This window comes from Geopseudomonas sagittaria, from assembly GCF_900115715.1.
In the GTDB taxonomy this organism is placed as follows: domain Bacteria; phylum Pseudomonadota; class Gammaproteobacteria; order Pseudomonadales; family Pseudomonadaceae; genus Geopseudomonas; species Geopseudomonas sagittaria.
On record NZ_FOXM01000008.1, the window covers coordinates 112144 to 167569 of the forward strand.

The window sequence follows — 55426 nt, forward strand, 5'->3', positions numbered from 1 at the left end:
AAGGGCGATGCTCAAGCGCTGAGCGGCCACCCCGCCCCCTGCCGCCACCGCCGGCCCGATGGTAGGATGCGCGCCCTATGCGTATCCACGACCTTCAGCACCGTCTCGCCGCCTGCGGCGCCCAGCCCTGCCACAGCGGGCGGATCCTGCGTGCCTGGCTGCATGGCCGGACGCTGGACAGCGGCCCGCGCAACCGCCCGGCCGAGGACTATTTCCCGCTGTCGGTGCGCGCGGCGCTGCCGGCGCTGAGCGAGGAAGTCGCCGGCCTGGCCCGGCTGCGCTCCGAGCATCCGGGCGCCGACGGCTCGGCGCGCCTGCTGGTCGAACTGGCCGACGGGCAGATGGTGGAGAGCGTGCTGCTGCCGCGCGACGGTCTGTGCGTGTCGACCCAGGTCGGCTGCGCGGTGGGCTGCGTGTTCTGCATGACCGGCAAGAGCGGCCTGCTGCGCCAGGTCGGCAGCGCCGAGATCGTCGCCCAGGTCGCCCTCGCCCGGCGCTTCCGCGCGGTCAAGAAGGTGGTGTTCATGGGCATGGGCGAGCCGGCGCACAACCTCGACAACGTGCTGGAAGCCATCCACCTGCTCGGCACCGACGGCGGCATCGGACACAAGAACCTGGTGTTCTCCACCGTCGGCGACCTGCGGGTGTTCGAGCGCCTGCCCCAGGAGCGGGTCAGGCCGGCGCTGGCGCTGTCGCTGCACACCACCCGCAGCGATCTGCGCCGCGAGCTGCTGCCGCGCGCCCCGCAGATCGAGCCGGCGGAGCTGATCGAGCTGGGCGAGGCCTACGCGCGCACGGTGGGCTACCCGATCCAGTACCAGTGGACGCTGCTCAAGGGCATCAACGACAGCGTCGAGGAAATGGACGCCATCCTGCGCCTGTTCAAGGGCAAGTACGCGGTGCTCAACCTGATCCCCTACAACAGCCTGGAAGGCGACGACTTCCAGCGCCCCGACGGCGAGCGCATCGTGCAGATGGTCCGCTACCTGCACAGCCGCGGCGTGCTGACCAAGGTGCGCAACAGCGCCGGCCAGGACATCGACGGCGGCTGCGGCCAGCTGCGCGCGCGCGCCGAGGTGGTCAGGAACCGGCGGCAGGCGCCGCAGGCGCGCTGAGCCCCGCAGCCGGCGCCGGCGTCAGCACGCCCGGCACACCCGGCACGCCCCAGATGCCACCCAGGCTCTGCAGCAGGGTGCCGGCCACGCCCTGATTGCCGAGGAACTGCAGCAGGATCGGCGCGAACTGGCCGACCAGGCCGACGCCCATGCCCAGCGCGGAGAACGCCTGGTTGACCTCCTCCAGGCTGGAGACCGTGCCCGCCGGCGCGCCGCTCGGTTGCGGCGCCGGACTGGCGGAGCCGCCCAGCAGACCGCTCAACGCGCCCAGCCGACCGAGCACGCCGCTGACGCCGTTGCCCGCGCTGGCAGCGCTGCCGGCGTTGCCGCCCAGGAACTCCAGCCCCGGCACGCTGCCGGCCAGCTGGGCATACTGATCCGCCGCCAGTTGGTGCTGCGCCAGGCCGAGCAGGGCGCCGACCCCGCCCATCGCCTGCTGCGGGGTGACCTGCAGGGCACGCAGCTGGTCGAGCAGGGCCAGGGTCTGCGGATTGACCAGGCCGCCGAGGGCGGCGGCGCCCGCCGGCAGCGCCGGCGCGATCGGCGCGGGTGCCGCCGCAGCGGGCTGGGCGGCGGGCGCGGCCTGGGTGCCGGGCAGCGCCGGAACCGCCGGCGCGATCTGCGCCGCCGCAGCGGCCTCGCTGGCAGGTGCAGCCGGAGCCAGCGGCGCAGCCGGGGTGGCAGGTACGGCCGGCGCCAGCGGCGCGCTCGGGGTGACAGGCGCGGCGGGAGCGACCTGCAGGGCCGGTGCCGCCGGGGCCGGGATGGCCTGGACGGCATCCCCCGCCGTGGCGGCGAAGGCCGGCAGGCTCGCCGCGAGCAGCAGGGCGGACAGGCTGATGGTGTGCAACGCTTGCATGGTCGAACCTCGAAGAAAGGGATGCGGCTTGCCTATGACCACGCGGCGCGCCCAAATGCTGAATGCGCGGGCGAGAATCCGGCGAACGGCAGCCAGAGCAGTGCCGCGCCGCAGGGCCAAGGCGATGCAGTCTGCCGGGCGGCGCCCTACACTGGCGGCAAGCAACGTCCGAGCGCAGCGGCCAGGGGAGCGCCATGGAACAACTGAAACAGCAGATCCGCGAGCACGGCATCGTGCTCTCCGCGCAGGTGCTCAAGGTCGACGCCTTCCTCAACCACCAGATCGACCCCGCGCTGATGCAGCGGATCGGCGCCGAGTTCGCCCGGCGCTTTGCCGGCCAGGACATCGACAAGGTGGTGACCATCGAGGTCTCCGGCATCGCCCCGGCGCTGATGACCGCGCTGGCGCTGGGCGTGCCGCTGGTGTTCGCGCGCAAGCAGCAGTCGCTGACCCTCACCGGCCCGCTGCTGACCGCGCGGGTGTACTCCTTCACCAAGCAGGTGGAGAGCACCATCGGCATCGCCGCCAGCCACCTGGCCGCCGGCGAGCGGGTGCTGATCGTCGACGACTTCCTCGCCCACGGCCAGGCCGCACAGGGACTGATCTCGATCGTCCGCCAGGCTGGTGCCGAGGTGGCCGGCATCGGCATCGTCATCGAGAAGTCATTCCAGCCCGGCCGCGCGGAGCTGGAGCAGCTCGGCTACCGGGTCGAGTCGCTGGCCCGGATCGCCTCGCTGGAGGGCGGCGAGGTGCGCTTCGTCGACTGAACCGGCGCCCTGCGGGCACAAAAAAGCCGCCTCACAGGCGGCTTTTTCGCGACACCGGCGAACTTACAGGCCGGACATCTTGGCGATGGCGCCCTTCAGCTCGTCGTCGGAGCAGTCGTTGCAGGTGCCCTTCGGCGGCATGGCGTTGAGGCCGGCGATGGCCGACTTCAGCAGACCGTCGAGGCCGCCCTTGGCATCGGCGCGGGCCTTCCAGGCGGCAGCGTCGCCGACCTTCGGAGCGCCCAGCACGCCGGAGCCGTGGCAGGCGTTGCAGTTCTTGGCGACGATGTCGTCGGCAGTGCGCGCACCGCCGCCGGCAGCGGCAGCCACGGCACCAACGCCGGGGCATTCCTGACCGGCGATGCAGACTTCACCCACCGGCTTGAGGCGTTCGGCGATGGCTTCATCGCTCGCGGCCTGGGCGCCAACCGCCCACAGGGCCAGTACGGCAGCCTGGGCTGCCAAGACTTTCTTGATCAGGTTCACCCTTACACCCTCTATGGCTAGTCACGCCCGGGCGATGGGCCGCGCGGGCGGCGGCAGTATAACGGCAAAGCCGAGCCGGCCGAAACAACCCCGATGGTCGCAGGGACTTGACACCTTGGACGCAGAGCCTAAAGCGATGGCGCAGAGCCTGTTCACGATCTCGCGAGCTAGAGCCAGGCAAGGCGAGATCGGTTGAGGAAGCGGAGTTTACGAGTGGTAAATGAGCATTCCGAAACCGATCTCAACGCAGCATGGCCGACGCGCAGCAGATCGTGAGCAGGCTCTCAGAAGTTGGCCGGCGTGGTCGCACTGATCAGCCGGGCCGGCTGGTCGAAGGGGTTGCGAAAGCGGTGCGGCTGGTCGCTGCGGAAGTAGTAGCTGTCGCCGCTCTCGAGGATGTACACGTCGTCGCCGACGGTCAGCTCGAGGCGGCCCTCGACCACCACGCCGGCTTCCTCGCCCTCGTGGTTGAGCATGTCCATGCCGGTGTCGGAGCCGGGCGGATAGGTTTCGTCGAGGAACGACATGACCCGGTTGGGATGCATGCGGCCGACCAGCTTCATGGTCACCGCGCCGCTGCCGATGTCGATCAGTTCGTCCGACTTGTAGACCACCTGGGCCTGGTTGCCCTCCTCCAGGTCCATGGAGAAGAACTCCACCAGGGAGATCGGAATGCCACCCAGCACCTTCTTCAGCGAACTGATCGAGGGGCTGACGCTGTTCTTCTCGATCATGGAAATGGTGCTGTTGGTCACTCCGGCGCGCTTGGCGAGCTCGCGCTGGGACAGGCCCTTGAGTTTGCGGATGGAATGCAGACGGGCTCCGACGTCCAAGACTGGCGTCCTCCTCGATCATTCGGCTTGATGGCAGGATTGTTGCCCATAGCATGGCAACACCGTGCAGTATTTTCAACAAACCTGCCGAAATGACCGAAGTTCGCCGCCGTCAGCTCCCCTGGGTGTAGCTGCGCGGCACCCGCTTGAGGTTGCAGAACAGCTGGTAGGGGATGGTGTCGGCCGCGCTGGCCACCGTGCTGGCCGGGACCTGGGCGCCCCACAGCTCGACCCGGCTGCCGAGGCCGGCCTGCGGCAGGTCGCTGAGGTCGACGGTGAGCATGTCCATCGATACCCGGCCGATCAGGCGGGTCGGTTGGCCATCCACCGCCAGCGGCGTGCCGGTCGGCGCGTGGCGCGGGTAGCCGTCGGCATAGCCCATGGCCACCACGCCGACGCGGGTCGGCCGCGCGCTGACGAAGCGCGCGCCGTAGCCCACCGGCTCGCCGGCCGGCAGCTCGCGCACGCTGATGATCTGCGACTCCAGGGTCATCACCGGCCGCAAGCGCTCGGCCAGCGCCAGCGGCTGCGCGAACGGCGTGGCGCCGTAGAGCATGATGCCCGGGCGCACCCAGTCGCTGGGCCGCTGCTGCGGGAACAGCTGGGGCCAGCCGAGCAGGGCCGGCGAGTTGCACAGGCTGACCTCGGCCGCCAGCCCCTCGCGCGCGGCCTGGAACACCGCGAGCTGCTCGGCGGTGCACGGGCAGTCCGGCTCGTCGGCGCGGGCGAAATGGCTCATCAGCACGATCTTGCCGACCTGGGCGCAGGCCAGCAGACGCTGATGGGCAGCGCGATAGTCGGCCGGATGGAAGCCGACCCGGTGCATGCCGGAGTCGAGCTTGAGCCACACCTGCAGCGGCCGCGCCAGGCGCGCGCGCTCGAGGGCTTCCAGCTGCCAGGCCGAGTGCACTACGCACCACAGCTCGTGCTCGGCGATCAGCGCCAGTTCGTCGGCTTCGAAAAAGCCCTCGAGCAGCAGGATCGGCGCACGGATGCCGGCCGCACGCAGCTCCAGCGCCTCCTCGATGCAGGCCACCGCGAAGCCGTCGGCCTCCTCCGCCAGCGCGCTGGCGCAGCGCACCGCGCCGTGGCCGTAGGCATCGGCCTTGACCACGGCGAGGGCGCGGGCGCCGCTGAGCTCACGGGCCAGTTGGTAGTTGTGACGCAGGGCGTCGAGGTCGATCAAGGCACGGGCGGGGCGCATGGCGAGGGTTCTTTGGCGAGTGGGAAAAGGCCCGGCGCAACCGGCCGGGCAGCACAGCGATCAGGGCAGCGCGGCCACCACGCTCATCTCGACCAGCACGCGCGGGTCGTACAGCGCGGCCTCGACGCAGGCGCGGGCCGGCGCGCGGCCGGGCATGACCCAGGCGTCCCACACCGCGTTCATCGCCGCGTAGTCGGCCATGTCCTTGAGGTAGATGGTCACCGACAGCAGGCGCGACTTGTCGCTGCCGGCCTCGGCCAGCAGGCGCTCGACGCTGGCCAGGGTCTCGCGGGTCTGCCGCTGGATGTCGCCCGCGTAGTCGTCGGCCAGTTGCCCCGCCAGGTAGACGGTACCGTTGTGGATGACGATCTCGCTGTAACGCGACTCAGTGTGCAGGCGCTGGATGGACATGCTGGGAGTGCTCCTTGGAATTGCTGTAACGGGAAATATCCAGGCCGCGCGGGCTGATCTGCGGGCGCCGCTGCGCCATCAGGTCGGCGAGCAGGCGACCGGAGCCGCAGGCCATGGTCCAGCCCAGCGTACCGTGCCCGGTGTTGAGATGCAGGTTGCGATAGCGGGTGGCACCGACGATCGGCGTGCCGTCCGGGGTCGCCGGGCGCAGCCCGGTCCAGAACTCGGCCTGCTGCAGGTCGCCGCCGCGCGGGTAGAGGTCGCCGACCACCTTTTCCAGGGTCTCGCGCCGGCGCGGGTTGAGCGACAGGTCGTGGCCGCAGATCTCGGCCATGCCGCCGACGCGGATGCGCTGGTCGAAGCGGGTGATCGCCACCTTGTAGGTCTCGTCGAGGATGGTCGAGGTCGGCGCCAGCGCGCCGTCGACGATCGGGATGGTCAGCGAGTAGCCCTTCAGCGGGTAGACCGGCGCCTTGATGCCCAGCGGCTTGAGCAGCTGCGGCGAGTAGCTGCCGAGCGCCAGCACGTAGTGGTCGGCGGTTTCCAGCCGGCCGTTGATCCACACGCCCTTGATCCGCTCACCATCGCTCTCCAGACGCTCGATGCTCTGCCCGAAGCGGAACTCCACGCCCAGCGCGCCGGCCATCTCGGCCAGGCGGCGGGTGAACAGGAAGCAGTCGCCGGTCTGGTCGTTGGGCAGGCGCAGGGCGCCGGCCAGCTTGTCGGCCACCGCCGCCAGCGCCGGTTCGACGCGGACGATGCCGGCGCGGTCGAGCACCTCGTAGGGCACCCCGGACTGCTGCAGCACGGCGATGTCCTTGGCGGCGGCATCGACCTGCTGCTGGCTGCGGAACAGCTGGGTGGTGCCGAGCTGGCGGCCCTCGTAGTGCAGGCCGGTCTCGGCGCGCAGCTCGTCGAGACAGTCGCGGCTGTACTCGGACAGGCGCACCATGCGCTCCTTGTTCACCGCATAGCGGCTGGCGGTGCAGTTGCGCAGCATCTGTGCCATCCACAGGTACTGGTCGAGGCTGGCGGTCGGCTTGATCGCCAGCGGCGCGTGGCGCTGCAGCAGCCACTTCATCGCCTTCAGCGGCACGCCCGGCGCGGCCCACGGCGAGGCATAGCCGGGCGAAACCTGGCCGGCGTTGGCGAAGCTGGTTTCCATGGCCACGCCGTCCTGACGGTCGACCACCACCACCTCGAAACCGGCACGGGCCAGGTAGTACGCACTGGCGGTACCGACCACCCCGCTGCCAAGAACCAGAACTCGCATGTTGCCTCCTGCACCCGCTGCCGCGAATGAGCTGTTGTCTGCACTTCGATGGGCGGAGTATAGGAACGCACAACCAGAAATATTCACTGTTCTTAAGACGATTTCTGGCGATAATTCTCGGCAAAAAGGCGTTTCACAGAGTGGGATCCACCATGAACGAGAGTAAGAAAACCCGCCGCGACCTCGACCGGATCGACCGCAGCATCCTGCGCATTCTCCAGCAGGAAGGGCGAATTTCCTTCACCGAACTGGGCGAGCGGGTCAACCTGTCGACCACCCCGTGCACCGAGCGGGTACGCCGCCTGGAGCGCGACGGGGTGATCCTCGGCTACCACGCCAGGCTCAATCCGCAGCTGCTGCGCGCCAGCCTGCTGGTGTTCGTCGAGATCAGCCTGGACTACAAGTCCGGCGATACCTTCGAGGAGTTCCGCCGCGCGGTGCTGCGCCTGCCGCAGGTGCTGGAGTGCCACCTGGTGTCCGGCGACTTCGACTACCTGGTCAAGGCGCGCATCTCGGAGATGGCCTCCTACCGCAAGCTGCTCGGCGACATCCTGCTCAAGCTGCCGCACGTGCGCGAGTCGAAGAGCTACATCGTCATGGAGGAGGTCAAGGAGAGCCTGTCCCTGCCGATTCCCGACTGAGCGGGCGCGGCGCGAAAACGCCAATGCCCGCATCCTTCGGAGGCGGGCATTGGCGTTGCGCCGGCGCCGGACGCGCCAGGCGGGCGTTCAGGGCTTCAGGACTTGGCCGACGCCGGTACGACTGCCGGGGCGGCGAAGTACTCGCGGGTCAGGCGCACCACCACCGGGCTGAGCAGCACCAGGGCGATCAGGTTGGGGATCGCCATCAGGCCGTTGAGGGTGTCGGACAGCAGCCAGGCGAAGTCCAGCTGGGCCACCGCGCCGAAGGGGATCGCCAGCACCCAGAGCACGCGGAACGGCAGGATCGCCCGGGTGCCGACCAGGTATTCCCAGCAGCGCTCGCCGTAGTAGCTCCAGCCGAGGATGGTGGTGTAGCAGAACACCACCAGGGCCAGGGCCAGCACGTACTGGCCGACGCCGGGCAGGCCGCTCTCGAAGGCGGCGCTGGACAGCGCCGCGCCGCTGGCGCCGCTGGTCCACACGCCGGTGGTGAGGATCACCAGGGCGGTCATGCTGCACACCACGATGGTGTCGATGAAGGTGCCGAGCATGCCGATCAGCCCGGAGCGCACCGAGCTGTGGGTGGTGCCGGCGGCCTGGGCGATGCCGGCGGTACCCAGGCCCGCCTCGTTGGAGAAGATGCCGCGGGCCACGCCGAAGCGGATCGCCGCCATCACCGCCGCGCCGGCGAAGCCGCCGCTGGCCGCCGCCGGGTTGAAGGCGTGCTCGAAGATCAGCGCGAAGGCGCCGGGGATGGCCTCGAAGTTGAGCACCAGCACGGTCAGCGCGGCGACGATGTAGCCCACGCACATGGTCGGCACCAGGGCCGCGGCGACCTTGCCGATGCGCTTGATGCCGCCGAGGATCACCAGGCCGGTGACCACCATGGTGACCACCCCGGTGACCCAGTCCGGCACGCCGAAGGACACCTCCATGGCGTCGGCCATGCTGTTGACCTGCACCATGTTGCCGATGCCGAAGCCGGCCAAGCCACCGAACAGGGCGAAGGCGCCGCCCAGCCACGCCCACTTATGGCCCAGGCCGTTCTTGATCGCGTACATCGGTCCGCCGACGTGCTCGCCACGCTCGTCCTTCTCGCGGTAGTGCACGGCGAGCACCACCTCGCTGTACTTGGTGGCCATGCCGACCAGCGCGGTGCACCACATCCAGAAGATCGCGCCGGGGCCGCCGAGGAAGATCGCTGTGGCCACCCCGGCGATGTTGCCGGTGCCGACGGTGGCAGCCAGACAGGTCATCAGCGCCTGGAACGGGCTGATCTCGCCGGAGCCGTCGTCGTCCTTCTTGCGCCCCTGCCAGAGCAGGCCGAAGGCGGTGACGATCCGGGCCAGCGGCATGAACCTGAGGCCCAGCATGAGGAACAGGCCGGTGCCAAGGATCAGCACCAGCATGGGCGGCCCCCAGACCAGGCCATTGAGACTATTCACCACGGTGTTCAGGAATTCCATCAGGAGGTTCTCTCTGCACTTGTCGACGAGGGGGCAGGCAACGCCTGCCTGGCGCGGGCTCTGTAGCATGGGACGTGCCAGCGGCCGCCAGCGCCTTCCGCAGTGCAACATCCGCAGTGATTGTTCAAGCCTGATCGCCGGCCTCCATGCATTAGCAGGGATATAAAGGCGATAAACCAATTATTTCACTGTAAAAATCAATAAACACGGCATAAAACTCCACGAAAAAACCTGCTCCCACCCCTGCAGGCCCCGTCCGCCGCGGCGCCCGGCCGCTCTTGGTGGATGCCGCCCGGCGACCTATGCTGAAGGTTCATCCACTGCCTGTTACCCAGATGCCCAGCCACAGCCCCGAGCATGCACCGTCGTGGTACGCCGCCAGCGTCAACCGTCACCTGGAGTTCCCCGCACTGGAGGGGGAGATCAGCGCCGACGTGTGCATCGTCGGCGGCGGCTATACCGGGCTGAACTGCGCCATCGAGCTGGCCCGCCGCGGCTACCGCGTGGCGCTGCTGGAGGCGCGGCAGATCGGCTGGGGCGCCAGCGGGCGCAACGGCGGCCAGCTGATCCGCGGCGTCGGCCACGAGGTCGAGCGCTTCCGCCCGCAGCTCGGCGCCGACGGCGTGCGCCGCCTCAAGCTGTACAGCCTGGAAGCGGTGGAACTGGTGCGCCGGCGCGTCACCGAATTCGCCATCGACTGCGACCTGCGCTGGGGCTACTGCGACCTGGCCAACCGCCCGCAGCATCTGCAGGACTTCGCCCGCGCCCGCGACGAGCTGCTGGCGCTGGGCTACCGCCACGAGCTGCGCCTGCTGCAGGCGGCGCAGATGCACGAGGTGGTCGGCTCGGAGCGCTACTGCGGCGGGCTGATCGACATGGGCTCGGGCCACCTGCACCCGCTCAACCTGGCGCTCGGCGAGGCGGCGGCCGCGGCCGGCCTCGGCGCCCAGCTGTTCGAGCGTTCGGCGGCGACGCGCATCGACTACGGCGCACGGCTCCGCGTGCACAGCGCGCGCGGCGTGGTGCGCGCCGAGCGGCTGATCCTCGCCTGCAACGCCTATCTCGACGGCCTGCAGCCGGCGCTGGCCGGCAAGGTGCTGCCGGCCGGCAGCTACATCATCGCCACGCAGCCGCTCGGCGAGGCGCGCGCGCGGCAGCTGATCCCGCAGGACATGGCGCTGTGCGACCAGCGCGTGGCGCTCGACTACTTCCGGCTGTCGGCTGATCGGCGCCTGCTGTTCGGCGGTGCCTGCCACTATTCCGGCCGCGATCCGGCGGACATCGCCGCCTACATGCGACCGAAGATGCTCAGGGTCTTTCCGCAGCTGGCCGACGTGGCCATCGACTACGCCTGGGGCGGGATGATCGGCATCGGCGCCAACCGCTTGCCGCAGCTCGGTCGCCTGCCGGAGCAGCGCAACGTCTGGTACGCGCAGGCCTACTCCGGCCACGGCCTCAACGCCACCCATCTGGCCGCGCAGCTGCTGGCGATGGCCATCCACGGCGAGGACAGTAGCGGCTTCGAGCTGTTCGCCCAGGTGCCGCACCCGACCTTCCCCGGCGGCGCACTGCTGCGCGCGCCGCTGCTGGCGCTGGGCATGCTCTGGGAGCGGCTGAAGGAGCGGTTGTAGAACGAATTCATTCGCGACCCGCGCTCGAGGCGCGGCACCGCTGGGCGGGGCGTGCACAGGTGAATCCGCGCCTACCCGCGCCACTCGAAGGCCCCGCGCCGCCAGGCCAGGACGAGGAACAGCGCCGCCCCCGCGGCCAGCAGCAGCGGCAGGCCGTGGCCGCTCAGCCACTGGCTGGCGGCGCCGCTGGCCAGCGGGCCGAGCAGGCTGCCGGTGCCCCAGAGCAGGGCGATATGGCTGTTGGCGCGCAGCAGCGCGTCGTCACGATAGCGCTCGCCGACCAGCACCAGCGCGAGGGTGTAGAGGCCGCCGGCACTGGCACCGAGCAACGGCAACAGCAGCCAGACCAGCGGCGCATGCAGCAGCAGCGGCAGCGACAGGCTGGCGCCCAGCAGCACCAGGCCGCAGGCGCGGAACAGCCGGGTGCGCGGCAGGCGGTCGGCGAGCAGGCCCAGCGGCAGCTGCAGCAGGGCGTTGCCCAGCACCAGCGCGCCGAGCATGTGCAGCGCGCTGGCCTGTTCGATGCCCTCGCGCAGCAGGTAGACCGGCAGCAGGGTCAGCACCAGCACGTCGAAGGCGGCGAACAGTACCACCGCCCAGGCGATCGCCGGCTGGCCGCGGCAGAACGCCAGCAGGCCGCCGCCGACCCGCGCCTGCTGACCGACCTGCGGCGCGCCGCCGCGTCCGCACAGCAACGGAATGCCGCACAGCAGCAGCCCGGCCGCCAGCCAGAAGCCCTGCTCGCCGGCGCTGCCCAGCACGCTGAGCAGCAGCGGTCCGCACAGTTGGCTGAGGGCGAAGCCGGTGCCGTACAGCGCCACCAAACGCCCGCGCCAGTGCTCGGCGGCCAGCTGGTTGATCCAGCTCTCGCCGAGCACGAACACCACGGTCAGCGAGATGCCGAGCAGCAGGCGCAGCGGCAGCCACAGCGCGTAGTCCTGCCACAGCGCCAGCGCGGCGACCGACACCGCGCTGAGCAGCAGGCTCAGCTGCAGGCTGCGCGGCGTGCCGCACCAGCCGGCGAGCCGGTGGCTCAGCCGCGCACCGAGCAGCACGCCGACCGCCGGCATGGCCGCCATCACGCCGATGGCGAACTGGCCATGGCCCCAGGCATCGAGACGCAGCGACACCAGCGGCAGGCTGACGCCCAGCGCCAGGCCGACCAGCACCACCGCGCCGGTCACCGCCCCATAGGTTGCCCACTGCACCGTCGCTCTCCCGGTCCGCCCAGACAAGACGGCCGGCCCTCCTCGCGGAAGGCCGGCCGTCGGCTTGCTGCCTGGCTCAGAGCTTGATCCAGGTGGCCTTGAGCTCGGTGTACTTGTCGAAGGCGTGCAGCGACTTGTCGCGGCCGTTGCCGGACTGCTTGAAGCCGCCGAACGGCGCGGTCATGTCGCCGCCGTCGTACTGGTTGATCCACACGCTGCCGGCGCGCAGGGCCTTGGCGGTGAGGTGGGCCCTGGACAGGTTGGCCGTCCAGATCGCCGCCGCCAGGCCGTAGGGGGTGTCGTTGGCGATCGCGATCGCCTGCTCGGCGCTGTCGAAGCTGATCACCGACAGGACCGGGCCGAAGATCTCCTCGCGGGCGATCTTCATCGCGTTGCTCACCCCGTCGAACACCGTCGGCGCGACGAACACCCCGCCGGTCTCCGCCAGCACCCGGCCGCCGCCGCAGCGCAGCCGGGCGCCCTCGGCGTGGCCGGCGGCGATGTAGCCGAGCACGGTGTTGAGCTGCTGCTCGTCGACCAGCGCACCGACGTTGGTCGCCGGGTCCAGCGGATGGCCGGGCTGCCAGGTCTGCATCTCCTCGAGCAGCAGCTCGACGAAGGCATCCTTGATCGAGGCCTCGACCAGCAGACGCGAGCCGGCGGTGCACACCTCGCCCTGGTTGAAGCAGATCGCCCCGGCCGCGGCGCGGGCGGCGGCGCGCAGGTCCGGCGCGTCGGCGAAGACGATGTTCGGGCTCTTGCCACCGGCCTCCAGCCAGACGCGCTTCATGTTCGACTCGCCGGCGTAGATCATCAGCTGCTTGGCGGTGCGCGTGGAGCCGGTGAACACCAGGGTGTCGACGTCCATGTGCAGGGCCAGCGCCTTGCCGACGGTATGCCCGTAGCCGGGCAGCACGTTGAGCACGCCCGGCGGGATGCCGGCCTCGACCGCCAGCCGGGCGATGCGGATGGCGGTCAGCGGCGACTTCTCCGACGGCTTGAGCACCACCGAGTTGCCGCTGGCCAGCGCCGGGCCGAGCTTCCAGCAGGCCATCAGCAGCGGGAAGTTCCACGGCACGATGGCGGCGACCACGCCGATCGGCTCGCGGGTCACCAGGCCCAGCTCGTTGTGCGGGGTCGGCGCCACCTCGTCGTAGATCTTGTCGATCGCCTCGCCGCACCAGCGCAGGCAGCGCGCCGCCGCCGGCACGTCCACCGCCAGGGCGTCACCGATCGGCTTGCCCATGTCGAGGGTTTCCAGCAGGGCCAGCTCCTCGCGGTGGGCGTCGAGCAGCCCGGCGAAGCGCAGCATCACCGCCTTGCGCTTGGTCGGCGCCAGCCGCGACCACACCCCCGAATCGAAGGTCGCCCGCGCATCCGCCACCGCCGCATCGGCGTCGGCGGCTGCGCAGCTGGCGACCTGGGCCAGCACGCGGCCATCGATCGGGCTCAGGCAGTCGAAGGTCGCCCCGTCGGCCGCCGGGGCGTATTCGCCATGGACGAAGGCGCGGCCCTCGATGGCCAGGATGCTGGCGCGGTGTTCCCATTCGACGCGGCTGGGGGTGCTCATGTCCTGTGCTCCGGATGCGGTGGTTTGAGCCATGATGGCCGCAGCGGGAAAACTTGCGCAAGTCCGGGCGCAGCGGCCGCCGTGCCGGAAACCGCGCCGCGTCTTGCAGAATTTTTGACAGAACGGCCAATACGGCGCTATACCGTGCACTATATCGAACACGTCGCGCGCCGCGACATCCGCCAGCCCCGCCGCACAGGTCGCCCCATGAACCGCGAGAACACCCCACCGTCGCCCGTCGCCAGCGCCCGCAACCTGGACGACTACTGGATGCCCTTCACCGCCAACCGCCAGTTCAAGGCGCGCCCGCGCCTGGTGGAGAGCGCCGAGGGCCTGTACTACCGCAGCGTCGACGGTCGCCAGATCCTCGACGGCTGCTCCGGACTGTGGTGCTGCAACGCCGGCCACGGCCGTCGCGAGATCAGCGAGGCGGTGGCGCGACAGATCCGCGAACTGGACTACGCACCGAGCTTCCAGATGGGCCACCCGCTGCCGTTCGAGCTGGCCGAGCGCCTCGGCGCCATCGCGCCGCCGGGACTGAACAAGCTGTTCTTCACCAACTCCGGCTCGGAATCGGCCGACACCGCGCTGAAGATCGCCCTCGCCTACCAGCGCGCCATCGGCCAGGGCACCCGCACCCGCCTGATCGGTCGCGAGCTGGGCTACCACGGCGTCGGCTTCGGCGGCCTCTCGGTGGGCGGCATGGGCGGCAACCGCAAGGCCTTCTCGGCCAACCTGCTGCCGGGCGTCGATCACCTGCCGCACACCCTGGATATCGCGCGCAACGCCTTCAGCCGCGGCCTGCCGGAATTCGGCGTGGAGAAGGCCGACGAACTGGAGCGCCTGGTCGCCCTGCACGGCGCGGAGAACATCGCCGCGGTGATCGTCGAGCCGATGAGCGGCTCGGCCGGGGTGGTGCTGCCACCGCTCGGCTACCTGCAGCGCCTGCGCGAGATCACCCGCAAGCACGGCATCCTGCTGATCTTCGACGAGGTGATCACCGGCTTCGGACGCATCGGCGAAGCCTTCGCCGCGCAGCGCTGGGGCGTCACCCCGGACATCCTGACCAGCGCCAAGGGCCTGACCAACGGCGCGGTGCCGATGGGCGCGGTGTTCGTCCACCAGGACATCTTCGAGGCGTTCATGCAGGGTCCGGACGGCATCGAGCTGTTCCACGGCTACACCTACTCCGGCCACCCGCTGGCCTGCGCCGCCGCCCTCGCCGCGCTGGACATCTACCAGGGCGAGAACCTGTTCCAGCGCGCCATCGAGCTGGAGGACTACTGGTGCGACGCGCTGCTCAGCCTGCGCGATCTGCCCCACGTGGTCGACATCCGCTGCGTCGGCCTGGTCGGCGCCGTGCAGCTGGCTCCCGACCCGGCCGGCGCCGGCCTGCGCGGCTACCGGGTGTTCGAGCAGTGCTTCCACGACGGCGCCATGCTGCGCTGCACCGGCGACACCCTGGCGCTGGCGCCGCCGCTGATCATCGACAAGGCCGAGATCGACCGCCTGCTGGAGATCCTCGCCGGGGCCATTCGCAAGATGGCCTGATCCGCTGCATCGCGCTTGATCGTCGTGCTGCGTGAGCCTGCCCGTGCCCGTCCCCGGACGGGCTTTTTTTCGTCCGCGCAGCGGCGGCCGGCAGAAATCACGGGCAAGAAAAAACCCGCCACGAGGGGCGGGTTTTTTCTTCAAGGGCCGGATCAATTACTTGATCTTGGCTTCCTTGTAGATCACGTGCTTGCGAACGACCGGATCGTACTTCTTGATCTCGATCTTCTCAGGCTTGGTGCGCTTGTTCTTGTCGGTGGTGTAGAAGTGGCCGGTACCGGCGCTGGACACCAGACGGATCAGATCACGCATGATTGTGCTCCTTAGAATTTTTCGCCGCGGGTGCGCAGCTCAGCCAGCACGGCGTCGATGCCGCGCTTGTCGATGATACGCATGCCCTTGGCCGATACGCGCAGACGCACGAAACGCTTCTCGGACTCGACCCAGAAACGATGGTGCTGCAGGTTCGGCAGGAAGCGACGACGGGTTTTGTTGTTCGCGTGGGAAATTTTGTTCCCGGTAACCGGACCCTTACCGGTCACTTGACAGACTCTCGACATACCTCAGCCCTCTTAACCACATGCCCAACCCGGCATGGGTTGGCCGCTTGAATCGCTATGAATTTAACTTTCTATCGGGGTCTTACCGACCGTGCCATCGGGCTGAAAAGCCGGGCCCCAGAAAAGAGCGCAGTTTTATAGCAGAAAGCCGCCGCAGTCGCAAGACGCACGCCGCGGACCCGACCATCGGCAGGGGAACAACACAGACCGCACAGTTTGTCAGATCCAGCCGTATTCGGCGAGCGACACCGGCTCGCCATCGCCGACCACGAAGTGATCGAGCACGCGCACCTCGACCAGCGCCAGCGCCTCCTTGAGCTTCTGGGTCAGCTGGCGGTCGGCCTGGCTGGGCTCGGCCACCCCCGACGGATGGTTGTGGGTGAGGATCAGCGCCGCGGCATTGTGCGCCAGGGCGCGCTTGACCACCTGGCGCGGGTAGACGCTGGCGCCGTCGATCGAGCCCTGGAACAGCACCTCGAAGGCCAGCACGCGGTGGCGGGTGTCGAGGAACAGGCAGGCGAACACCTCGTGCGGCTCGTGGCGCAGGCGCGCCTTGAGGTAGTCGCGCACCGCCTGCGGGCTCTCCAGCGCCGAGTCGCGGCGGATCTGCGCCGCCAGGTGGCGGCGGCCCATCTCCAGCACCGCCTGCAGCTGGGCGTACTTGGCCGGGCCCAGGCCCAGGTGGGCGCTGAAGCCCTCCAGCTCGGCTTCCAGCAGCTGGCGCAGACCGCCGAACTCGCCGAGCAGATGACGCGCCAGATCCACCGCGCTGCGCCCGGCCACCCCGGTGCGCAGGAAGATCGCCAGCAGCTCGGCATCGCTCAGCGCCGCAGCGCCCTGGGCCAGCAGTTTCTCCCGCGGCCGTTCGTGTTCCGGCCAGTCGCGAATGCTCATGGTCAACCTCCCTGTCTGGCTGTCGCGCGCCCCCATGGCACGCCGCTGCCCTTCATCCGCGCGGACCGCGCGGCGCGCTGCCGCACGCCGGGCGCTGTGCTATCTTAGCCGCCCTGTTTTGCCACCCGGCGCCGTCCGTTGTGACCCTGTTCGCAGTGCCGGGCAATCCATTCCCGTTCACAGAATAAAAAGGCAGGTTCATGCAACGGCTGCAGCGTAAACGCATCGTCCTGGGTGTCGGTGGCGGCATCGCCGCCTACAAGAGCGCCGAACTGGTCCGCCGCCTGCGCGACCAGGGCGCCGAGGTGCACGTGGTGATGACCCGCGCCGCCCGCGAGTTCATCACCCCGCTGACCCTGCAGGCGCTGTCCGGCAACCCGGTGCACCACGACCTGCTCGACCCGGCCGCCGAGGCCGCCATGGGCCACATCGAGCTGGCGCGCTGGGCCGATCTGGTGCTGATCGCCCCGGCCACCGCCGACCTGATGGCGCGCCTGGCCCAGGGCAGCGCCGACGACCTGCTGACCACCCTGGTGCTGGCCACCGACGCCCCGGTGGCGCTGGCCCCGGCGATGAACCAGGCGATGTGGCGCGATCCGGCCACCCAGGCCAACGCCGAACTGCTCGCCCAGCGCGGCCTGCGCCTGTTCGGCCCGGCCGCCGGCAGCCAGGCCTGCGGCGACGTCGGCCCCGGGCGCATGCTCGAGGCCGAGGAACTCGCCCAGCGCGCCGCCGACTGCTTCGAGCGCGGCCTGCTCACCGGCTGCCGGGTGCTGATCACCGCCGGCCCCACCCAGGAAGCCATCGACCCGGTGCGCTACATCACCAACCACAGCTCGGGCAAGATGGGCTTCGCCCTCGCCGAGGCGGCCGCCGAGGCCGGCGCCGTGGTGACCCTGGTCAGCGGCCCGGTGCACCTGCCGACCCCGCAGCGGGTCAGCCGAGTCGACGTGGTCAGCGCCCGCGACATGCTCGCTGCCTGCGAGGCGGCGATGCCCTGCGACCTGCTGATCGCCGCCGCGGCGGTGGCCGACTACCGCCCGGAAGTGATCGCCACGCAGAAGATGAAGAAGGACCCGGGCAGCGACGACGGCCTGCAGTTGCGCATGGTGCGCAACCCGGACATCCTCGCCACCCTGGCCACGCGGGCCGACCGTCCGTTCAGCGTCGGCTTCGCCGCCGAGACCGAGAACCTGCTCGACTACGCCGCTGGCAAGCTGCGCGCCAAGAACCTCGACCTGATCGTCGCCAACGACGTGGCCAACCCGCAGATCGGCTTCAACAGCGAAGAGAACGCGCTCACCGTCATCGATCGCCAGCTCACGCAGAATAGTTTCGCCCAGACCAGCAAGGGCAAGATCGCCCGCCAACTCATCGCCTTCATCGCCGAACGCTACCACCGGAACTGACCCTCGATGCACACACTGCAAGCCAGGATTCTCGATCCGCGCCTGGGCCGCGACTTCCCGCTGCCCGAATACGCCACCCCCGGCTCCGCCGGCCTCGACCTGCGCGCCATGCTGCAGGAGGAGCTGACCCTGGAGCCCGGGCAGACCGTGCTGATCCCCACCGGCCTGGCCATCCACGTCGCCGATCCAGGGCTGGCCGCGCTGATCCTGCCGCGCTCGGGCCTCGGCCACAAACACGGCATCGTCCTCGGCAATCTGGTCGGCCTGATCGACTCCGACTACCAGGGCGAGCTGATGGTGTCCTGCTGGAACCGCGGCCAGAACGCCTTCACCATCACCGTCGGCGAGCGCCTCGCCCAGCTGGTGCTGGTGCCGGTGGTACAGGCGCGCTTCGAGCTGGTCGAGCAGTTCGACGACAGCCTGCGCGGCAGCGGCGGCTTCGGCCACACGGGCCAGCACTGACCCTCCCCCATTCGCCGCGAGCTCCGCATGAAGTCGATCCCCTCCCTGCGCACCCGCCTGCTGCCGATTGCCGCCGGCAGCCTGCTCGGCCTGCTGGCCGGTGGCGGCCTGCTCTGGCACGCCGAACAGCAGGCCGCTGGCGAGAACCGCCGGCAGCTGCAGGACGCCTGGGCCGCCGGCCAGTTGGCGGCGCTGCAGCAGGGGCTGCAGCGCCTGGCCCGCGATACGCAGAGCGCAGCCCGCAATCCCGAGCTGCACGCCGCGCTTGCCGGTGATGCCGAGCAGCGCGCCCAGGCCGTCGCCCACCTGCTGGTGCACCGCCGCGAGCTGGTCGACGCGCAGCTCAACCTGCGCGGCACGGCGCAGCTCGACGAGACCCGCGCCGCGCCGCTGAACTTTGCCGCCCTCGACCTGCTGCGCCGCGCCGAGCAGGGCCCGCCACCGCCGGTCGAGGCCTATCGCATCGGCTCGCGCTGGCTGCTGTACAGCGCCATCGCCATCCCCGCCGCCGACGGCAGCGTGCAGGGCACCCTGCTGCTGGTCAGCGACCTAGCTGCGCTGCTCGCCGACCTGCCGGCGTTGCCGCAAGCCGGCGAATGGCAACTGCTCCAGCGCTTCCCCGGCAGCCCGGCGCAGGTGCTGCTGCAACGCGGCAACGGCGACGGCCCCCAGCAGCTCTGGCCCAGCACGCACCCGCACTGGCAGCTCGGCCTGCGCCCCGCAGCGACCGTGCAACCGGCCAGCCTCGCCCTCTGGCAGGGCCTGCTGGCCGGCCTGCTGGTGCTCGGCGGCGGCCTCGGCGGCACCGCCCTGCAGCGCCGCCAGCAACGGCAACCTCATGGCGGCGAGCACGCGACCGCGGAACGCGACCTGCGCCCGCCACGCGCCAGCGCGCCGGCGCACGCCGAGCGCGCGCGACCCGTTCGCAGCGGCCTGGCGGGCGAACCGACCGCCGCGGCGGAGGTCTCACCTCCTGCCGCCGCCGACCACCCCGCCACGCGCATCGACCCGCACATGGCGGACGTATTCGACCTGCTCGACAATGACCTGAGCCCGTCCCTCCCCAGCATGGAGCACTCTGCCCCAATGAACAGCACCAATGCCCCGCGCCTGCCGGCCGGGATCTTCCGCGCCTACGACATCCGCGGCGTGGTCGGCGACAGCCTGACCGCCGACACCGCCTACTGGATCGGCCGCGCCATCGGCTCGGAAAGCCTCGCCTGCGGCGAACCCGGGGTGGTGGTCGGCCGCGACGGCCGGCTGTCCGGCCCGGAGCTGGCCGAAGCGCTGATCCGCGGCCTGCGCGAGAGCGGCTGCAACGTCACCGACGTCGGCATGGTGCCGACCCCGGTGCTGTACTTCGCCACCAACGTGCTCGGCGCCAGCAGCGGGGTGATGGTCACCGGCAGCCACAATCCGCCGGACTACAACGGCTTCAAGATCGTCATCGCCGGCCACACCCTGGCCAACGAGCGCATCCAGGCCCTCTACCAGCGCCTGGAGAACCACGATCTGGCCAGCGGCAACGGCAGCCTGGTACAGACCGAGGTGCTCGAGCAGTACCACCAGCGCATCGTCGACGACGTGGTGCTGGCCCGTCCGCTCAAGGTGGTGGTCGACTGCGGCAACGGCGTGGCCGGGGTCAACGCCCCGCAGCTGATCGAAGCGCTCGGCTGCGAGGTGATCCCGCTGTTCTGCGACGTCGACGGCACCTTCCCCAACCACCACCCGGACCCGGGCAAGCCGGAGAACCTCAAGGACCTGATCGCCAAGGTCGCCGAAACCGGCGCCGACCTCGGCCTGGCCTTCGACGGCGACGGCGACCGCGTCGGCGTGGTGACCAACGCCGGCGAGATGATCTACCCCGACCGCCTGCTAATGCTGTTCGCCCGCGACGTGCTGAGCCGCAACCCCGGTGCCGACGTGATCTTCGACGTCAAGTGCACCCGCGGCCTGGCCGGCCTGATCAGCGGCTACGGCGGCCGCCCGCTGATGTGGAAGACCGGCCACTCGCTGATCAAGGCGAAGATGAAGGAGACCGGCGCCCTGCTGGCCGGCGAGATGAGCGGGCACATCTTCTTCAAGGAGCGCTGGTACGGCTTCGACGACGGCATCTACAGCGCCGTGCGCCTGCTGGAGATCCTCAGCCTGGAGAACCGCAGCGCCGCCGAGGTGTTCGCCGACTTCCCGGTCGCGCTGTCGACCCCGGAAATCAACATCACGGTCGGCGACGAGCGCAAGTTCGCCCTGATCGAGGCCCTGCAGCACGACGCGCAGTGGGGCGCCGCCAACCTGTTCACCCTCGACGGCGTACGCGTCGACTACCCCAACGGCTGGGGCCTGGTGCGCGCCTCCAACACCACCCCGGTGCTGGTGCTGCGCTTCGAGGCCGACAGCGCCGAGGAACTCTCGCGGATCCAGCAGGTCTTCCACGCCCAGCTCAAGGCCGTGGCCCCTGACCTGGAACTGCCTTTCTGATCTCACTGGAGCCCAGCATGCCTCTCAATCGTGAAGCTGCCGAACAGGTAGCCAAGGTCCTCTCCGAAGCCCTGCCCTACATCCGCCGCTTCAGCGGCAAGACCCTGGTGGTCAAGTATGGCGGCAACGCCATGGAAAGCGACGAGCTGAAGACCAGCTTCGCCCGCGACATCGTGCTGATGAAGGCGGTCGGCATCAACCCGGTGGTGGTGCACGGCGGCGGCCCGCAGATCGGCGACCTGCTCAAGCGCCTGTCGATCGAAAGCCACTTCGTCGACGGCATGCGCGTCACCGACGCGCAGACCATGGACGTGGTGGAGATGGTCCTCGGCGGCCAGGTCAACAAGGACATCGTCAACCTGATCAACCAGCATGGCGGCAGCGCCATCGGCCTGACCGGCAAGGACGCCGGGCTGATCCGCGCCAGGAAGCTCAAGGTGACCCGCCAGACGCCGGAGATGACCCAGCCGGAGATCATCGACATCGGCCACGTCGGCGAGGTGGTCGGCGTCAACGTTGAACTGATCAACATGCTGGTGGCCGGCGACTTCATCCCGGTGATCGCGCCGATCGGCGTGGGCGAGGACGGCGAGTCGTACAACATCAACGCCGACCTGGTGGCCGGCAAGGTGGCCGAAGCGCTCAAGTGCGAGAAGCTGATGCTGCTGACCAACACCGCCGGCCTGCTCGACAAGCAGGGCAACGTGTTGACCGGGCTGTCCACCGAGCAGGTCGACGGCCTGATCGCCGACGGCACCATCTACGGCGGCATGCTGCCGAAGATCCGCTGCGCCCTCGAGGCGGTGCAGGGCGGGGTCAACAGCGCGCACATCATCGACGGCCGCGTGCCCAATGCCGTGCTGCTGGAGATCTTCACCGACAGCGGCGTCGGCACGCTGATCACCAACGCGCCGTCGCGCTGAGCGGATCGGCAGCGCGCCGGCGTGCTGCGGGAGTCACCGACGCCCGCCGGGGCTGAGGGGCTGACCGGCACGCCGCGGCCTGTTCCCGGCGCGCTGGCGCCCGGGGGCGCGCTCAGCCCTCCCGGCCGACCAGTCTTGCCAGGCGCGCGCGATCGGCGGCGAACTCCGCCTCCTGCGCCGCGCGCTGCGCCTGCAGGCGCTGCAGGCCGGCCTCGACCCGACGCTGCTCGCCCGCCATGCTCTCCAACTGCTCCAGCAGCCCGGGCTGCACCGCCTGGCCGGCGCGCTGGCGTTCCGCCGCCTGGCGCTCCAGCGCGCGCACCTGCCCCTGCACGCCCTGCAGGTTGGCCTGAGCCGCCGCCAGCAGGGCGTCCAGGTCGCGCAAGCGCTGCCGACGGGCCTGCTCGAGATCGGCGATGCTGGCATAGCGCCTGAGCAACTGCGCATCGGCCTCGGCCTGACGCTGCGCCTCGGCCCGCTGGCGCAGCTCCTCGGCGGTCGGCGCCGGCGCCACCACGCGCAGCACCCGGCCATCCGCGTCGAGCACCTCGTAGCCACGCTCGACGTACTCCGGAGGCACGCCCTGACTATCCAGCACCACGACGCCGTGCTGGCTCACGTAGCGATACAACTCGGCCTGCGCCGTTGACGCGCCCAGCAACGCCAACAGCAGCAGGACCTGTTTCCCCATCGGCATTGATCAGCTCCTTGTAGCTTGGACTTGTGCGGACAGCTCCCCGCCCCTGCCGGGCGAAGCGCGGGCAGCCGGGAGTGGCGGGACGCTAGAGTTTACGGGGTGTCAGCCGGCCTGCCGAGCCACTTGTTGAAGCGCCGGCGCCGCGCGTCTGCCCGGAGCCCGCGCACGCCCCTGCTGGTCGCAGGAATCCTGCCGCACGCAGCCTACCCGGTGCACACTTTCCGGGGGGCCTCGCCCGCCGCGCTAACCCGCACAAACCGGGGCAGCCCCCCGGAAACGGAAAGGGGAGCCCGAAGCTCCCCCTCCCTGCCCGGCTCAGCCGCTCATCAGTGCAGCGCGCGGAACGACTCCAGCAGCGCCGGGATGCCCGGGAACATGCCGATCGCCGCCATCACCCCGCAGAGGACGAGGAACACCACGCCCGGGATGATCCAGCGATCGCGATGGCCCAGGCCCTGGCCGCGCTCCTTGTCGCCGATCAGGCCGAGGTTGTCGAGCAGCATGGTCAGCGACCAGCCGAACACCGGGTTCACCAGCGCCGAGGAGAAGATCACGATGGCGGCCGACTGCGAGGTCTTGCCTTCGCGGGTCATCTGCATGCCGGCTTCGAGCAGCGGCAGGAACACGCCGACCAGCAGCGCCACGCTGAGCACCGGCGGCCAGATCGCCAGGTCCATCGGGTAGCCCCACAGCGCGGCGATCACGCAGAGCAGGCCGGTGAGCATCGCGCCGGCCGGAATCGGCCGCTTGGCGATCGCCGCCGGCACCATGTAGGTGCCCCAGGACGAGGTCAGGTTGCCGCCGCCCAGCGCGGTACCGACCGCCTGACGCGCCGCGGCGATGCACATGGTGTCGTCGATGTTCATCAGGACCTTCTTGGCCTTGGCCGGATAGTTCAGCTCCTGGAAGATCCGATGACCGAGAAAGTCCGGCGACCACATGGCCACCGCCAGTACCGCAAAAGGCGCCACGGCGACGAAATGCTGGAATTCCGGCAGGCCCAGTTTCCAGCCGGTATCCTCACCCCACCAATAGGCCGGATTCAGATTGGGAATACCCGGCTCGGTGGTGAATTCGAACGGCGCGCCCAAGGCAAAGGCAATCAGCGCCGCCATGATCGAACCCAGCGGAATCGCCAGCCAGCGCATGCGGATATGTTCCAGATAGGCATACATCACGATGGTGGCAAACACGATCACGAAAGCGATGTAGCCCATATCGAAGCCAGTGGCCCAGGCAAACAGACTCTTGATCTGCGAAGTTACGCCAATGAAGCCGAGATAGAGCAGCAGGCCGCCGCACACCCCGTCACTGGTCAGCCGCGCCAGCAGACTGCCGCCCTTGGAAATCCCCAGCACGAAGCCCAGCACGCCGACCATGATGCCCAGCGCCATCGGGTGGCCACCGGAAGCGACGATCAGCGGAATCAGCGGAATCAGTGGGCCATGGGTGCCGGCCAGGTTGGCAGTCGGGTTGAGCACGCCGGAAAACAGCACCACGAACAGCAGTGCGGCGATCAGCATCTCGAAGCGGGCGTTTTCGATCACGAACTCGCTGGACAGCCCTAGCGGCCCGGCGAACGCAGCCACCACCGCGGCAACCATGACGATCTTGCCGATGGTCGCCGCCATCGCCGGAACCCAGTCTTCCAGCTCGAAGCGATAGTCGCGCAGCGGCAGGTTCACCGCCCAGCGCCGCGGTGCCATGATGGTCAATTCGTGTTCGAGATATTCTTCACGTGATGCAAACTGTTCTTTGGGCTTATGGCGATCACGGTAGCTGTTTTGATTATTGTCACTCATAGGTTCAACTATTTAAAAAGTTAGGATTAAAGGCGAAGCCCGGCCGTGGCCGACTTGCCCTGCTTAATCGCTATTATTCTTATGAGGTGGGTGACCATGCTCCGCATGGCCACCTGGCAGGCCTTGAACTGGTATGCCAATTCAGAAAAATAATTCTTTTTAATAGTTGTTATACGGCCTAAAACTTTTTGCGCCGATCAGATTCCATACTGCGCGCGATAGGCTTCCACTGCCGGCAGGTGCTGCCTGAGCGCCTGATCCTCGGCGAGATAATCCAGCACTTGGCTCAGCGAGACAATGCTCACCACCGGTATACCAAAGTCGCGCTCGACTTCCTGGATCGCCGAAAGTTCACCCTGGCCACGCTCCTCGCGGTTCAGCGCGATCAGCACGCCCGCGGCCTGCGCGCCCTGCGCCTGGATGATCTGCATCACCTCGCGGATCGCCGTGCCGGCGGTGATCACGTCGTCGACGATCAGCGCCCGTCCGACCAACGGCGCACCCACCAGGGTGCCGCCCTCGCCATGTTCCTTGGCTTCCTTGCGGTTGAAGCACCAGGGCAAGTCGCGGCCATGCTGCTCGGCCAGGGCGATGGCGGTGGCACTGGCCAGCGGGATGCCCTTGTAGGCCGGGCCGAACAGCACGTCGAAGTCGATACCGCTGGCCTGCACCGCCTCGGCGTAGAAGCGGCCGAGACGGGCGAGGGCCAGGCCGCTGTTGAACAGCCCGGCATTGAAGAAGTAGGGGCTGGTGCGCCCGGACTTGAGGGTGAACTCGCCGAAGCGCAGTACGCCACGCTCGATGGCGAAGCGGATGAATTCGCGTTGATATGCCTGCATGGGATGCCCGATTTAGCAAAAAAAGCCGAGGTTCGGGTATCATACACACAGGTTTTTTCAGGGGCCATTTATGCGGATTGTCAGTGTCAACGTGAACGGTATGCAGACCGCCGTCGAGCGCGGTCTGCTCGGCTGGCTGCAGAGTCAGAATGCCGACGTGATCTGCCTGCAGGACACCCGCGCCTCGAGCTACGACATGGAAGATCCGGCCTGGCAGCTGGACGGCTACTTCATGTACGCCGCCGACGGCGAGATCCCCAGCCAGGGCGGGGTAGCGATTTATTCGCGGCAGCAACCCAAGGCGGTGATCTTCGGTCTCGGCTTCGAGCAGGCCGACCGCTACGGGCGTTACCTGCAGGCCGATTTCGACAAGGTCAGCATCGCCAGCCTGCTGATGCCCAGCGGGCAGAAGGGCGACGAGGATCTGAACGCCAAGTTCAAGTTCATGGACGACTTCACCAGCTATCTGAACAAGCAGCGCCGCAAGCGCCGCGAGTACATCTACTGCAGCTCGCTGCATGTGGCGCACCAGAAGCTGGACGTGAAGAACTGGCGCGACTGCCAGCAGACCCCGGGCTTCCTCGCCCCGGAGCGGGCGTGGATGGACGAGGTGCTCGGCAACCTCGGCTATGTCGACGCGCTGCGCGAGGTCAGCCGCGAGGGTGACCAGTACAGCTGGTGGCCGGATACCGAGCAGGCGCAGATGCTCAACCTTGGCTTCCGCTTCGACTACCAGCTGCTCACCCCGGGCCTGCGCCGCTGCGTGCGCAGCGCCCAGCTGCCACGCCAGCCGCGCTTCTCCCAGCACGCACCGCTGGTGGTCGACTACGACTGGACGCTGAGCATCTGATCTCGACGCACGAACACAAAAAAGCCGACTCTCGAGTCGGCTTTTTTATGCGCAGCGCCGCGCTCAGCTGAGCAGGCGGATGCAGAACGGATAGCGCCAGGGCTTGCCCTCGTTGGCCTTGATGCCGCCGATCACGGTGAGCACCAGGCCGACCACGCTGACCAGCACCATCAGCGGAAAGCCGATCAGGATCCAGGCCAGCACGCCACAGACCATCAGCGCCAGACTCAGGGTGATCTGGAAGTTCAGCGCTTCGCGGCCCTGGGCATCGATGTACGGATCCGCCTCGCGCTTGAGCTGCCAGACCACCAGCGGACCGATGACGTTGCCGACCATCGGCGCGAGGAACCAGGCGAAGGCCGCGTAGTGGCAGAGCATCGCCCACTTGCGCGCCTCGGCGGAGGGCGGTGGCACCGGCAGCGGCGGCTCGGGCAGCGTCCCGTCGCTCTGCGGCTGTTCACTCATGGCTTGCCTCCTGATGAGCGGGCGGGCGCCGGCCGGCACCCGCGGGTGGTGCGGCCGAGCTTACTGGGCGTCGAGGGCCGCGCGCTGCAGCTCGAACAGCTCGCCGATACCCTTGCGCGCCAGCTCGAGCATGGCGTTCAGCTCCTCGGGCTGGAACGGCGTGCCTTCGGCGGTGCCCTGCACCTCGATGAAGCCACCGGCGTCGGTCATCACCACGTTGAGATCGGTGCCGGCGGCGGAGTCTTCCAGATAGTCGAGGTCGAGCACCGGCTGGCCCTGGTACATGCCCACCGATACCGCGGCGACCAGCTGCTTGAGCGGGTTCTGCTTCAGCGCGCCACGCTTCTTCAGCGCCGCCAGGGCGTCGATCACCGCCACGGTGGCGCCGGTGATCGACGCGGTGCGGGTGCCGCCATCGGCCTGGATCACGTCGCAGTCGATGTACAGGGTGTTCTCGCCCAGCTTGGTCAGATCCAGCGCGGCGCGCAGCGAACGGCCGATCAGGCGCTGGATCTCCAGGGTGCGCCCGCCCTGCTTGCCGCGCACCGCCTCGCGATGGGTGCGCGAGCCGGTGGCGCGTGGCAGCATGCCGTACTCGGCGGTCAGCCAGCCCTGACCCTGCCCCTTGAGGAAGCGCGGCACGCCGGCCTCGACGCTCACCGTGCAGATCACCTTGGTGTCGCCGAACTCCACCAGCACCGAACCCTCGGCATGCTTGGTGTAGTGGCGGGTGATACGGATCGGGCGCATCTGGTCGGCGGTGCGGCCACTGGGACGATTCATCGGCAGGTCCTGTCGAGAGGGGGGGAAGTGCGCTCCATTATAGAGGCCCCGGCGCATTGCGAACCACCGCCAGATTGGGGCGCCGCGACGGCTGGGTTACACTGGCGCCCAGTTGCCCGGCGTCCATGGGCGCCACCCGTCCCTTACCACTGCGAGGACCGCCCATGGTACACAGCATGACCGCCTTTGCCCGGGTCGAGAGCACCGGCTCGTACGGCACCCTGAGCTGGGAACTGCGCTCGGTCAACCACCGCTATCTGGAGCCGCACCTGCGCCTGCCGGAAGCCTTCCGCGACCTCGAAGGCAGCGTGCGCGAAGCGCTGCGCCAGGCCCTGGCGCGCGGCAAGGTCGAGTGCACCCTGCGCCTGGCCGAGGAAGGCAGCGGCAAGACCCTGCAGATCGACCGCGAGCGCGCCGCCCAGGTGGTCGCCGCCGCCGAGGCGGTGGCCGCACTGATCCAGCAACCCGCCGCGCTCAATCCGCTGGAAGTGCTCGCCTGGCCGGGCGTGCTGGTGGCCGACGCCGCCGACCCGCAGGCGCTCAACGCCGCCGCGCTGGCGCTGTTCGAACGCGCCCTCGACGAGCTGAAGAACGGGCGGGAGCGCGAGGGCGCGGCGCTGGCCGCGCTGCTCGAAGAGCGCCTGGCGGCGATCCTTGCCGAAGTCGACAACCTGCGCGGGCTGATCCCGCAGATGCTCGCCACCCAGCGGCAGAAGATCGTCGATCGCTGCCGCGAGCTGCAGGTCGAACTGGACCCGCAGCGCCTGGAGCAGGAGCTGGTCCTGCTGGCGCAGAAGAGTGACGTGGCCGAGGAGCTGGATCGTCTGAGTACCCATGTGCGCGAAGTGCGCCGGGTGCTCAAGGCCGGCGGCGCCGCCGGCCGGCGGCTGGACTTCCTGATGCAGGAACTCAACCGCGAAGCCAACACCCTGGGCTCCAAGGCCTTCGATACGCGCAGCACCCAGGCCGCGGTCAACCTCAAGGTGCTGATCGAACAAATGCGCGAACAAGTGCAGAACATCGAGTGATTTCGCAGTGACAGAACTCCACGTGAGCGCCGCCCCCGGCACCCTCTACATCGTTTCCGCGCCCTCCGGCGCCGGCAAGACCAGCCTGGTCAAGGCGCTGCTCGACAGCACCGAGCAGATCCGCGTGTCGGTGTCGCACACCACCCGCGCCATGCGCCCGGGCGAGGTCGACGGGGTGAACTACCACTTCGTCGCCCGCGAGGACTTCCTCGCCATGCTCGAGGAGGACGCCTTCCTCGAGCACGCCGAGGTGTTCGGCAACCTCTACGGCACCTCGCAGCGCTGGGTCGAACAGACCCTCGCCGCCGGCCTCGACCTGATCCTCGAGATCGACTGGCAGGGCGCCCAGCAGGTACGCCGACTGATGCCCCAGGCGCAGTCGATCTTCATCCTGCCGCCCACCCAGGAAGCCCTGCGCCACCGCCTGAACAACCGCGGCCAGGACAGCGAAGCGATCATCGAACAGCGCATGCGCGAAGCGGTCAGCGAGATGAGCCATTATGTCGAATATGACTATGTGGTAATCAACGACCAGTTCAGCCATGCTCTGGAAGACCTCAAGGCGATCTTCCGCGCCCGCCAGCTGCACCAGCACGTCCAGCAGCGCCGCCATGCCGGGCTGCTCGAGGGCCTGCTGCGCTGAGACGCCGCGGCAATCGGTACTTCCCTAACCATTGGCGATTTTTTAGACTATCCAATCCGCCCGGCATTGCCGGGCCCAGCCGTTGAATCACGAGGAACACCATGGCTCGCGTCACCGTCGAAGACTGCCTGGACAACGTCGATAACCGTTTTGAACTGGTCATGCTCGCCAGCAAGCGCGCCCGCCAGCTGGCGACCGGCGGCAAGGAGCCGAAAGTGGCCTGGGAAAACGACAAGCCGACCGTGGTCGCCCTGCGCGAAATCGCCGAAGGCCTGGTCGACAACGAAGTGGTGCTGCAGGAGGACATCGTCGAGGAGACTCCCCTGTTTGCCGCCTTCGAGGACAACAACAGCGAGGAGATCTGAATTGCCGGGTCGACGTCGCGCGCCTGAAGTACCGGCCCTGACCGGTCTGGAGTGATATTTTGCCCAGCATAGACGCCCTCGCCGACCGGCTCTGCAGCTACCTCACCGCGGACCAGGTCAATCTGGTCCGCCGCGCCTACTACTACGCCGAGCAGGCCCACGACGGCCAGCGCCGGCGCAGCGGCGAGCCCTACGTCACCCATCCGCTGGCGGTCGCCAGCATCCTCGCCGACATGCACATGGACCATCAGAGCCTGATGGCCGCCATGCTGCACGACGTCATCGAGGACACCGGCATCCCCAAGGATGCCCTCAGCGCGCAATTCGGCGAGACCGTCGCCGAACTGGTCGACGGGGTCAGCAAGCTGACCCAGATGGACTTCCAGACCAAGGCCGAGGCGCAGGCGGAAAACTTCCAGAAGATGGCCATGGCCATGGCCCGCGACATCCGCGTGATCCTGGTCAAGCTCGCCGACCGCCTGCACAACATGCGCACCCTCGAGGTGCTCGCCGGCGAGAAGCGCCGACGCATCGCCAAGGAAACCCTGGAGATCTACGCACCGATCGCCAACCGCCTCGGCATGCACAGCGTGTTCGCCGAGTTCGAGGATCTCGGCTTCAAGGCCATGTACCCGATGCGCGCCGAACGCATCCGCCAGGCGGTGAAGAAGGCGCGCGGCAACCGTCGCGAGATCGTCGGCAAGATCCAGGAATCGCTGGTCAACTGCCTGGCCCAGGAAGGCCTGGAAGGCGTGGTCACCGGCCGCGAGAAGCACCTCTACAGCATCTACCAGAAGATGCGCGGCAAGCGCCGGGCGTTCAACGAGATCATGGACGTCTACGCCTTCCGCATCACCGTCGACAAGGTCGACACCTGCTACCGCGTGCTCGGCGCCGTGCACAGCCTGTACAAGCCGTTTCCCGGCCGCTTCAAGGACTACATCGCGATCCCCAAGGCCAACGGCTACCAGTCGCTGCACACCACCCTGTTCGGCATGCACGGCGTGCCCATCGAGATCCAGATCCGCACCCGCGAGATGGAGGAGCTGGCCAAGAACGGCATCGCCGCGCACTGGCTGTACAAGTCCAGCGACGACGAGGCCCCGCGCGGCACCCATGCGCGCGCGCGCCAGTGGGTCAAGGGCATCCTCGAACTGCAGCAGCGGGCGGGCAACTCCCTCGAATTCATCGAGAGCGTGAAGATCGACCTGTTCCCCGACGAGGTCTACGTGTTCACCCCCAAGGGGCGGATCATGGAGCTGCCCAAGGGCTCCACGGCGGTCGACTTCGCCTACGCGGTGCACACCGACGTCGGCAACAGCTGCATCGCCTGCCGCATCAACCGCCGCCTGGCGCCGCTGTCCGAAGCGCTGCAGAGCGGCGCGACGGTGGAGATCGTCACCGCGCCGGGCGCGCGGCCGAATCCGGCCTGGCTCAACTTCGTGGTCACCGGCAAGGCGCGCTCGCACATCCGCCACTCGCTCAAGCAGCAGCGCCGCTCGGAGTCGGTCAGCCTCGGCGAACGCCTGCTCAACAAGGCGCTGGCCGGTTTCGACAGCCATCTGGAGCAGATCGCCGCCGAGCGCATCGCCCAGGTCCTCGGCGAATACCAGCAGGCCCAGCTCGACGACCTGCTCGAGGACATCGGCCTCGGCAACCGCATGGCCTACGTGGTGGCCCGCCGCCTGCTGGCCGAGAGCGGCCGCGACGGCGGCGAACAGGCCCACGGCCACGACGGTCCGCTGGCCATCCGCGGCACCGAGGGTCTGGTGATCAGCTACGCCAAGTGCTGCACGCCGATCCCCGGCGACCCCATCGTCGGCCACCTGTCGGCCGGCAAAGGCATGGTCATCCACCTCGACAGCTGCCGCAACATCAGCGAATTCCGCCACAACCCGGACAAGTGCATCCCGCTGTCGTGGGCCAAGGACGTCAGCGGCGAGTTCAACGTCGAGCTGCGCGTCGAGCTGGAGCACCAGCGCGGCCTGATCGCCCTGCTGGCCACCGCGGTGGCCAGCGCCGACGGCAACATCGAGAAGATCAGCATGGACGAGCGCGACGGCCGCGTCAGCGTGGTCCAGCTGGTGGTCAGCGTGCACGACCGTGTGCACCTGGCGCGGGTGATCAAGCGCCTGCGCACCATCAAGGGAGTCACCCGGATCACCCGTCTGCGCGCCTGAGTTGCAGCGCGCGCCGCCTCCCGCACCCCACCGCAGCGGCCATCCGCCGATGGCCGCTGTCTCCGCCCCCTCTGCAAGGAGCTCCCATGAGCAAGAGCGTCATCAACAGCGACAAGGCCCCGGCGGCCATCGGCACCTACTCCCAGGCCATCAAGGCCGGCAACACCGTCTACCTGTCCGGGCAGATCCCGCTGGATCCGGCCAGCATGCAGCTGGTCGAGGGCTTCGAGGCCCAGGCCGTGCAGGTGTTCGAGAACCTCAAGGCGGTCTGCGAAGCCGCCGGCGGCTCGCTGGCCGACATCGTCAAGCTGAACATCTTCCTCACCGACCTGGGCAACTTCGCCACCGTCAACGAGGTGATGGGCCGCTACTTCCAGCAGCCGTACCCGGCGCGCGCCGCCATCGGCGTGGCCGCCCTGCCGCGCGGCGCCCAGGTGGAAATGGACGGCATCCTGGTCCTCGGCTGATGCCCCGGCCGCTGCGCGCCCGCGCGGCGGCCTCCACCCGCAACACCCTGCCCGACTCCGGAAAGGACGCCCGCATGCGCCATGCCCTCCCCCTTCTGCTGTGTACTGCCCTGCTCGGCGGCTGCGCCGGCGGCCCCAAAGACATCGCCGGCACCTGGATCAACCAGCCCGCCATCGACGCCGCCGCCGACAGCGGCAAGCTGCGCGAAGCCCTGCTGGCCTACGGCCCCAACCTGGAGTGGCGCTTCGCACCGCAGCGTCACACCGCCTGGTCGAGCAATGGCGTCGACGTCGGCGAAGGCCACCTGGCGAGCGCGGGCGAGGCCCAGTGGCAGGTGACCTTCCACCGCGACTTCCAGGAACGCTTCGCCCTCGACGGCGACGAACTGGTCCAGCAGCCCAGCGCCAGTGCCCCCGAACAGCGCTTCGTCGCTGTCGATGCCGACACCGCTGCCGCAAGCGAAGTCCTCCCCGGGCAGACCTTCGAGCAGCGTCTGTATGCCGCCCTGCTCGGTGGCGACTGGGAAATCCGCGAGGGCACCGGCCGCGAAGGCCTGGTGCGCTTCCATCCGGACGGCCGCGTCGAGGGCCTGCCCGAGGTCGAGCGCTATGCCCTGTGCCTGGCCGGCGACTGCGCCGAGCGCAGCGCGGAGCACGAGATCCTCTGGCTGCAGAACGGCCAGCAGGGCCGCGAGTGGCTGTTCCAGCTCGCCGGCGACGAGCTGAGCATCTACCAGGCGGACAACCAGGCCCTGCACACCGACATCCCGCAGTACCGCCCCGGTCCGCGCGCCTGGCTGCTGGAGCGCGACTGAGCGGCGGCGCAGCCGGGGCGCCGCGCGGCTACTCCTCCGCGCCGTCGGCCAGCAGCGCCGCGTAGCCCTCGCGCCAGCTCGGATAGCGCGGCACCCAGCCCAGCGCGCGAGCGCGCGCGTTGCGGCAACGCTTGCTGCCGGCGCGGCGCACCGTCGACTCGGCGGCCAAGTGGCTGACCCCCATTTGCCCGCGCAGCCACTCCACCACCTCGTGCAGCGCCGCCGGCTCGTCGTCGACGCCCAGATACACCGGCTCCAGCGCCACGCCACGGGCATCGGCCTGCAGCAGAAAGGCCAGCAGGCCGGCGGCATCGTCGGCATGGATGCGGTTGCCGTACAGCGGCGGCGCGCTGGCCACCCGGTAGCCGGCGCGCACCTGGCCGAGCAGCCAGCGCCGCCCGGGACCGTAGATGCCGGCCAGGCGCACCACGCTGGCCGGGATGCCACTGTGCAGCGCCAGCGCCTCGGCCTCCAGCAGGATGCGTCCCGAGTAGCCCTGCGGCTGGCAGGGCGAGGCCTCGTCGACCCATTCGCCGTCCTGCTGGCCGTAGACCCCGGTGCTGGAGACGAACAGCAGACGCCGCGGGCGCTGGCCACGCTGCTCCAGCCAGCCCAGCAGATGGCGCAGGCCGTCGACGTAGGTGGCGCGGTAGGCGCTCTCCTCCGAGCTGCCCGGAGTGGCGCAGTAGACCAGGTAGTCCGGCGCCGCCGCCGGCCACTGCGCCGGGCAGTCGACTTCGGCCAGATCGGCGGGCAGCGCCAGCAAGCCGCTCGGCAGGGCGGCCACGTTGCGGCGCAGGCCATGCACCTGCCAGCCGGCCTGCAGCAACTGCCGGCCGAGCCGGCTGCCGACATCGCCACACCCGGCGATCACCACGGAAGGAAATACGGCCATCTCACGCCTCCGAAAAGACCCAGCATACCCCGCCGGCCGGCCGCGCAGCAGACATGCGCCGGCAGGCGCTCGCTGCGAAAACACACACGAATGATTTACAAACAAGAAACATTTGCAATAATGTCGGCCATGTTTCTTGCGCGCCCGCCTTGGCGGCGCCCGTTATCCGCTTGCCACCTACAGGTCCGGTCCGCATGAAAGCCCTCGCTTGCCTCGCCCAGCCAACCCCGCGCCTTGCCCGCTCACTGCACCTGCCGGCCATCGCCGTCCTGCTCGGCAGCCTGCTGCTGGCCCCCGCCGTTCTCGCCGTCGAACCGGCCGCCGCAGCGCCCCTGGCGACCGCCAGCGCCCCCGCCGCCCAGGCCAGCGGCCCAGCCGCGGCCAGCGAGCCCAGCCCCACCGCGACCGACAACCCGGCGCAGCCGGCCAGCGCCGCAGCGGCGGCCCCCGCCCACGACCTGTCGCCCTGGGGCATGTACCAGGGCGCCGACGTGGTGGTGAAGGGGGTGATGATCGGCCTGCTGCTGGCCTCGGTGGTCACCTGGACCATCTGGCTGGCCAAGGGCCTCGAACTGCTCGGCGCGCGGCGCCGCCTGCGCGGCGAGCTGGCCGACTTCAAGGGCCTGCGCAGCCTCGACCAGGCCGCCGAGCTGGCCCACGCCAAGCACAGCTTCAGCGCCGTGTTGATCGAGGATGCCCAGGACGAACTGCGCCTGTCGGCCAACCTCGTCGAGAAGGAGGGCATCAAGGAGCGCGTCAGCTTCCGCCTCGAGCGTCTGGTCGCCGCCAGCGGACGCCAGATGAGCGTGGGCACCGGGGTGCTCGCCACCATCGGCTCCGTCTCGCCCTTCGTCGGCCTGTTCGGCACCGTGTGGGGGATCATGAACAGTTTCATCGGCATCGCCGAGTCGCAGACCACCAACCTCGCGGTGGTCGCCCCCGGCATCGCCGAGGCCTTGCTGGCCACCGCTCTCGGCTTGGTCGCGGCGATCCCGGCGGTGGTGATCTACAACGTGTTCGCCCGCTCGATCGCCGGCTACAAGGCGCAGGTCGCCGATATCTCCGCCCAGGTGCTGCTGCTGGTCAGCCGCGACCTCGACCGCCAGCCGCCGACCGCCGCCCCGCGCAGCGCCGCGCCCATGGCGAAGGTGGGCTGAAGCATGGGCATGCACATGAACGAGGGCAGTGACGACCTGCAGGAGTCGCACGAGATCAACGTCACCCCCTTCATCGACGTGATGCTGGTGCTGCTGATCATCTTCATGGTCGCCGCGCCGCTGGCCACCGTCGACGTCAAGGTCGACCTGCCCGCCTCCAGCGCCACGCCGCAGCCGCGCCCGGAGCAGCCGGTGTACCTGAGCATCAAGGAAGACCACGGCCTGTTCCTCGGTAACGACGCGGTGGCCGCCGAACAGCTGGGCGCCACCCTCGACCGCCAGACCGGCGGCGACAAGGAGCAGACCATCTTCGTGCGCGGCGACCAGGCGGTCGACTACGCCCGCCTGATGGAGGTGATGGACCTGCTGCGCGGCGCCGGCTACCTGAAGATCGGCCTGGTCGGCCTGGAAACGGTCGGCCGGCCATGAGTCTCGCCCGCAGCCTGCCGCGCTGGGCCATCAGCCTGCTGCTGGTGCTCGGCCTGCACGTCGGCGTGGCGCTGTGGTCGCTGTACTGGCAGCCGCAGGCCGCGCCGCTCGAACTGCCGCCGCCGGCCATGCTCATCGAGCTGCCACCGGCGCCGCCCGCCGCCCCCGCACCGCCACCGCCACCGCCACCCGAGCCGGTGCGCGCCCCCGAACCACCGCCGCAACCGAAAGTGATCGAGGCGCCCAAGCCGAAACTGGCCCTGCCGCCGCCACCCAAGCCGCGGCCGCAACCGCCGAAGCCAGAAGCCAAGGTCGAGCCCAAGCCGCGGCCGCCGGTGGAAACGCCACCCAGCACGGCACCGGTCAGCGACCGCGTGCCCGCGCCGACGGCCCAGCCGGCCGCCCGGCCGAGCCCGCAGACCGGCAACCCGGCGCCGTCGCAGGCCAAGGCCAGCTGGCAGAGCCGCCTGCTCGCCCATCTCAACCGCCACAAGCGCTACCCCGAGGACGCGCGCCGCCGCGGCCAGCAGGGCGTGGTCAAGCTGCGCTTCGTGGTCGACGGCCGCGGCCAGGTGCGCTCCTTCGCGCTGGCCGAGCGTTCCGGCAGCCCGGCGCTGGACCGCGCCACCCTGCAGATGATCCGCCGCGCCCAGCCGCTGCCCGCCCCGCCGCCCGAGCTGCTGCACAACGGCCAGCTGGAGGTGGTGGCGCCGTTCGTCTACTCCCTCGAGCGGCGCTGAGTCACGACCAGCCGCCCGCCTTGACGCGGGCGGTTGGTTCCATTGAAGACAGCCGCTATGCTTGGGGGCATCTCAATGGATATTCGCTATGACACTCACGGAACTGCGCTATATCGTCACCCTTGCCCAGGAACAACACTTCGGCCGGGCCGCCGAGCGCTGCCACGTCAGCCAGCCGACCCTGTCGGTGGGCGTGAAGAAGCTCGAAGACGAGCTGGGTGTCCTGATCTTCGAGCGCAGCAAGAGTGCCGTGCGCCTGACCCCGGTCGGCGAGGGCATCGTCGCCCAGGCGCAGAAGGTGCTGGAGCAGGCCCAGGGCATCCGCGAGCTGGCCCAGGCCGGCAAGAACCAGCTGGCCGCGCCGCTCAAGGTGGGCGCCATCTACACCGTCGGCCCCTACCTGTTCCCGCACCTGATCCCGCAGCTGCACCGGGTCGCCCCCGACATGCCGCTGTACATCGAGGAAAACTTCACCCACGTGCTGCGCGACAAGCTGCGCACCGGCGAGCTGGACGCGATCATCGTCGCCCTGCCGTTCCACGAGGCCGACGTGCTGACCAAGCCGCTGTACGACGAGCCATTCTTCGTGGTGATGCCAGCCGAGCACCCGTGGACCGCACTGGCCAGCGTCGACAGCGCCATGCTCAACAACAAGAGCCTGCTGCTGCTCGGCGAAGGCCACTGCTTCCGCGACCAGGTGCTGGAAGCCTGCCCGACCGTGCGCAAGGCTGACGAGGCGCACCGGCACACCACGGTGGAGTCCAGCTCGCTGGAAACTATCCGCCACATGGTCGCCTCGGGCCTGGGCATCTCGGTGCTGCCGTTCACCGCGGTGGACAGCCACCACTACGCGCCCGGGGTGATCGCCATCCGCCCGCTGACCCCGCCGGTGCCGTTCCGCACCGTGGCCATCGCCTGGCGCGCCAGCTTCCCGCGGCCCAAGGCCATCGAGGTGCTCGCCGACTCCATCCGCCTGTGCTCGGTGGCCCGCCCGCCGCAGCCCGCGGAGACGGCGCAGCCGGCATGACCGAACTGGCGCGCATCGCCGTCACCACCCTCAAGGGCGTCGGCCCGGCGCTGGCCGAGAAACTGGCCAAGGTCGGCCTGGAAACCCTGCAGGACGTGCTGTTCCACCTGCCGCTGCGCTACCAGGACCGCACCCACGTGACGCCGATCGGCGCCCTGCGCCCCGGCGGCGATGCGGTGGTGGAAGGCGTGGTGAGCGGCGCCGACGTCGTCCTCGGCCGCCGGCGCAGCCTGCTGGTGCGCCTGCAGGACCCCAGCGGCACCCTCAGCCTGCGCTTCTTCCACTTCAGCCAGGCACAGAAGGACGCCCTCAAGCGCGGCACCTGCCTGCGCTGCTACGGTGAGGTGCGCCCCGGCGCCACCGGCCTGGAGATCTATCATCCCGAGTACCGCGCCCTGGCGGCCGACGAGCCGTCGGCGGCGGTCGAGCAGACCCTGACGCCGATCTACCCGAGCACCGAGGGTCTCACCCAGCAGCGCCTGCGCGCCCTCAGCCAGCAGGCGCTGAGCAGCCTCGACGGGCGCAGCCTGCCCGACTGGCTGCCCGCCGAGCTGGCCCGCCAGTACGACCTGGCGCCGCTCGACCAGGCGATCCGCTACCTGCACCGGCCGCCGCCGGATGCCGACCTCGAGGAGCTGGCCGAGGGCCGCCACTGGGCGCAGCACCGCCTGGCCTTCGAGGAACTGCTCACCCACCAGCTGTCGCTGGCGCGCCTGCGCGAGAGCGTGCGCGCCCAGCAGGCACCGCAGCTGCCCAAGGCCACTCGCCTGCCGGCGCAGTACCTGACCAACCTCGGCTTCGCCCCCACCGGCGCGCAGCAGCGCGTGGCCGCGGAAATCGCCTGGGACCTGGCCCAGCCCGAACCGATGCTGCGCCTGGTGCAGGGCGACGTCGGCGCCGGCAAGACCGTGGTCGCCGCGCTGGCCGCGCTGCAGGCGCTGGAGGCCGGCTACCAGGTGGCACTGATGGCGCCCACCGAGATCCTCGCCGAGCAGCACTTCCTCACCTTCAGCAAGTGGCTGGAGCCGCTGGGCATCGAGGTCGCCTGGCTGGCCGGCAAGCTCAAGGGCAAGGCGCGCAGCGGCGCGCTGGAGCGCATCGCCGCCGGCGCGCCGATGGTGGTCGGCACCCACGCGCTGTTCCAGGACGAGGTGCAGTTCCGCAGGCTGGCCCTGGTGATCATCGACGAGCAGCACCGCTTCGGCGTGCAGCAGCGCCTGGCCCTGCGCCAGAAGGGCATCGACGGCCGCCTCTGCCCGCACCAGCTGATCATGACCGCCACGCCCATCCCGCGCACCCTGGCGATGAGCGCCTACGCCGACCTCGACACCTCGATCCTCGACGAGCTGCCGCCCGGACGCACCCCGGTGACCACCCTGGTGATCGCCGACAGCCGCCGCCCGGAAGTGATCGAGCGGGTGCGCGCCGCCTGCGCCGAGGGCCGCCAGGCCTACTGGGTGTGCACGCTGATCGAGGAGTCCGAGGAACTCACCTGCCAGGCGGCGCAGACCACCTTCGAGGAGCTCTCGGCAGCGCTCGGCGAGCTGCGCGTCGGCCTGATCCACGGGCGCATGAAGCCGGCGGAAAAGGCCGCGGTGATGGAAGAGTTCAAGGCCGCCCGCCTGCAGCTGCTGGTCGCCACCACGGTGATCGAGGTCGGCGTCGACGTGCCCAACGCCAGCCTGATGATCATCGAGAACCCCGAGCGCCTCGGCCTCTCCCAGCTGCACCAGCTGCGCGGCCGGGTCGGCCGCGGCAGCGCGGTCAGCCACTGCGTGCTGCTCTACCACGCACCGCTGTCGCACATGGGCCGCGAGCGCCTGGCGATCATGCGCGAGACCAGCGACGGCTTCGTGATCGCCGAGAAGGACCTCGAGCTGCGCGGCCCCGGCGAGATGCTCGGCACCCGCCAGACCGGCCTGCTGCAGTTCAAGGTCGCCGACCTGATGCGCGACGCCGACCTGCTGCCGGCGGTGCGCGACGCGGCGCAGACCCTGCTGACGCGCTGGCCGCAGCACGTCAGCCCGCTGCTCGAGCGCTGGCTGAGGCACGGGCAGCAATATGGGCAGGTTTGAAGAGAGAGCGGGCAAAAAACCACGATAACGGCTTGTATCGTTAGTTTTTGAGGGGAATCGAGAGCGGCCGGACTGGTGGAATCGGTCGTCATGACAGGCTGGAGGGCCGCATGGTAAGGCGCTACGCATTCCCTGAGGCCGCCCATCTGGCTCGTCAAAAATGGTCTGGTCACCGCTGTCTCCGGGCTGCGAGGCAGCGACCCTTGTCACGCGCTTCCTGCACCACCTGGCGGAAATAAAACTCGAACTGCATGTGCAGCAAACAGCCCAGGCCGTCCGGCGAAAAATCGTGCAAGCGTTCTATTAACATGTTATCAATTTAACCGTGGCAAGCGCGGGAGCCTCCAAGCAAGCTCCCTTGCTGCCACCGGCCAGCCCCTGACGGTGGCCAAATCGCCCTGCTGCCTTGCAACGAATGGGCACCCTGGTCTTCCGGCCAGCGCAACACACAAAAACAACAAGCAAAAACAGGTAAGCCAATGAAACTCACCAGCAATATCAAGTCCCTGCGTAATTCCCTGCTCGCCGCTGCCGTCGGCCTTGCCCTGTGCACCAATTCCGTCTGGGCCGCCGAAGGCAACCAGCCCAACGTGCGTCTGCTGCTGCTCGGCACGAAGGGCGGCCCGTCGCTACTGCAGACCAAGAGCCTGCCGCAGTCCACCGTGCTGATGGTGAACAACGATGCCTACTTGCTCGACGCCGGTTACGGCGCCAGCCTGCGCTTGGTGGATGCGGGCATCCCGCTGCGCAACATCAAGGGCATCTTCATCACTCACCTGCACAGCGACCACGTGCTCGACTACCCGTCGGTGCTGATGAACGGCTGGAACAGCGGTTTGAAGACCCCAGTAAAAGTATTCGGCCCGCAGGGCATCCAGGAAATGACCGATCACGCCTGGAAGACCTTCGAGGTGGACATCGACCTGCGCATCGTCGACGAAGGCAAGCCCGACCCGCGTCCGCTGGTCACCACCCAGACCATCAAGGAAGGATTGGTCTACCAGGACGAGAACATGAAGGTTAGCGCCGTCGCCGTGCCGCATCCGCCGTTCGACAAGGGCCAAGCCTTCGCCTTCAAGTTCGAGGTCGGCGGCAAGAGCATCGTGCTCTCCGGCGACACCAACTACTCGCCCGACCTGGCCAAGTTCGCCACTGACGCCGACGTGTTCATCAGCGAAGTGGTCCACGTCGAAGGCGTGCAGCGTCTGGCCGAGCGCATCGGCACCGGCTCCACGCTAGCCAAGGCGATCATCTCCCACCACGTGACCGCCGAAGACGTCGGACGCATGGCCACCGACGCCAAGGTCAAGAAGCTGGTGCTCAGCCACTTCGTCCCCGCCGACGACCCGACCCTGACCGCCGAACACTGGCGCAGCGCCGTGGCAAAGACCTACGACGGCGAGATCGTGGTCGGCCACGACGGCATGGAAATCCCGCTCAAGTGATTTGCGGCCGGACTGCCCTCGACATGAGGCCAGTCCGGCCATACTTGGCGGCGTTCGAGTGTCAGACGATCTAAAGATGTACCCCCATTGGCCAATGGCATACATCGGGTGCAGATACGAATAGTCCGTCGGATCAAGGCACACCCTAATCAGACACCGCGAGCGCAGGCTCCCGAGGGTCTGGACAGGATCATTTCCCGACAGGCGTCCGGCAACCTCACAGGGCCTAACCACGAGCGACTGCAGGGGCTGAACGGAGTGCAACGTTCAACCGAAAGCAGATAACGCTCAGGCCGCCTGCTTCTGCCGTGGGCCGAGCAGTTGGGTGAGGCCCTGGAACCACAGCACCAGCGCCGGGTTGCCCTGGATCTGGATGTCCTTGTTCTGGATGCCCTGCATGAAGGCCAGCTGCTTGTTCGCCGCGGCGAGGGTGGCGAAGCCGTAGGCGGCGTCGCGGAAGGCGATGCTGAAGGCCGGTTGCGCCACCGTGCCGGCCGCGCTGCGGATGCGTTGGTCACTGACGATGAAATGGCGGGCGATCTTGCCGTCGCGGGTCTGCAGCTGGAACACCAGGTCGCGGTCGACCAGCTGTTCGCGGAACTCGGGATTGCTGCGGCTGGCCCCCGCCAGCAGGCGGCCCAGCAACCAGAGCAGGATACGGAATTTCACGGCGGCACCTCGCGAGTCTGCCAAGAGAACCCGAAGTCTAGCGCGTCGCACGGCCGACAGGAGCGGCCTGAATCACGCATCCGCCAGCGCCCGGCCGGGCGAGCGGCGCTCGACCCGGAGCCGCACGGCTCCGGGTCGGCCGTCTCAGTTGACGGCGTCCTTCAGCGCCTTGCCCGGCTTGAAGGAGACGGTGTTGCTGGCGCGGATCTTGACCGGCTCGCCGGTCTGCGGGTTCTTGCCCATGCGCGCACCGCGATGGCGCTGCAGGAAGGTGCCGAAACCGACCAGGGTGACGCTGTCCTGCTGGTTCAGCGCGGTGGTGATCTGTTCGAGCATCGCGTTGAGCACGCGGTTGGCCTGCTCCTTGCTAAGGTCGGCTTTTTCCGCAACGACGGCGGCGAGTTCCGGTTTACGCATACATGCCTCTTGAGTTTGTTCTTGTTGTCGAGATGCAGCCTTGCCGGCGAGCTTCCCGCTCGCCGTAGCCGAGCCCGCACAGTACGGAAACGGGGGAAACCCGCCGGACAGGCTCTGGCATGCGGCTGACCGTTGAAGAATGGCACGCCCTCCCCGGCCATGCCAGCCCTTGTCGCCATGGCGCCTTAAGCCATTGGTCGCAGGCGGCCAGCGCGCCGAGGTGCGCCCGCGCGGCATGCTAGACTCCTCGCTGGTTTTCCGCTGCCGTGTTCCGCCGTGTCCCAGACCCTTCCCGCCAGCCCCGCATGGCTGGCCACCGACCGCCTCGACCCTGCCCCCAGCGCCTGCCAGCTCGACTGGCTGAACGAGCAGGGCTCGCTGACCCTGCGTCTGACCACCCTCGCTGCCGGCGCCTTCGCCGTCGAGCCGCTGGCCGAGGGCTGGCAGACCCTGCGCGACGACGAGTGCGCGGTCCTCGGCGTGCCCGCCGGCAGCGAGGGCTGGGTGCGCGAGGTCTACCTGCTCGGCCATGGCCGGCCCTGGGTGTTCGCCCGCAGCGTGGCGGCGCGCAGCGCCCTGCAGCGCCACCCCTTCGCCCTCGACCGCCTCGGCAGCACCTCGCTGGGCCACCTGCTGTTTCGCGACCCGGCCTTCAGCCGCCAGCCGATCGAGGCCTGCCGCTATCCCGCCGCCCTGCTGCCGGTGGCGGTGCGTAGCGACGGCCTGTGGGGACGCCGCTCGCTGTTCTGCCAGGGCCCGCTCGGCGTGCTGGTCGCCGAGGTGTTCCTGCCGGCGTTGTGGCAGGCGGACGCCACGCCACACACCTGAAACACCCCTGTCTGGCGCCACGCCTTATACTGCTGCGCTTTGCACCGGCGGCCGCGCGGCAGCGGCGGCCGGCTGGTTCTTTTCCGGAGATCCGCGATGTCCCTCAGCCTGCTCAAGCCCCTGGCCCGCCTGCACCCGCGCGCCCAGGACTTCATCGACCTGACCCGCCTGAACCGACCGATCGGCATCTACCTGCTGCTGTGGCCAACCCTCACCGCGCTGTGGATCGCCGCCGACGGCGTGCCGTCGCTGGCCAACCTGCTGATCTTCACCTTCGGCGTGGTGCTCACCCGCTCGGCCGGCTGCGCGATCAACGACTTCGCCGACCGCCGCGTCGACGGCCACGTCGAGCGCACCCGCGAGCGCCCGCTGGCCAGCGGGCGGGTCACCCCGCGCGAGGCGCTGCTGGCGTTCGCCGCGCTGATGGCACTGGCCTTCGGCCTGGTGCTGCTGACCAACGCCGCCACCGTCTGGCTGTCGTGCGGCGCGCTGGCGCTGGCCGCGCTCTACCCGTTCATGAAGCGCCACACCCACCTGCCGCAGGTGGTGCTCGGCGCGGCCTATTCGTGGGGCATCCTGATGACCTTCACCGCAGAGGCCGGCAGCCTGCCGGCGGCGGCCGGCCTGCTGTACCTGGCCAACCTGCTGTGGACGGTGGCCTATGACACCTACTACGCGATCACCGACCGCGACGACGACCTGCGCATCGGCGTGAAGTCCACCGCCATCCTGTTCGGCGACGCCGACCGGCTGATCATCGCCATCCTCCAGGGCCTCAGCCTGCTGTGCCTGCTGATGGCCGCGGCGCGCTTCGAGCTGGGCCTGTATTTCCACCTCGGCCTCGCCGTGGCGGCCGGCTGCTTCGTCTGGGAGTACTGGAGCACCCGCTCGCGCGAGCGCATGGCCTGCTTCCACGCCTTCCTGCACAACCACTGGGCCGGCCTGGCGATCCTCGCCGGCACCATCGCCGACTACGCCCTGCGCTAGCGCGTGCCCTCCGGCGCCACGCGGCGCCGGAGGTGACCGGCGGCCTAGTAACCGCCCCCGCCGCCGCTCTTGCTTGCCGCCGCGGGCTTGGCGACGCGCCAGACGCCCATCTTGCCGTCGCCGAGGCGGTCGCCCGGCTTCTGGTCCTGAATGAAGGTGTACAGCGGCTTGCCGCCGTAGGCCCACTGCCAGCTGCCGTCGTCGCGCTTGAGCGTGCTCCAGGGCATCTCGCCCTGGTCGTCGGCGCTGGCCGCCAGCGGCGGCCAGTTGGCCGCGCAGGCATCGTTGCAGCTGGACTTGCCCATGGCGTCCCTGTCGTTGGTGTAGAGGGTCATGCCCCGGGCGTCGACCAGCATGCCGTCCTTGACCATCGCCGGCTCGGCCGCCTGGACCTGCCCCAGCAGCGCGAACAGCGCGCCGCCGGCGAGAGCCAGCAGGGTGGGTGGGATTCTGAGCATCGCAGCTCTCCTCGGGTGGGATGGACCGACCTGGCGAACGCCGCGATCAGCGCACGGGCCGGTCCAGCCGACCACGCCTGCGCAGGTATGACGCACCAGGCACCGGTTGCCGGCAGCCGCCGGCAACCCTTGCAGCATAGACGAGGGTGCCCGGGCGCCCGCCGGCCGGTACGCTATGTCACACCACTGCAATAATTCCGTTATGTAATGCCCGGCATACCCACGGAATACAGAGACCGCTCCCATGGTTGGCAAATCCATCCTCATCGTTGACGACGAAGCACCGATCCGCGAAATGATCGCCGTCGCCCTGGAAATGGCCGGCTACGAGTGCCTCGAGGCGGAAAACAGCCAGCAGGCCCACGCGCTGATCGTCGACCGCAAACCCGACCTGATCCTCCTCGACTGGATGCTGCCCGGCACCAGCGGCATCGAGCTGGCGCGGCGCCTCAAGCGCGACGAGCTGACCGCCGGCACGCCGATCATCATGCTCACCGCCAAGGGCGACGAGGACAACAAGATCCAGGGCCTGGAGGTCGGCGCCGACGACTACATCACCAAGCCGTTCTCGCCGCGCGAGCTGGTCGCCCGCCTCAAGGCCGTGCTGCGCCGCGCCGGCGCCAGCGATGGCGAGGTGCCGATCGAGGTCGGCGGCCTGGTCCTCGATCCGCTCAGCCACCGCGTCACCATCGACGGCAAGCCGGCCGAGATGGGCCCGACCGAGTACCGCCTGCTGCAGTTCTTCATGACCCACCAGGAGCGCGCCTACACGCGCAGTCAGCTGCTCGACCAGGTGTGGGGCGGCAACGTCTACGTCGAGGAGCGCACCGTCGACGTGCATATCCGCCGCCTGCGCAAAGCCCTCGGCGAAACCTGCGAGAATCTGGTGCAGACGGTGCGCGGCACAGGCTATCGTTTCTCCACCAAGAGCTGACGGCCACGCCACAGCCCGCCGAACCGCTGTTGTCGCCCGTCCGGGCGGCCGCTTTACAAGGATTGCAAGGTGAAACAAGACTGGCGCGGCATTCTCATCCGCCGCCTGCTGCTGCTGACCGGCGGCTGCCTGCTGCTCGGCCTGATCACCGGCGAGTATGCCTGGGCGCTGGTCGCCGGCCTCAGCGCCTACCTGTACTGGAACCTGCGCCAGCTGCTGCGCCTGCACCACTGGCTGCAGCGCTCCGGCCCCGACGAGCTGCCGCCGGAGAGCTCCGGCGTGTGGGGCGAGGTGTTCGACGCCATCTACCACCTGCAGAAGCGCAACCAGCGCGCCCGCGGCCGCCTGCAGGCGGTGATCGACCGCGTCCAGGAGTCCACCGCGGCGCTCCGCGACGCAGTGATCATGCTCGACCGCCAGGGCAACCTGGAGTGGTGGAACCGCGCCGCCGGCACCCTGCTCGGCCTCAAGCGCAAGCAGGACGGCGGCCAGCCGATCACCAACCTGGTGCGCCATCCGCGCTTCAAGGAGTACTTCGAGCAGGAAAACTACCGCGAGCCGCTGGAGCTGCCCTCGCCGGTCAACGACCATGTGCGCCTGCAGTTCCAGCTGACCCTCTACGGCAACGGCGAGCACCTGATGCTGGTGCGCGACGTGACCCGCGTCCACCAGCTCGAACAGATGCGCAAGGACTTCGTCGCCAACGTCTCCCACGAGCTGCGCACGCCGCTGACGGTGATCACCGGCTACCTGGAAACCCTGCAGGACAACGTCGACGAGATCAATCCGCGCTGGCGCCGCGCCCTGCAGCAGATGCAGCAGCAGGGGTCGCGCATGCAGAACCTGCTCAACGACCTGCTGCTGCTCGCCCGCCTGGAAGCCGCCGAATACCCGGCCGACAACAAGCCGGTGGCGGTCGACCTGCTGCTGCTGAGCATCCGCAACGATGCCCAGGCGCTGTCCGGCAGCCGCAACCACCGCATCAGCCTCGAGGCCGACGCGACGGTGAAGCTCAAGGGCAGCGAGGCGGAGCTGCGCAGCGCCTTCTCCAACCTGGTGTTCAACGCGGTCAAGTACAGCCCGGACGGCGGCGAGATCCGCATCCGCTGGTGGGGCGACGCCGAGGGCGCGCACCTCAGCGTGCAGGACAGCGGCATCGGCATCGAGGCCCGCCACATCCCGCGCCTCACCGAACGCTTCTACCGGGTCGACGCCAGCCGCTCGATCAACACCGGCGGCACCGGCCTGGGCCTGGCCATCGTCAAGCACGTGCTGATCCACCACCGCGGCCAGCTGCAGATCGACAGCCTCATCGGCAAGGGCAGCACCTTCACCTGCCACTTTCCGCCCGCGCAGGTGGTGCACCGCTGAGCCTGCCCGGTGGCGCGCAGGGCCGACGCCCGCGCGCGCCGCCGGGCGAACTTGAAAGACCCGCCGCGGCCTCCCATGCTATGGGCTTGCCCACGTCGAAAAGCCGCCCATGGACCCTTCCCCCAGCTACTCCGCCGCCAGCTACTTCGCCGACTTAGGCCTGGTCCTGTTCGCCCTGTTCCTCGTCCTGCTCAACGGCTTCTTCGTCGCCGCCGAGTTTGCCATGGTCAAGCTGCGCGCCACCCGCGTCGAGAGCATCGCCGCCGAGCACGGCTGGCGCGGGCACATCCTGCGCACCGTGCACGAGCAGCTCGACGCCTACCTGTCGGCCTGCCAGCTGGGCATCACCCTCGCCTCGCTCGGCCTCGGCTGGGTCGGCGAGCCGGCCTTCGCCCACCTGCTCGAGCCGCTGCTCGGCCAGCTGGGCATCGCCTCGCCGGCGCTGGTGCACGCCATCGCCTTCTTCACCGCGTTCTTCATCATCTCCTACCTGCACATCGTGGTCGGCGAGCTGGCGCCCAAGTCCTGGGCGATCCGCCAGCCCGAGCGCCTGTCGCTGTGGACCGCGGCGCCGCTGTACGCCTTCTACTGGGCCATGTACCCGGCGATCTGGCTGCTCAACGCCAGCGCCAACGCCATCCTGCGCATCGCCGGGCAAGGCGAGCCGGGGCCGCACCACGAACACCACTACAGCAGCGACGAGCTGAAGCTGATCCTGCACTCCAGCCGCGCCCGCGATCCCAGCGACCAGGGCATGCGCGTGCTGGCCTCGGCGATGGAGCTGGGCGAGCTGGAGGTGGTCGACTGGGCCAACTCGCGCGAGGATCTGGTCTGCCTCGACGCCGACGCCAGCCTCGAGGAGATCCTCGCCGAGATTCGCCTGCACAAGTTCAGCCGCTACCCGGTGCAGGACGCCGCGCAGCAGTTCATCGGCGTGCTGCACATCAAGGACCTGCTGCTGGCCCTGGCCGCCGGCGGGCAGCCGGCCAGCGCCTTCGACCTGCGCGCCCTGCTGCGCCCCATCGAGCGGGTGGCGCGGCACATGCCGCTGGGCCGCCTGCTCGAGCAGTTCCGCCAGGGCGGCGCGCACTTCGCCCTGGTCGAGGAGGCCGACGGCAAGGTGGTCGGCTTCCTGACCATGGAGGACGTGCTCGAGGTGCTGGTCGGCGACATCCAGGACGAACACCGCAAGACCGAGCGCGGCCTGCTCGCCTACCAGCCGGGCAAGCTGCTGGTGCGCGGCGACACGCCGCTGTTCAAGATCGAGCGCCTGCTCGGCGTCGAACTCGGCGAGGTCGAGGCCGACACCCTGGCCGGGCTGGTCTACGACACCCTCAAGCGCCTGCCCACGGAGGACGAAAGCCTGGAAACCCACGGCCTGCGCATCATCGTCAAGAAGATGAAGGGGCCGAAGATCGTCATCGCCAAGGTGCTCAGGCTGGGGTGACCGCGGCATCGACAACGGGCCGCCGCTCTTGTAGGAGGCCCGACCTCGGGGCGATGCTCCGGGCGGTCCTGCGGGGCGCGCCTCCTACTCAGTCGCGAGCGGAACTCGCGCCGACCCAGGACTCCTCGCCGCCGACGGCGAAGTTGGGCAGGCTGTCGACCGGCTGGGCGAACTGGAAGGGAATCGACTCCACCGCCAGGCCGACGTTGCGCTGCACCACGAAGTGCAGGTGCGGACCGCTGCTGCGCCCGGTGTTGCCGGAGCGGGCGATCGGCGCGCCGGCGCGCACCCGCTGGCCGGGGCCGACCTGCACCGAGCCCTGCTGCAGGTGCAGGTAGACGCCCATGGTGCCGTCGTCGTGGAGGATGCGCACATGGTTGCCGCCCGGATTGGGCGTGGCGCCGGCCTGGTTGTTGAGGGTGGCGACCACCATGCCGGCGCGCGCGGCGAGGATCGGCGTGCCTTCCGGCATGGCGATGTCCACCGCGTAGCGGCCCTTGGGCGTGAAGTGGCTGTAGGTGCCGTTGGCGCCCTGGCTCTGGCGGAACGGCCCGCCGCGCCAGGGCAGCGGATAGCGGTGCGGCTTGGGCAGCAGGCGCGGATCGCCGAGGGCATGGCTGAGCTTGGGCGTGTAGCGCAGCGGCTGGCTCGGATCGCGCGGCGCCAGGGTCAGCAGGCGGATCTGGCTGCGCGGCGGCAGGATCCAGCGCAGCGGTCGCTCCGGCGCGCCGCTGGCGTTGCTGACACCCTCCAGGCGCAGCTCGATCTCCACCGGGGCGAACATCTCGTTGTGCACCCGCAGGGTTTCGCCGCCGGCATGCCTGTGGGTATCCAGGTGCACCCGGTAGTCCAGCGGATCGTCGAGCACCGGCAGCACGCCAGCCGGGCGACTACCGCGCGCGGCGAACTGAAACACCCGCGCGCCGGGGCTGGCCTGGTCGCTGTAGGTGACCACGCCGTTGGCGTCGACGTGCTTGTAGACGGTCAGCGCGCTGACCGGAGCGGCCAGGCCGAGCAGGAGGGGCAACAGGAGCAGACGGGCAAGCATGATGGCACGCTGTCAGCAGATCGGGATCGGGCAAGCCTACAGGCAGCGGCGCGCCGCGGCGAGTCGCGCAGGCGCGGGTTGTGACCGGCCTCGCGCCCGGTGGCGGGGCATTCCGGCGGCGGCTTGATCCAGGTCAGGCCACCGCCCGCGGCCGCAGCCGCAGCTGGCTGCCGGCCGGCGCCGCGCGAGGCCTCAGGCCTTGTCGTCGGCCGCCGCGGCCGGGGCCTGCTTGGCCAGGCCGGTATGCCGCACGTCGGTGCCGCGCACCAGGTAGATCACCAGTTCGGCGATGTTGCGCGCGTGGTCGCCGATGCGCTCCAGCGAACGCAGCGCCCAGATCACGCTGAGCACGCGGGAGATCGAGCGCGGGTCTTCCATCATGTAGGTGGCCAGCTCGCGCAGGGCGCTCTTGTACTCGCGGTCGACGACCTTGTCGTACTGCGCCACCGACAGCGCCAGGTCGGCGTCGAAGCGGGCGAAGGCGTCCAGCGCCTCCTGGACCATCTTGCGCACCTGCTCGCCGATGTGGCGGATCTCGACGTAGCCCTTGGGCGCCATGCCCTCCTCGCACAGGTCGATGGCGCGCTTGGCGATCTTGGTGGCCTCGTCGCCGATGCGCTCGAGGTCGATCACCGACTTGGAGATGCTGATGATCAGGCGCAGGTCGGAGGCCGCCGGCTGGCGGCGGGCGAGGATGCGCACGCACTCCTCGTCGATGTCGCGCTCCATCTGGTTGATCTGCGCGTCGACCTCGCGCACCTGCTGGGCCAGGCCGGAATCGGCGTCGACCAGCGCGTTGACCGCGTCGCTGACCTGCTTCTCGACCAGGCCGCCCATGGCCAGCAGGTGGCTGCGGACCTCCTCCAGCTCGGCGTTGAACTGGGCGGAGATGTGATGGGTAAGGCTGTCTTTGTTGATCATGTACGAACCCTCGATGAAGCAGAACACGTTGGTAGATTAAGTGGCCCTTGGAAAATCGTGTCGGGCAAGGAGGCGACGCGCAGACAGTACAATCAGTACGGCAAGCGTCGCCGACGCAGCCCGGCGCGATTTGCCATGGCCACTAGCCGTAGCGACCGGTGATGTAGTCCTCGGTCTGCTTCTTCGCCGGGTTGGTGAACAGGGTATCGGTGTCGCCCAGCTCGATCAGCTTGCCCATGTACATGAACGCGGTGTAGTCGGAAACCCGCGCCGCCTGCTGCATGTTGTGGGTGACGATGACGATGGTGTACTTGCTCTTCAGCTCGTGGATCAGCTCCTCGACCTTGAGGGTGGAGATCGGGTCGAGCGCCGAGCAGGGTTCGTCGAGCAGCAGCACTTCCGGCTGCACCGCCACGGTACGGGCGATCACCAGACGCTGCTGCTGGCCGCCGGAGAGGCCCAGCGCCGAGTCGTGCAGGCGGTCCTTGACCTCGTCCCACAGCGCGGCGCTCTTCAGCGCCCACTCGACGGTCTCGTCGAGCACGCGCTTCTGGTTGATGCCCTGCAGGCGCAGACCGTAGACCACGTTCTCGTAGATGCTCTTGGGGAACGGGTTGGGCTTCTGGAACACCATGCCGACGCGGCGGCGCAGCTCGGCGACGTCCACGCCCTTGGCGTAGATGTTGTGGCCGTCGAGGCGGATCTCGCCGTCGACCCGGCAGCCGTCGACCAGGTCGTTCATGCGGTTGAAGGTGCGCAGCAGGGTCGACTTGCCGCAGCCGGACGGGCCGATGAACGCGGTGACGCGGTTCTTCGGGATGTTCAGGCTGACGTCGAACAGCGCCTGCTTGTCGCCGTAGAACAGGTTGAGGCCGGGGACCTCGAGAGCCACCGGCTCGCTGGCCAGGTCGAGGGACTGCTTCTTGCGGCCGAGGGCGCCGATGTCGATGCCGTGGCTGTGGGATTCGTGTTGCATGGGCTTTGCTCCACCGTTAACTCGGGTTCACCCGCAGGAGCGAACACTGCGGGCCGTTGCGCGAGCGTCGCCCGCGCCTGTGTCTGTCTTAGTGATCCAGCGCCTTGTACTTCTCGCGCAGCTGGTTGCGGATGTACACCGCGCTCAGGTTGAGCAGGGCGATCACCAGCACCAGCAGCAGCGCGGTGGCGTACACCAGCGGGCGGGCGGCCTCGACGTTGGGGCTCTGGAAGCCGACGTCGTAGATGTGGAAGCCCAGGTGCATGATCTTCTGGTCGAGGTGCAGGTACGGGTAGTTGCCGTCCACCGGCAGGCTCGGCGCCAGCTTGACCACGCCGACCAGCATCAAGGGTGCCACTTCGCCGGCGGCGCGCGCCACGGCGAGGATCAGGCCGGTCATCATCGCCGGGCTGGCCATCGGCAGCACCACCTTCCACAGCGTCTCGGCCTTGGTCGCACCGAGCGCCAGCGAACCCTCGCGCAGGGCGCGCGGGATGCGCGCCAGACCTTCCTCGGTGGCGACGATCACCACCGGCACGGCGAGGATCGCCAGGGTCAGCGAGGCCCACAGCAGGCCCGGGGTGCCGAAGGTCGGCGCCGGCGCCGCTTCGGGGAAGAACAGCCGGTCGATCGAACCGCCCAGCACGTAGACGAAGAAGCCCAGGCCGAACACGCCGTAGACGATCGACGGCACACCGGCCAGGTTGTTCACCGCGATGCGGATGGTGCGGGTCAGCGGCCCCTGCTTGGCGTATTCACGCAGGTACACCGCGGCCACCACGCCGAACGGGGTGACGATCACCGCCATGATCAGGGTCATCATCACCGTACCGAAGATCGCCGGGAAGATGCCGCCCTCGGTATTGGCCTCGCGCGGCTCGTCGCTGACGAACTCCCACAGCTTGGCGAAGTAGAAGCCGAGCTTGTCGAAGGTGCCCATGGCGTTGGGCTGATAGGCACGCACCACCTTGCCCAGACTCAGCTCCAGCTCGCGGCCGTCGACGGTCTTGACCATGATGCTGTCGCGATTGAACTGCTGCTGCAGGTCGATCAGCTGGCTTTCCAGCACCTTGTACTCGGCGTCCCACTGGGCGCGCTCGGCGTCCAGGTCAGCCTGGGCGACGGCGTCCAGGCGGCCCTCCAGTTCGAGCTTGCGGGTCTGCAGGCGCAGGCGTTCGAGACCGGCGTTGATGCGGCCGATGTCCTTCTTCTCGAGGCGGGCGATCTGTGCGTGCAGCTGGTCGACGCGCTCGATGCGCGCCTGCATCTCGGCCCAGGACGCGTCGCCCTCGGCCACCAGCTTGCCGCTTTCCTTGACGCCGAGCAGGTAGCCGTAGAAGTTACCCCACTCGCGGCGCTCGAGCACCACCAGCTGCTCGGGAGTGCGCGACTCGTGCAGCCACTCGCCGACCACCCAGTTGAAGTCGGCGCCGAACACCTCGCGGTTGCCGACCTTGAGCAGCTCGCGGGTCATGAACTCGCCGCCGGCGGCATCCACCGGCAGGCCACTGGCGGCCAGGCGGGCACGCGGCACTTCCTCGGCCTGCACCAGCTCGCCGGCGATCAGCTTGGCCGCCTGGCCGGGCACGCGGTACTCGGCTTCCAGCACATCGGCCGGCCAGAAGTGGCCGAGGCCGCGCACGGCGATCACCGCCAGCAGACCGAGGGTCATGATCACGGCGATGGATACCCCGCCGCCGGTCATCCACACCCACGGCGTGCCGCTCTTGAACCAGGCCTTGAGGTTTTTCTGTTTCACGTTCACGGACGTCTACCTTCCCGAGTCTTAGAGCGAGGCGTATTTCTTGCGCAGGCTGGTACGAATCAGCTCCGCCAGGGTGTTCATCACGAAGGTGAAGGCCAGCAGCACCAGCGCGGCTAGGAACAGCACGCGGTAGTGGGTACCGCCCACCTCCGACTCCGGCATCTCCACCGCCACGTTGGCGGCCAGGGTGCGCAGGCCTTCGAAGATGTTCATCTCCATGATCGGCGTGTTGCCGGTGGCCATCAGCACGATCATCGTCTCGCCCACCGCGCGGCCCAGGCCGATCATCAGCGCCGAGAAGATGCCCGGGCTGGCGGTGAGGATCACCACGCGGGTCAGGGTCTGCCACGGCGTGGCGCCGAGGGCCAGGGAGCCGAGGGTCAGGCTCTTCGGTACGCTGAACACCGCGTCTTCGGCGATCGAGTAGATGTTGGGGATCACCGCGAAGCCCATCGCCAGGCCGACCACCAGGGCGTTGCGCTGGTCGAAGGGGATGCCCAGGTCGTTGGACAGCCACAGGCGCATGTCGCCGGCGAAGAACCAGTTCTCCAGGTGCCCGCTCATGCCCAGCGACAGCGCGCCGACGGCGAGGATCACCGGGATCAGCAGCGCCGCTTCCCAGCCGTCCGGCACACGCAGGCGGATGCTTTCCGGCAGGCGGCTCCACAGCCAGGCGGCGAGGAGGATGCCCAGCGGGGTCAGCAGCAGCAGGCTGAAGATGCCCGGCAGGTGGCCTTCCACGTAGGGGGCAAGGAACAGGCCGGCGAAGAAGCCGAGGATCACCGTCGGCAGCGCCTCCATCAGCTCGATCACCGGCTTGATCTTGCGGCGCATCGCCGGGGCCATGAAGTAGGCGGTGTAGATGGCCGCGCAGATCGCCAGCGGGGCGGCCAGCAGCATGGCGTAGAAGGCCGCCTTGAGGGTACCGAAGGCCAGCGGCGCGAGGCTCAGCTTGGGCTCGAAGTCGGTGTTGGCCGAGGTCGACTGCCAGACGTACTTGGGTTCGTCGTAGCTCTCGTACCAGACCTTGTTCCACAGCGCGCTCCACGACACTTCCGGATGCGGGTTGTCGACCACGAAGCGCTGCAGCTGGCCGTTGCTCTCCACCAGCACGCGGCTGGCGCGCGGCGACAGGGCGGCGATGGCGCTGCCTTCGGCGACCTGCTCGGTGAGCAGGGTGCGGTGCGCGGTGCTGTGGAACAGGCCGAGGGTGCCGGCGGCGTCCAGGGCGAGGAAGCCCTTGCGGCGCTCCTCGGGAAGGATCTGGGTCACCGCGCTGTCGCCCAGCTGGAAGTCGCGGATGCGGGTCAGCGCGGCGCGACCTTCCGGATTGCGCACCATGAACCACTGGGCGATGCCGCCCTTGGAGTCGCCGACCATCAGCGAGATGCCGCCGAGCAGCGGGGAGGCGGCGGTGATGCTGGTGTCGCCGTCGCGGGCCAGGTTGTAGCGGCCGTTCAGGCTGTTGTTGCGCAGGTCGAACACGTCGGCGGTGGCGCGGCCGTTGAACGCGTACAGCCACTGCTGGCGCGGATCGATGATCAACGCGTGGATCGGGTCGGTGATCTGCGGCAGGCTGATGCGCTGTTCGCTGAGGCTGGTCTCGCCGGTGAACAGGTTCTCCTCGCGCTCGAGGCTGAGCAGGTGCAGCTCGCTGCCGGTGGCGGCGGCCAGCATCAGGGTCGAACCGTTGAGGCTGACGCCGACCTTGTCCAGCGCGCGGCCCTGCGGATCGAGGACCAGGGGCGCCGCGCCGAACGGGTAGGCGATCTCGGCGACGATGGTCTTGACGTCGTTGGGGTAGGACACCTTGTAGTTGTGCTGCAGCACCAGCGCCTGGCCATTGGACAGCCCCAGCACCAGGCGGCGGCTGCCCGGCTGGTCCTCGGCGACCGAGACGATCCGGCTGTCGGCCGGCAGGGCCAGGCGGACATTGTTCAGTTGGGCGCCGTCCTTCAGGCTGAAGAACTGCGCCTGGCCGCTACGGTCCAGGCGCATGGCCACCTGGTTCTGCTCCTCGATGGCCAGCAGCAGCGGCTGCTCCTGCTGCGCCAGCCAGGCCGGCTGCTGCGCCTTGCGCGCCTCCAGTTCGGCGCCGCCGAAGATCGGCATGACCACGCTGGCCAGGTAGAAGAAGATCAGGGTGATCGCGCCGAGTACGGCGAGACCACCGATCGACACGTACCAGTGCGCCAGGCGGTCCTTGAGCGCGCGCAGGCGACGCTTGCGTTGCAGCGCAGGCGTATTGAAATCCAGTCGTTGCGTTTTCGGGGAGGAAGTCATGGTTTCGTTGGCCAAGTCATTCATGCGCACACCCTAGCGGTGATTTATGACACAAAGATTACAGGGTGGTGACGCAGCAGCGCCCGCCACTCGGGGGAGGGGCGGGCGCTGCTCTAGCTCGGGCTTACGCCCGCGGCATCCGTGCCACTGTCAGTCGTCGACTTACAGGCCCAGCTCTTGCAGAGTCTTGGCAGCGATCTTGCTCGGCATCGGGATGTAGCCGTCCTTGACCACGACTTCCTGACCCTGCTTGGACAGCACCAGCTTGATGAACTCGGCGTCCAGCGGGCTCAGCGGCTTGTTCGGCGCCTTGTTCACGTAGACGTAGAAGTAGCGGGCCAGCGGGAACTTGCCGGCCAGGGCGTTGACTTCGTTGGCTTCGAAGGCTTCGCCGCCCTTCTTGGACAGCGGCACGGCGCGCACGCTGGAGGTCTTGTAGCCGATGCCCGAGTAGCCGATGGCGTTCAGGGTGCTGGAGATCGACTGCACCACCGAGGCGGAGCCCGGCTGCTCGTTGACGTTGGCCTTGAAGTCACCCTTGCACAGGGCTTCTTCCTTGAAGTAGCCGTAGGTGCCGGACACCGAGTTGCGGCCGAACAGCTGGATCGGCTTGGCCGCCCACTCGCCGGTCATGCCCAGGTCGCCCCAGGTCTTGATGTCCTTGTCGCCACCGCACAGGCGGGTGTTGGAGAAGATCGCGTCGACCTGGGCGATGTCCAGCGACTTGATCGGGTTGTCCTTGTGCACGAACACGGCCAGGGCGTCGATGGCCACCGGCACGGCGGTCGGCTTGTAGCCGTACTTCTCTTCGAAGGCCTGCAGTTCGTTGTCCTTCATGGCGCGACTCATCGGGCCCATGTTGGCGGTGCCTTCGGTCAG

General features: G+C 69.0%; 55 protein-coding genes (2 of these 55 running past the window's edge). 28 read left to right on the forward strand and 27 right to left on the reverse strand.

What is annotated here, in order from left to right:
• Positions 1-22: the 3' end of a DNA helicase Rep gene (gene rep, locus BM297_RS11605; RefSeq protein WP_092431634.1), read on the forward strand. Its footprint begins 1988 nt before the window's first position; the window shows 22 of its 2010 coding nt (coding positions 1989-2010); the start codon falls outside the window, past its left edge; it ends in the stop codon at positions 20-22.
• A gap of 55 nt (positions 23-77) precedes the next feature.
• Positions 78-1115, forward strand: a complete 1038-nt coding sequence (locus tag BM297_RS11610; RefSeq protein WP_092431636.1) for an RNA methyltransferase — start codon at positions 78-80, stop codon at positions 1113-1115.
• Here BM297_RS11610 and BM297_RS11615 read toward each other — a convergent pair.
• The gene (locus BM297_RS11615) at positions 1081-1974 is read right to left on the reverse strand and encodes a DUF2780 domain-containing protein (RefSeq protein ID WP_092431637.1); all 894 of its coding nucleotides are present in this window, start codon (positions 1972-1974) and stop codon (positions 1081-1083) included. The genes BM297_RS11610 and BM297_RS11615 overlap by 35 nt on opposite strands.
• A 194-nt stretch (positions 1975-2168) precedes the next feature.
• On the opposite strand from BM297_RS11615, the gene BM297_RS11620 reads away from it, so the two are divergent.
• Positions 2169-2741 carry a xanthine phosphoribosyltransferase gene (locus BM297_RS11620; RefSeq protein ID WP_092431639.1) on the forward strand — a complete coding sequence of 191 codons (573 nt, stop codon included), beginning with the start codon at positions 2169-2171 and terminating at the stop codon, positions 2739-2741.
• A 63-nt stretch (positions 2742-2804) separates the two neighbouring features.
• Here BM297_RS11620 and BM297_RS11625 read toward each other — a convergent pair whose 3' ends face one another.
• From BM297_RS11625 to dadA, 5 genes are all read right to left on the reverse strand, one after another.
• Positions 2805-3227: a c-type cytochrome gene (locus BM297_RS11625; RefSeq protein WP_092431641.1), complete on the reverse strand. Its 423-nt coding sequence runs from the start codon at positions 3225-3227 to the stop codon at positions 2805-2807.
• Positions 3228-3511: 284 nt separating this feature from the next.
• Positions 3512-4060: a cupin domain-containing protein gene (locus tag BM297_RS11630; protein WP_092431642.1), complete on the reverse strand. Its 549-nt coding sequence runs from the start codon at positions 4058-4060 to the stop codon at positions 3512-3514.
• 112 nt (positions 4061-4172) lie between these two features.
• Positions 4173-5264 (reverse strand): alanine racemase, encoded by a 1092-nt coding sequence (alr, locus tag BM297_RS11635; protein ID WP_092431644.1) that lies wholly within the window; start codon positions 5262-5264, stop codon positions 4173-4175.
• A 60-nt stretch (positions 5265-5324) separates the two neighbouring features.
• Positions 5325-5675 carry a RidA family protein gene (locus BM297_RS11640; protein WP_092431646.1) on the reverse strand — a complete coding sequence of 117 codons (351 nt, stop codon included), beginning with the start codon at positions 5673-5675 and terminating at the stop codon, positions 5325-5327.
• Positions 5650-6948, reverse strand: a complete 1299-nt coding sequence (gene dadA / locus BM297_RS11645; RefSeq protein WP_092431649.1) for a D-amino acid dehydrogenase — start codon at positions 6946-6948, stop codon at positions 5650-5652. The genes BM297_RS11640 and dadA overlap by 26 nt, the downstream gene beginning before the upstream one ends.
• Before the next feature lie 152 nt (positions 6949-7100).
• Between dadA and BM297_RS11650 the strand changes: the two genes are divergently transcribed.
• Complete coding sequence (locus BM297_RS11650) at positions 7101-7589, forward strand: Lrp/AsnC ligand binding domain-containing protein (protein WP_092431653.1); 489 nt, start codon at positions 7101-7103, stop codon at positions 7587-7589.
• 95 nt (positions 7590-7684) lie between these two features.
• Here the strand turns inward: BM297_RS11650 and BM297_RS11655 are convergent, their stop codons facing one another.
• Positions 7685-9055 carry an alanine/glycine:cation symporter family protein gene (locus BM297_RS11655; protein WP_092431655.1) on the reverse strand — a complete coding sequence of 457 codons (1371 nt, stop codon included), beginning with the start codon at positions 9053-9055 and terminating at the stop codon, positions 7685-7687.
• A 335-nt stretch (positions 9056-9390) separates the two neighbouring features.
• Between BM297_RS11655 and BM297_RS11660 the strand changes: the two genes are divergently transcribed.
• Entirely contained in the window at positions 9391-10686 is a 1296-nt protein-coding gene (locus BM297_RS11660) for an NAD(P)/FAD-dependent oxidoreductase (RefSeq protein ID WP_245768253.1), read from the forward strand.
• A gap of 71 nt (positions 10687-10757) precedes the next feature.
• Here the strand turns inward: BM297_RS11660 and BM297_RS11665 are convergent, their stop codons facing one another.
• Positions 10758-11894, reverse strand: coding sequence for an MFS transporter (locus BM297_RS11665; RefSeq protein WP_092431661.1), 1137 nt, complete (start codon positions 11892-11894; stop codon positions 10758-10760).
• Between the two features lie 76 nt (positions 11895-11970).
• Positions 11971-13464, reverse strand: coding sequence for an aldehyde dehydrogenase (locus tag BM297_RS11670; protein ID WP_092431664.1), 1494 nt, complete (start codon positions 13462-13464; stop codon positions 11971-11973).
• 207 nt (positions 13465-13671) lie between these two features.
• Between BM297_RS11670 and BM297_RS11675 the strand changes: the two genes are divergently transcribed.
• On the forward strand, positions 13672-15015 hold the full coding sequence (locus BM297_RS11675; protein ID WP_092431666.1) for an omega-aminotransferase AptA: 1344 nt from the start codon (positions 13672-13674) through the stop codon (positions 15013-15015).
• A 156-nt stretch (positions 15016-15171) separates the two neighbouring features.
• On the opposite strand, the gene rpmG is transcribed toward BM297_RS11675, so the two are convergent.
• The 3 genes from rpmG to radC form a co-directional block, all read right to left on the reverse strand.
• Positions 15172-15327, reverse strand: coding sequence for a 50S ribosomal protein L33 (gene rpmG, locus BM297_RS11680; RefSeq protein WP_090312847.1), 156 nt, complete (start codon positions 15325-15327; stop codon positions 15172-15174).
• A gap of 11 nt (positions 15328-15338) precedes the next feature.
• Positions 15339-15575, reverse strand: a complete 237-nt coding sequence (gene rpmB / locus BM297_RS11685; RefSeq protein WP_090312848.1) for a 50S ribosomal protein L28 — start codon at positions 15573-15575, stop codon at positions 15339-15341.
• A 219-nt stretch (positions 15576-15794) separates the two neighbouring features.
• A complete protein-coding gene (radC, locus tag BM297_RS11690; protein ID WP_092431668.1) occupies positions 15795-16469 on the reverse strand; it encodes a RadC family protein in 675 nt (224 codons plus the stop codon).
• 200 nt (positions 16470-16669) lie between these two features.
• On the opposite strand from radC, the gene coaBC reads away from it, so the two are divergent.
• From coaBC to argB, 4 genes are all read left to right on the forward strand, one after another.
• Complete coding sequence (gene coaBC / locus BM297_RS11695; protein ID WP_092431671.1) at positions 16670-17878, forward strand: bifunctional phosphopantothenoylcysteine decarboxylase/phosphopantothenate--cysteine ligase CoaBC; 1209 nt, start codon at positions 16670-16672, stop codon at positions 17876-17878.
• A gap of 6 nt (positions 17879-17884) precedes the next feature.
• Positions 17885-18340, forward strand: a complete 456-nt coding sequence (gene dut, locus BM297_RS11700; RefSeq protein WP_092431673.1) for a dUTP diphosphatase — start codon at positions 17885-17887, stop codon at positions 18338-18340.
• A 1086-nt stretch (positions 18341-19426) separates the two neighbouring features.
• Positions 19427-20818 (forward strand): phosphomannomutase/phosphoglucomutase, encoded by a 1392-nt coding sequence (locus tag BM297_RS21990; RefSeq protein WP_217648261.1) that lies wholly within the window; start codon positions 19427-19429, stop codon positions 20816-20818.
• Positions 20819-20835: 17 nt separating this feature from the next.
• Entirely contained in the window at positions 20836-21741 is a 906-nt protein-coding gene (gene argB / locus BM297_RS11710; protein WP_092431677.1) for an acetylglutamate kinase, read from the forward strand.
• A gap of 112 nt (positions 21742-21853) precedes the next feature.
• On the opposite strand, the gene BM297_RS11715 is transcribed toward argB, so the two are convergent.
• The 3 genes from BM297_RS11715 to pyrE form a co-directional block, all read right to left on the reverse strand.
• On the reverse strand, positions 21854-22438 hold the full coding sequence (locus tag BM297_RS11715; RefSeq protein ID WP_092431679.1) for a DUF4124 domain-containing protein: 585 nt from the start codon (positions 22436-22438) through the stop codon (positions 21854-21856).
• 326 nt (positions 22439-22764) lie between these two features.
• Complete coding sequence (locus BM297_RS11720) at positions 22765-24240, reverse strand: DUF3360 family protein (protein WP_092431680.1); 1476 nt, start codon at positions 24238-24240, stop codon at positions 22765-22767.
• A gap of 197 nt (positions 24241-24437) precedes the next feature.
• Positions 24438-25079, reverse strand: a complete 642-nt coding sequence (gene pyrE, locus BM297_RS11725) for an orotate phosphoribosyltransferase (RefSeq protein ID WP_092431682.1) — start codon at positions 25077-25079, stop codon at positions 24438-24440.
• A 70-nt stretch (positions 25080-25149) separates the two neighbouring features.
• On the opposite strand from pyrE, the gene BM297_RS11730 reads away from it, so the two are divergent.
• Positions 25150-25929: an exodeoxyribonuclease III gene (locus BM297_RS11730; protein ID WP_092431684.1), complete on the forward strand. Its 780-nt coding sequence runs from the start codon at positions 25150-25152 to the stop codon at positions 25927-25929.
• Positions 25930-25992: 63 nt separating this feature from the next.
• On the opposite strand, the gene BM297_RS11735 is transcribed toward BM297_RS11730, so the two are convergent.
• Both BM297_RS11735 and rph read right to left on the reverse strand, forming a co-directional pair.
• The gene (locus BM297_RS11735; RefSeq protein ID WP_092431686.1) at positions 25993-26394 is read right to left on the reverse strand and encodes a DUF4870 domain-containing protein; all 402 of its coding nucleotides are present in this window, start codon (positions 26392-26394) and stop codon (positions 25993-25995) included.
• A 60-nt stretch (positions 26395-26454) separates the two neighbouring features.
• The gene (gene rph / locus BM297_RS11740; RefSeq protein ID WP_092431689.1) at positions 26455-27177 is read right to left on the reverse strand and encodes a ribonuclease PH; all 723 of its coding nucleotides are present in this window, start codon (positions 27175-27177) and stop codon (positions 26455-26457) included.
• Positions 27178-27341: 164 nt separating this feature from the next.
• Here rph and BM297_RS11745 point away from each other — a divergent pair, with 164 nt between their 5' ends.
• The 6 genes from BM297_RS11745 (at position 27342) to BM297_RS11770 (ending at position 32675) form a co-directional block, all read left to right on the forward strand.
• On the forward strand, positions 27342-28205 hold the full coding sequence (locus BM297_RS11745; protein WP_092431691.1) for a YicC/YloC family endoribonuclease: 864 nt from the start codon (positions 27342-27344) through the stop codon (positions 28203-28205).
• Positions 28206-28227: 22 nt separating this feature from the next.
• Positions 28228-28848: a guanylate kinase gene (gene gmk / locus BM297_RS11750; protein ID WP_092431693.1), complete on the forward strand. Its 621-nt coding sequence runs from the start codon at positions 28228-28230 to the stop codon at positions 28846-28848.
• A gap of 101 nt (positions 28849-28949) precedes the next feature.
• Positions 28950-29213 carry a DNA-directed RNA polymerase subunit omega gene (gene rpoZ / locus BM297_RS11755; protein WP_090312862.1) on the forward strand — a complete coding sequence of 88 codons (264 nt, stop codon included), beginning with the start codon at positions 28950-28952 and terminating at the stop codon, positions 29211-29213.
• A gap of 59 nt (positions 29214-29272) precedes the next feature.
• Positions 29273-31393 carry a bifunctional GTP diphosphokinase/guanosine-3',5'-bis pyrophosphate 3'-pyrophosphohydrolase gene (gene spoT / locus BM297_RS11760; protein ID WP_092431695.1) on the forward strand — a complete coding sequence of 707 codons (2121 nt, stop codon included), beginning with the start codon at positions 29273-29275 and terminating at the stop codon, positions 31391-31393.
• Between the two features lie 86 nt (positions 31394-31479).
• The gene (locus BM297_RS11765) at positions 31480-31860 is read left to right on the forward strand and encodes a RidA family protein (protein WP_092431697.1); all 381 of its coding nucleotides are present in this window, start codon (positions 31480-31482) and stop codon (positions 31858-31860) included.
• A gap of 74 nt (positions 31861-31934) precedes the next feature.
• Positions 31935-32675, forward strand: a complete 741-nt coding sequence (locus tag BM297_RS11770; RefSeq protein ID WP_092431815.1) for a hypothetical protein — start codon at positions 31935-31937, stop codon at positions 32673-32675.
• Between the two features lie 28 nt (positions 32676-32703).
• Here the strand turns inward: BM297_RS11770 and BM297_RS11775 are convergent, their stop codons facing one another.
• Positions 32704-33570 carry an SDR family oxidoreductase gene (locus BM297_RS11775; RefSeq protein WP_092431699.1) on the reverse strand — a complete coding sequence of 289 codons (867 nt, stop codon included), beginning with the start codon at positions 33568-33570 and terminating at the stop codon, positions 32704-32706.
• Positions 33571-33764: 194 nt separating this feature from the next.
• Here BM297_RS11775 and exbB point away from each other — a divergent pair, with 194 nt between their 5' ends.
• From exbB to BM297_RS11805, 6 genes are all read left to right on the forward strand, one after another.
• Positions 33765-34727, forward strand: a complete 963-nt coding sequence (exbB, locus tag BM297_RS11780) for a tonB-system energizer ExbB (RefSeq protein WP_092431702.1) — start codon at positions 33765-33767, stop codon at positions 34725-34727.
• Between the two features lie 3 nt (positions 34728-34730).
• Positions 34731-35156 carry a TonB system transport protein ExbD gene (exbD, locus tag BM297_RS11785; protein ID WP_092431704.1) on the forward strand — a complete coding sequence of 142 codons (426 nt, stop codon included), beginning with the start codon at positions 34731-34733 and terminating at the stop codon, positions 35154-35156.
• Positions 35153-35896, forward strand: a complete 744-nt coding sequence (locus BM297_RS11790; protein WP_092431706.1) for an energy transducer TonB — start codon at positions 35153-35155, stop codon at positions 35894-35896. The genes exbD and BM297_RS11790 overlap by 4 nt, the downstream gene beginning before the upstream one ends.
• Before the next feature lie 88 nt (positions 35897-35984).
• Complete coding sequence (locus tag BM297_RS11795) at positions 35985-36923, forward strand: hydrogen peroxide-inducible genes activator (RefSeq protein ID WP_092431708.1); 939 nt, start codon at positions 35985-35987, stop codon at positions 36921-36923.
• Entirely contained in the window at positions 36920-38998 is a 2079-nt protein-coding gene (gene recG / locus BM297_RS11800) for an ATP-dependent DNA helicase RecG (RefSeq protein ID WP_092431710.1), read from the forward strand. The genes BM297_RS11795 and recG overlap by 4 nt, the downstream gene beginning before the upstream one ends.
• Positions 38999-39477: 479 nt before the next feature.
• On the forward strand, positions 39478-40443 hold the full coding sequence (locus BM297_RS11805; protein ID WP_175526641.1) for an MBL fold metallo-hydrolase: 966 nt from the start codon (positions 39478-39480) through the stop codon (positions 40441-40443).
• 288 nt (positions 40444-40731) lie between these two features.
• On the opposite strand, the gene BM297_RS11810 is transcribed toward BM297_RS11805, so the two are convergent.
• Both BM297_RS11810 and BM297_RS11815 read right to left on the reverse strand, forming a co-directional pair.
• Positions 40732-41112, reverse strand: a complete 381-nt coding sequence (locus BM297_RS11810; RefSeq protein ID WP_092431713.1) for a helicase — start codon at positions 41110-41112, stop codon at positions 40732-40734.
• 144 nt (positions 41113-41256) lie between these two features.
• Complete coding sequence (locus tag BM297_RS11815; RefSeq protein WP_090312880.1) at positions 41257-41529, reverse strand: HU family DNA-binding protein; 273 nt, start codon at positions 41527-41529, stop codon at positions 41257-41259.
• Positions 41530-41838: 309 nt separating this feature from the next.
• On the opposite strand from BM297_RS11815, the gene BM297_RS11820 reads away from it, so the two are divergent.
• Complete coding sequence (locus BM297_RS11820; RefSeq protein WP_245768254.1) at positions 41839-42357, forward strand: chorismate lyase; 519 nt, start codon at positions 41839-41841, stop codon at positions 42355-42357.
• A 96-nt stretch (positions 42358-42453) separates the two neighbouring features.
• Complete coding sequence (gene ubiA / locus BM297_RS11825) at positions 42454-43344, forward strand: 4-hydroxybenzoate octaprenyltransferase (RefSeq protein ID WP_092431717.1); 891 nt, start codon at positions 42454-42456, stop codon at positions 43342-43344.
• A gap of 44 nt (positions 43345-43388) precedes the next feature.
• Here the strand turns inward: ubiA and BM297_RS11830 are convergent, their stop codons facing one another.
• Positions 43389-43802 carry a COG4315 family predicted lipoprotein gene (locus BM297_RS11830; protein ID WP_092431718.1) on the reverse strand — a complete coding sequence of 138 codons (414 nt, stop codon included), beginning with the start codon at positions 43800-43802 and terminating at the stop codon, positions 43389-43391.
• Positions 43803-44046: 244 nt separating this feature from the next.
• Between BM297_RS11830 and phoB the strand changes: the two genes are divergently transcribed.
• From phoB to BM297_RS11845, 3 genes are all read left to right on the forward strand, one after another.
• Positions 44047-44736 carry a phosphate regulon transcriptional regulator PhoB gene (phoB, locus tag BM297_RS11835; protein ID WP_090312895.1) on the forward strand — a complete coding sequence of 230 codons (690 nt, stop codon included), beginning with the start codon at positions 44047-44049 and terminating at the stop codon, positions 44734-44736.
• Between the two features lie 69 nt (positions 44737-44805).
• Entirely contained in the window at positions 44806-46107 is a 1302-nt protein-coding gene (gene phoR / locus BM297_RS11840) for a phosphate regulon sensor histidine kinase PhoR (protein ID WP_092431720.1), read from the forward strand.
• Positions 46108-46216: 109 nt separating this feature from the next.
• The gene (locus BM297_RS11845) at positions 46217-47554 is read left to right on the forward strand and encodes a hemolysin family protein (RefSeq protein WP_092431723.1); all 1338 of its coding nucleotides are present in this window, start codon (positions 46217-46219) and stop codon (positions 47552-47554) included.
• 88 nt (positions 47555-47642) lie between these two features.
• Here the strand turns inward: BM297_RS11845 and BM297_RS11850 are convergent, their stop codons facing one another.
• From BM297_RS11850 to BM297_RS11875, 6 genes are all read right to left on the reverse strand, one after another.
• Entirely contained in the window at positions 47643-48602 is a 960-nt protein-coding gene (locus BM297_RS11850; RefSeq protein ID WP_092431726.1) for a M23 family metallopeptidase, read from the reverse strand.
• A 192-nt stretch (positions 48603-48794) separates the two neighbouring features.
• Positions 48795-49523 carry a phosphate signaling complex protein PhoU gene (phoU, locus tag BM297_RS11855; RefSeq protein ID WP_092431820.1) on the reverse strand — a complete coding sequence of 243 codons (729 nt, stop codon included), beginning with the start codon at positions 49521-49523 and terminating at the stop codon, positions 48795-48797.
• Between the two features lie 142 nt (positions 49524-49665).
• Positions 49666-50499 (reverse strand): phosphate ABC transporter ATP-binding protein PstB, encoded by an 834-nt coding sequence (gene pstB, locus BM297_RS11860; protein ID WP_092431728.1) that lies wholly within the window; start codon positions 50497-50499, stop codon positions 49666-49668.
• 88 nt (positions 50500-50587) lie between these two features.
• Positions 50588-52258: a phosphate ABC transporter permease PstA gene (gene pstA, locus BM297_RS11865; RefSeq protein ID WP_092431822.1), complete on the reverse strand. Its 1671-nt coding sequence runs from the start codon at positions 52256-52258 to the stop codon at positions 50588-50590.
• A 27-nt stretch (positions 52259-52285) separates the two neighbouring features.
• On the reverse strand, positions 52286-54571 hold the full coding sequence (locus BM297_RS11870) for an ABC transporter permease subunit (RefSeq protein WP_092431732.1): 2286 nt from the start codon (positions 54569-54571) through the stop codon (positions 52286-52288).
• 138 nt (positions 54572-54709) lie between these two features.
• Positions 54710-55426: the 3' portion of a phosphate ABC transporter substrate-binding protein PstS family protein gene (locus tag BM297_RS11875; RefSeq protein ID WP_092431734.1), read on the reverse strand. Its footprint extends 252 nt past the window's final position; 717 of the gene's 969 nt are visible here — the last part of the coding sequence; the start codon falls outside the window, past its right edge; it ends in the stop codon at positions 54710-54712.

What these genes read in the sequence shown, in the direction of transcription:
- BM297_RS11610 (WP_092431636.1), top strand. Translation starts at nt 78, where the DNA reads ATGCGTATCCACGACCTTCAGCACCGTCTCGCCGCCTGCGGCGCCCAG.
- BM297_RS11615 (WP_092431637.1), bottom strand. Translation starts at nt 1,974, where the DNA reads ATGCAAGCGTTGCACACCATCAGCCTGTCCGCCCTGCTGCTCGCGGCG.
- BM297_RS11620 (WP_092431639.1), top strand. Translation starts at nt 2,169, where the DNA reads ATGGAACAACTGAAACAGCAGATCCGCGAGCACGGCATCGTGCTCTCC.
- alr (WP_092431644.1), bottom strand. Translation starts at nt 5,264, where the DNA reads ATGCGCCCCGCCCGTGCCTTGATCGACCTCGACGCCCTGCGTCACAAC.
- BM297_RS11640 (WP_092431646.1), bottom strand. Translation starts at nt 5,675, where the DNA reads ATGTCCATCCAGCGCCTGCACACTGAGTCGCGTTACAGCGAGATCGTC.
- dadA (WP_092431649.1), bottom strand. Translation starts at nt 6,948, where the DNA reads ATGCGAGTTCTGGTTCTTGGCAGCGGGGTGGTCGGTACCGCCAGTGCG.
- BM297_RS11650 (WP_092431653.1), top strand. Translation starts at nt 7,101, where the DNA reads ATGAACGAGAGTAAGAAAACCCGCCGCGACCTCGACCGGATCGACCGC.
- BM297_RS11655 (WP_092431655.1), bottom strand. Translation starts at nt 9,055, where the DNA reads ATGGAATTCCTGAACACCGTGGTGAATAGTCTCAATGGCCTGGTCTGG.
- BM297_RS11660 (WP_245768253.1), top strand. Translation starts at nt 9,391, where the DNA reads ATGCCCAGCCACAGCCCCGAGCATGCACCGTCGTGGTACGCCGCCAGC.
- BM297_RS11670 (WP_092431664.1), bottom strand. Translation starts at nt 13,464, where the DNA reads ATGAGCACCCCCAGCCGCGTCGAATGGGAACACCGCGCCAGCATCCTG.
- BM297_RS11675 (WP_092431666.1), top strand. Translation starts at nt 13,672, where the DNA reads ATGAACCGCGAGAACACCCCACCGTCGCCCGTCGCCAGCGCCCGCAAC.
- rpmG (WP_090312847.1), bottom strand. Translation starts at nt 15,327, where the DNA reads ATGCGTGATCTGATCCGTCTGGTGTCCAGCGCCGGTACCGGCCACTTC.
- rpmB (WP_090312848.1), bottom strand. Translation starts at nt 15,575, where the DNA reads ATGTCGAGAGTCTGTCAAGTGACCGGTAAGGGTCCGGTTACCGGGAAC.
- radC (WP_092431668.1), bottom strand. Translation starts at nt 16,469, where the DNA reads ATGAGCATTCGCGACTGGCCGGAACACGAACGGCCGCGGGAGAAACTG.
- coaBC (WP_092431671.1), top strand. Translation starts at nt 16,670, where the DNA reads ATGCAACGGCTGCAGCGTAAACGCATCGTCCTGGGTGTCGGTGGCGGC.
- dut (WP_092431673.1), top strand. Translation starts at nt 17,885, where the DNA reads ATGCACACACTGCAAGCCAGGATTCTCGATCCGCGCCTGGGCCGCGAC.
- BM297_RS21990 (WP_217648261.1), top strand. Translation starts at nt 19,427, where the DNA reads ATGAACAGCACCAATGCCCCGCGCCTGCCGGCCGGGATCTTCCGCGCC.
- argB (WP_092431677.1), top strand. Translation starts at nt 20,836, where the DNA reads ATGCCTCTCAATCGTGAAGCTGCCGAACAGGTAGCCAAGGTCCTCTCC.
- BM297_RS11715 (WP_092431679.1), bottom strand. Translation starts at nt 22,438, where the DNA reads ATGCCGATGGGGAAACAGGTCCTGCTGCTGTTGGCGTTGCTGGGCGCG.
- BM297_RS11720 (WP_092431680.1), bottom strand. Translation starts at nt 24,240, where the DNA reads ATGAGTGACAATAATCAAAACAGCTACCGTGATCGCCATAAGCCCAAA.
- pyrE (WP_092431682.1), bottom strand. Translation starts at nt 25,079, where the DNA reads ATGCAGGCATATCAACGCGAATTCATCCGCTTCGCCATCGAGCGTGGC.
- BM297_RS11730 (WP_092431684.1), top strand. Translation starts at nt 25,150, where the DNA reads ATGCGGATTGTCAGTGTCAACGTGAACGGTATGCAGACCGCCGTCGAG.
- BM297_RS11735 (WP_092431686.1), bottom strand. Translation starts at nt 26,394, where the DNA reads ATGAGTGAACAGCCGCAGAGCGACGGGACGCTGCCCGAGCCGCCGCTG.
- rph (WP_092431689.1), bottom strand. Translation starts at nt 27,177, where the DNA reads ATGAATCGTCCCAGTGGCCGCACCGCCGACCAGATGCGCCCGATCCGT.
- BM297_RS11745 (WP_092431691.1), top strand. Translation starts at nt 27,342, where the DNA reads ATGGTACACAGCATGACCGCCTTTGCCCGGGTCGAGAGCACCGGCTCG.
- rpoZ (WP_090312862.1), top strand. Translation starts at nt 28,950, where the DNA reads ATGGCTCGCGTCACCGTCGAAGACTGCCTGGACAACGTCGATAACCGT.
- BM297_RS11765 (WP_092431697.1), top strand. Translation starts at nt 31,480, where the DNA reads ATGAGCAAGAGCGTCATCAACAGCGACAAGGCCCCGGCGGCCATCGGC.
- BM297_RS11770 (WP_092431815.1), top strand. Translation starts at nt 31,935, where the DNA reads ATGCGCCATGCCCTCCCCCTTCTGCTGTGTACTGCCCTGCTCGGCGGC.
- BM297_RS11775 (WP_092431699.1), bottom strand. Translation starts at nt 33,570, where the DNA reads ATGGCCGTATTTCCTTCCGTGGTGATCGCCGGGTGTGGCGATGTCGGC.
- exbB (WP_092431702.1), top strand. Translation starts at nt 33,765, where the DNA reads ATGAAAGCCCTCGCTTGCCTCGCCCAGCCAACCCCGCGCCTTGCCCGC.
- exbD (WP_092431704.1), top strand. Translation starts at nt 34,731, where the DNA reads ATGGGCATGCACATGAACGAGGGCAGTGACGACCTGCAGGAGTCGCAC.
- BM297_RS11790 (WP_092431706.1), top strand. Translation starts at nt 35,153, where the DNA reads ATGAGTCTCGCCCGCAGCCTGCCGCGCTGGGCCATCAGCCTGCTGCTG.
- BM297_RS11795 (WP_092431708.1), top strand. Translation starts at nt 35,985, where the DNA reads ATGACACTCACGGAACTGCGCTATATCGTCACCCTTGCCCAGGAACAA.
- recG (WP_092431710.1), top strand. Translation starts at nt 36,920, where the DNA reads ATGACCGAACTGGCGCGCATCGCCGTCACCACCCTCAAGGGCGTCGGC.
- BM297_RS11805 (WP_175526641.1), top strand. Translation starts at nt 39,478, where the DNA reads ATGAAACTCACCAGCAATATCAAGTCCCTGCGTAATTCCCTGCTCGCC.
- BM297_RS11815 (WP_090312880.1), bottom strand. Translation starts at nt 41,529, where the DNA reads ATGCGTAAACCGGAACTCGCCGCCGTCGTTGCGGAAAAAGCCGACCTT.
- ubiA (WP_092431717.1), top strand. Translation starts at nt 42,454, where the DNA reads ATGTCCCTCAGCCTGCTCAAGCCCCTGGCCCGCCTGCACCCGCGCGCC.
- BM297_RS11830 (WP_092431718.1), bottom strand. Translation starts at nt 43,802, where the DNA reads ATGCTCAGAATCCCACCCACCCTGCTGGCTCTCGCCGGCGGCGCGCTG.
- phoB (WP_090312895.1), top strand. Translation starts at nt 44,047, where the DNA reads ATGGTTGGCAAATCCATCCTCATCGTTGACGACGAAGCACCGATCCGC.
- BM297_RS11845 (WP_092431723.1), top strand. Translation starts at nt 46,217, where the DNA reads ATGGACCCTTCCCCCAGCTACTCCGCCGCCAGCTACTTCGCCGACTTA.
- BM297_RS11850 (WP_092431726.1), bottom strand. Translation starts at nt 48,602, where the DNA reads ATGCTTGCCCGTCTGCTCCTGTTGCCCCTCCTGCTCGGCCTGGCCGCT.
- phoU (WP_092431820.1), bottom strand. Translation starts at nt 49,523, where the DNA reads ATGATCAACAAAGACAGCCTTACCCATCACATCTCCGCCCAGTTCAAC.
- pstB (WP_092431728.1), bottom strand. Translation starts at nt 50,499, where the DNA reads ATGCAACACGAATCCCACAGCCACGGCATCGACATCGGCGCCCTCGGC.
- BM297_RS11870 (WP_092431732.1), bottom strand. Translation starts at nt 54,571, where the DNA reads ATGAATGACTTGGCCAACGAAACCATGACTTCCTCCCCGAAAACGCAA.